The organism is Akkermansia sp. UNK.MGS-1 (genome assembly GCF_000980515.1).
Lineage (GTDB): Bacteria > Verrucomicrobiota > Verrucomicrobiia > Verrucomicrobiales > Akkermansiaceae > Akkermansia > Akkermansia muciniphila.
Window position 1 is genome coordinate 246,541 of record NZ_LBCB01000008.1, and the last position, 57,671, is coordinate 304,211.

Sequence of the window (57,671 nt, forward strand, 5' to 3'; positions counted from 1 at the left end):
TGGGCGTCCGCGCCGCCCTCTGCCGCACGGCCCCTGCTGCGGCCCTTTCCCGCCAGCACAATGATTCCAACCTGCTCTGCCTGGCTTCCGCCTATGTGGACAATGAAAGTGTGGAAGACGTCCTGGACGCCTGGCTACATGCTGACTTTGAAGGCGGACGCCATGAACGCCGCGTCGTCAAATCCTCCGGTAGCCCCCTGCAATGGACGGACCCGGAACTGGCGGGCCTCATCCAGGAGGAAGGACGCCGGGAAAGCAACAACATTGAGCTGATTGCCTCCGAAAATTTCACCTCTCCCTCCGTCCGGGAAGCCCAGGGCTCCCTGCTGACCAACAAATACGCGGAAGGCTATCCCGGCAAGCGCTGGTATGGCGGTTGCGAGGTGGTGGACAAAGTGGAACAGCTCGCCATTGACCGCGTGCTGAAAATTTTCGGCGGGGATCATGCCAACGTGCAGCCCCACTCCGGTTCCCAGGCCAACATGGCCGTTTACTTCTCTGTTCTGAAGCCGGGCGACACCATTCTCACGATGGATCTCTCCCACGGCGGCCACCTCACCCACGGACACCGGGCCAACTTCTCCGGCAAACTGTACAATGTGGTTCACTACGGCGTATCCCAGGAAACGGAAGCTATTGACTATGATGCTTTGGAAAAACTGGCTCTGGAGGTAAAGCCGCAAATGATCACGGCGGGAGCAAGCGCCTACTCACGCACAATCGACTTTGAACGCATGGGCCAGATTGCCAGGGCCTGCGGTGCCTACCTGTTCGTGGACATGGCCCACATCGCGGGCCTGGTGGCCGGGGGGCAGCACCCGAATCCGGTTCCCCATGCGGACTTCGTCTCCTCCACCACGCATAAATCCCTGCGCGGCCCCCGCGGCGGCTTCGTCATCTGCAAGGAGGAATACGCCAAAAAACTGGATGCAGCCGTCTTCCCCGGAATGCAGGGCGGTCCCCTCATGCACATCATTGCCGCCAAGGCGGCCTGTTTCGGAGAAGCTCTGAAGCCCGAATTCAAGGACTATGCGGCCCAGGTTGTCAAAAACGCCAAGGCCATGGCGGCCAAAATGGCGGAACTCGGCTTCCGCGTCGTCTCCAACGGTACGGACAACCACGTATTCATGGTAGACCTCCGCAACAAAGGCATTAACGGTGCAGACGCGCAGGAAGCCCTGGACCGCGTAGGCATCACCGTAAACAAGAACGCCATCCCGTTTGACACGGGTTCTCCCATGAAACCTTCCGGCATCCGCATCGGTACGCCTGCCGTAACCACTCGCGGCATGAAGGAAAAAGACGTGGAACAGGTGGCTGAATTCATTGCGCGTGCGCTGGCCTTGTACGTAGGTGACCAGGTATGCCCGAATCCGGAAGGCTTCTCCCAGCTTAAGGAAGAAGTTTCCGCGTTTAACCGCAACTTCCGCTTGCCTCATTAACATCTCCTGCGTATAAACGCTTTTCAGGCCGTTCCGCCTTTACCGCGGAACGGCCTTTTCATCAAAAGTCCGTATTTACGGCCCCCGATACGCGCGGCCAAGACGCCCGCAACAAAAAAACCTCTTCGTCAAGGAATGGTCGGGGTTCATCCAAACTGCACTTTTCCCCTCCTATATTGCAGACAAACCGGTTTGGAAATCAACTGCCATTGTCCATCCACACTTCCTCGTTGGAACATTTGCCCTCTTCCCGGCCCAACCGGAAAACAAAGGTAGCGGCAGGTTGGGAATAATAGAACTGATGACTTGCATGCGTTGCTCCTCCATCCGCAATTAAAACAACCTGAAATCCTTTATCGGAGAATTGGATATTTTTTTCATCCCAATATCCATAGCTAGACATGACGGAATACCTCCCCATTTCCATGAATGAACCGTCCTGCTGGCGCAGAAAAGCCTTAAATTCATAACTGTTAAAATTGGCTCCCCTCGGCGTTCTCCACACTAATGCGGCTTCATGGTCCGCCTGCCAAATTACTTTGTTATCCGGATTCTCCCGGAAACAGTTTTCCAGAAAAGTCATCTCCTGCTTGTGAAAACGCAAGGCGGCAACATCCACCGGAGGATGATCGACAAGGGGAGAAGGCACGTCAAAAGCCATAACAAGGGGAACCGTGCGGCAAGAGAAAAGAAGCGTTTTAAGAGAGGCATTCATCCTCCAGATATTACTTCGTCAAAAAGACGGCTCAAGTCTCAATCATCTGATCCGCCTGATGATGCTTCAGAATGATTTATCTATCCAAAGGTCCACCGGGCCAGACAGACAAACTATCGCATCCGTCTGGTTTGACAATACAGTTCCGATACTGCTTTTCAGTTAAAAAGTCAGTTCCGCCAATAGTGACATGAGGAGTGGGAGTAGTGACTGCCGTTCTAAATTCATCATAAGGAACAGTCACGCCACCGCTCAGAACCTCAAGGAGCGCCTTTCTGGCTTCTTCCAGTTTTTCACAGCTCAGCCTGTCAATATCCATGTACTCATCCACTTCAACCTTGGCATATTGCTGATTTATTACGGAGGCCCAATCAGGATTCTTACCGTCTTTGATTTCGCCAAATTCCGTCAATATACTCAACAAGGGATTTCGATAAGCATTCCCTTTCGTGCTGCCGGGACGATTCAACATCACCAATGCACTCGTCCTTATCTCGGCACCCTTCGTATCGGCTTCCGCATAGATGACTCGCGCCATTGGAGAGTCATAACATCGTCTCCGTCGATGAGGAAATAATGCCGTTCTGCTTTTTCTACTCTAATGTATCCTTTCCAGGTGTCAGTACGATCTTCTACATTCTGCTTGATAGGAATCAGCACGGGTCGGCCACTCAGCTAACAAACAAATTTTTACAAAAATTTGATATGTAAAATTCTTTTATGGCCTGCCCGCGGAAGTCATGCCGTCCCACACGGGAAAGTAATAATGCAGGGTAGGTTCAGGTTCATTCAACAGGCGATAGTGCCACCATTCCGGAGCATAATTGGCAAAACCCTGTTTTTCAAAAGCCGTTTTCAGAATCATCCTGTTTCTGCGTTGGGAAGGAGTCACTAATGTAGAGTCTGTGGTGGAACTGGGATCCAGCAGGTCATGATGGCCGCCCATATCCACCGGCTTTCCGGTCTTGGCGTACAGCAGGGAAACATCCACAGCCACGCCCCGGGAATGTTCCGAAAAATCGCGCACATAGTGGTCTCCGAACACCTTGGCCTTGTCAATATGGGGATAATACCGGGACTTCATCTTTTGATCCCCGTCGTCAGTTCCCCATTTGCAAATGTCCAGCACGGCGGTATGGGGACGGTAGGCGTCATAAATTTCCAGCAGGTAACCCTGACGATACAAATCTTCCGAGACTTTTTTCAACGCCTGCGCCGCCTGAGTGCGCAGGATGGCGCGCCGACCGTGGTAACCGTCCAGCGGACGTCCTACAAAATTGTCATACCCGGCATATTTCAAATTAGTCTTCACCAGCGGAGCCACCTGGTCCACATACACAAAGCCCGGCTGCATCACGGGCTGAAGGGGCTGATTGAACGCCGGTTTGAATTCCCTGCTGCCGGAACAGGAAACCAGTAACATGAACATGCCGCATACCGCAGCTACGCAAGTCTTCATGACCACGAAGCGTAGCACGGCATGCGGCGCAAATCCGGTCAGGATTCCGTCATTTCCAGGAATCCCTTGATCTTGCTGATGCGCGTGGGATGGCGCAGCTTGCGGAGGGCTTTGGCTTCAATCTGGCGAATGCGTTCGCGGGTGACGCTGAACTGGCGGCCCACCTCCTCCAGAGTGCGGGGACTGCCGTCCCGGAGGCCGAAGCGCTGTTCAATAACTTCGCGTTCACGATCCGTGAGGGTGTCCAGAACATCCTTGATTTTTTCTTTCAGGAAAGAGAAGGAGGCTTCCTCCATGGGATTTTCCGCCGCCTTGTCTTCAATAAAGTCACCAAAGGAAGTATCGTCGGAATCCCCCACGGGGGCTTGCAGGGAAATAGGCTGCTGGGCCATTTTCAAAACGGAACGCACGCGTTCCACAGGCAGATGGATTTCTTCCGCGATTTCTTCCGGAGTGGGTTCCCTACCATACTCCTGCACCAGCTGCTTTTGCACGCGCATCAATTTATTGATGGTTTCAATCATGTGCACGGGAATGCGGATGGTGCGGGCCTGGTCTGCAATGGAGCGGGTGATGGCCTGGCGAATCCACCAGGTAGCATAGGTGGAGAATTTGTAGCCGCGGCGGTATTCAAATTTTTCCACCGCTTTCATCAGGCCCATGTTGCCTTCCTGAATCAGATCCAGGAAGGAGAGGCCGCGGTTGGTATATTTTTTGGCAATGGAAATGACCAGGCGCAGATTAGCCTCCACCATTTCATCCTTGGCCCTGCGGGCTTCGCGAAGCCATTTGCGGAGTTCCTGGTAGGCATCTCCCATCTCATCCGCAGTCATCCACATGCGAAGCTCCAGCTCTGCCAGATGTTCCTTGAGTTCCTTGTTGTCCGGTTCCAGGGCAACCTTCTTCTGCATGCGGAGCACGCGGTCGCGGGCCTCGTCAATCATGGAACAGAAATCCTCAATCACCTTGTGCTTGAAATACAGGCGACCGAAGAACTTCACCAAAGCGCCGGCAACTTTGTCGAATTCGGCCTGGCGGGCCTTGACGGACTTGGCCGCCTCCTTGCTGCGGTACAGCTTGCGGAAGGAACCGGATGCGTCCTGATGGGTCTGCTGTATCTGGGCGCAGAGCTGGGCCAGCCCTTTCATATAGCGCTCACGGGAGTCTATCTTTTTGTCAAGGATAACGCGGTCAAAGCGTTCCTCATTGTCGAGCAGGCGATAGGCTACGTCCAGATAGGCATTCGCGATGAAACCGAAGCGGTGCACACAGCGCTGGACGTTCTGTTCCGCGTCCTCAATTCTCTTGGAAATGGCCACTTCCTCTTCACGGGTAAGCAGGGAAACCTGGCCCATTTGCTTCAGGTACATGCGGACGGGATCATCCAGAATGTCCATCTTGGCTTCGAGCTTTTCCTCTTCGTCCTCTTCTTCCGTGCTGATGCGGGTGCGGTCCGTGTAGCTGTCCACATCGGACGCGTCAATGATGTCAAACGCCATGCTGCGCAGGCGGTCCATGATGGCCTCGTAATCCTGCTGATCGACAATGTCGTTAGGAAGGGAGTCATTAATATCGTCAAAAGTCAGATACCCCTGTTCCTTGGCGAGCTTGATAAGTTCACGGATTTTTTCCTGAATTTCCGGAGCGTCAATCGGATTCGTGATCTTACGGCTGGCAGCCCTCTTGCGTTCCTCTTCCAGTATTTCGCTTAACTTTTTGGGCGTTTCCTCCTTCGCGGCAGGTTTGGCGGCCTTCTTCTCAGCCGGCTTCTTCTCCGCAGCCTTGGCTGGGGCTTTCTTGGCAGGGACAGCTTCAGGCGCGTTTGCCGGAGTCTTTTTGGCGGCCGGCGCCGCCTTCCTGGAGGCAGAAGCCGGAGACGCTTTTTTTGCCGGGGCCTTTTTTTCCGCAACGGGCTTGGCGGCGGCCTTTTCCGCAGCCGGAGCGGCAGCCTTGGCAGAGTTTTTTTTGACAGGAGCCGCCTTCGGAGCGGTTTTGGAATTTTTTGCGGCGGGCCGGGCCGCTATTTTTTCCTTGGATTCAGAAGCTTTTTTGTTGGCGGAAGTCTTCTTGGGAGAAGAGGGGGATGGGTCACCGGATTTGGACATATCTTGAAAAGAAGAGGGCACAATTCACCATTATATCAATACCCGGAGGTATCGAGGCACTACATTGTACCCAGCAAACGCTTCAAGTCAACACTAAGTTTGGACAATTCCAGCCTTCTGGCAGCATCCGTGGAGGGATCCGCCAGTTCCGCCATCAGGGAGGCGATGTGCCTCTCCAAAGCGGCCTTCGCAATGCCGGAGCAGGCTTCCTGTACGCTCCTGTCCACATCGGGAATAGGTATGGGCTCCAGATTCAGCATGCCCAGGGCATCCCGTTCCGGCTGAGGCAGAGACACCAGAAAAGCCTGAACGGCCGCAGGGCTGTCCGGAGAAGGCAGCCTGGCCAGAATTTTTTTTAAGATGCCTCCGCCCTGCAGCAGCCGCATCGGCTCCAGCAATTCTTCAATGCGGTCCACGATAAGCCCCTGGGCACGGGAATTCTGAAGGGCCAGTTCACAGAGCACGGCCACGGCGCGATCCATTTTCACAGGAGGATGCTGCGGAACCTCCTCAGCCGTCTTACGCTCTGCGGACTGGGCCTGTTCCTGCCCCTTCCGGCGTCCGGCCATTCTGACGGCGCCGCGCAAATTATCCGCAGCCATGCGCATGCGCGTGGCTACGTCAGCCGTAGCCAGGTCCCGGGCCACCGGGTCGCTCATGCAGGCCAGCAGGGCCGTCATCTCACGGGCAAAAGCGGCGCTGGAAGCGGCATCATCCAACAAACCGCTCTCCCTGGCCCGTTCAATGCGAACCTCAAAGAAGGAACGGGCCCGCTCCACCATCCCAGAAAAAGCCTCTTTCCCCTCCCTCTTCATGAAAGAATCCGGATCGTCCCCGGCAGGAAGGTTCACCAGGTAAATATCCTTGCCAAAAGGGGCCAGTTCACGGAAAGCCCGGTCCGCCGCAACCATGCCCGCCTTGTCCGCGTCAAAACACAATACTATCCGTGAAGCATAGCGTGAAAGAATCCGGGCATGCTCCGGAGTAAACGCCGTCCCCAAAGGGGCTACGGCAAAAGAAATACCCGCCTCGTGGCAGGCAATAACGTCTATCTGTCCCTCGCACAACAGGGCTTTGCCGCTTTTTCCCATAGGGCCGCGCGCCTTGTCCAGGGCAAACACCACGTCCCCCTTTTTGAAAATGGCCGTCTCCGGGGAATTAACGTACTTGCCTACGTTTTCCTGAGGCCGCAGAATGCGGCCGGAAAACGCCACACATTCTCCGTACACATTGTTGATGGGGAACATCAGCCTGTCCCGGAAGCGGGCGTACAAATCTCCCCGTTCTCCGCGGTTGGCGAGACCGGAATCTATCAGCACCTGGTCCGGGATACCCTCCCTGCGGGCCCAGGCCAGAAACTCCCGCGAGGAGTCAGGAGCCCACCCTACCTGCCAGCGTTTCGCCATGTCTGCCCCGTATCCGCGGGAATTCAGGTAAGCCCTGGCCTCCGCCGCCTTCGGGGAACAAAGCAGGAGCCTGTGGAAAAACCCAGCTGCCTTCTTGTGGGCCACCAGCAAAGCCGTGCGTGTCTTGCGCCGCCTTTCCTCCGCTGCGTCATAGACCTCCTCCACAATGGAGATTCCGGCTTTTTCCGCCAGCCTTCGCACGGTATCCGCAAATCCCAGGTTCTCCATCTTCATCACAAAAGTGATGGCAGACCCTCCTTCCCCGCAGCCAAAGCATTTAAAATTCTGCCGACTCTGGTCCACAATAAAGGAAGGCGTCTTTTCATTGTGGAACGGGCAGCATGCCTTCCACCGGGAACCGGCCCTTTTCAGGGGAAGATAGGCCCCCACCACATCTACAATGTCAGTGGCCTCCAGAACGCGCCGGATACTGTCTTCATCAATCCTTCCCATAAGGCGGAACCAGTCTATCACAAGGGGTACGGGTGCACAAGAAGACAGAATCGGAACGCCATGCGAGGAAACAAGGCCTCCACAGGCAGGGAAAAGACGGCGCAGCACCGGCGGCTTCCCGCCCCGGAGGAACACATTTCCCCATTGAGCGCGGGAGCGGAACATGCTAGCCTGTCCGCATGAAGCGCATTCACCTTCTGTTGCTGGCTTTGCTGGCCCTGTTTGCCGGCGCCCCCTTCCGGGCGGCCGCGGAGGAAACCTTCCGCGACAGGGTAGTCGTCATCCCCGTAGGGGAGGACTCCCTGACCAGCAAACAAAGCTTCGGCTTCATGAACCGCATCCTGAAAAGAGCGCAGGAGGAGCAGGCGCGCGCGGTAATATTCGATTTGAACACGCCCGGCGGCCTGGCCTGGGAGACCAGCGAGATGATGATGAAAAGCATCCAGCCGCTCACCATTCCCACCTACGCCTACGTAAACCCCAGGGCCATGTCCGCCGGGGCGCTCATCTCCGCGGCGTGCGACAAAATCTACATGGCTCCCGTCTCCTCCATCGGCGCAGCGGGCATCATCACCTCATCCGGAGAGGAAATGGATCCCGTCATGCGCAAGAAAGCGGAAAGCGCCTTCTGGGCCTTTACCCGCTCCGTCGTGACGGAAAAGGGTTACCGCCCGGAAGTGGTAAAAGCCATGATGATCCCGTCCGACCAGGAACAGCAGTTCGGCCCCGTCAAACTGGAAAAAGGCGCGCTCCTGACCCTGACGGGCAAGGAAGCCGCCGCGCGTCTGGAAGACGGCAGGCCCCTGCTGGCCCAGGGCACAGCCTCCTCCGTCACGGACCTGCTGGCCCAGGAGAAAGTAAATGCCCCCGTAGTCACGGCGGAACCTACGGCCTTTGAGCGCATCGGCCTCTGGATTGCATGGGCTTCCCCCATCCTGATCCTGCTGGGCATCGGCGGCATTTACATGGAATTTAAAACGCCGGGATTCGGCATCGGCGGCATTGTGGCCATTGCCGCGTTTGCCCTGTTCTTCTTCGGCAACAACATTGCCGGGAATCTGGCCGGCTATGAGACGGCGGCCCTGCTCGTTCTGGGCATAGTCCTTCTTTGCGTGGAATTCTTCGTTATCCCGGGCACATTCATTGCGGCCATTGCGGGCGGCGTCTGCATCTTTCTGGCCCTGTTCGGCGGCATGGTCAGCTCCTGGGAATGGGACCATATCATCCGGGACGGACAGTGGGATGACGTCAACACGCTGGCGGCAGTCCTGGGCATCCCCCTCCTGAAACTGGCCCTGGGCCTGACCGGAGGCTCCCTTCTGATTGCCCTGCTGATGAAATACCTCCCGGATTCCATCCTGATGCGCCGCGTTACCAACGCCACGGTCAGCGGAGGTTCCGCCGGGGAAGCGGTCAATATCGCGCGCGTTCAGGTAGGAGACCGCGGGAACGCCGTCACGGAGCTAAAACCCAATGGAAAAGCCATGATTCATGGCGAAATATGCGAGGTTTTCTCTCGACAAGGCATACTGATTAAGGGTACCCCTGTGCGCGTCGTGGACATCCGGCCATTCGACCTCGTCGTCGTCAAGGACGACTCCCCCTCCGGGGATTGACGCCATCACGCTTCTTATCTACTGCCATGCCTCTCACCGTTGGACTCATTTCCCTGGGCTGCCCCAAGAATCTGGTTGACTCTGAAATCATGATCGGCCACCTGCAAAAAGCCGGCATGACCATGACTCCGGAACCGGAACTCGCGGACGTAATGGTGGTCAATACCTGCGCTTTCATTGACCAGGCCAAGCAGGAAGCCATCGATGCCATTCTGGACATCGTGCGTGCCCGGGAAAACGGGGCTTATCCGGAAAACCAGAAACTCATCGTGGCGGGCTGCCTGTCCCAGCGCTTCCGGAAGGAACTGCCCGCCCTGCTTCCGGAGGTGGACGCCTTTATCGGTCCGGACCAAATCACCAAACTGCCGGAAATCATCACTCAAGTGATGGACCGGACCATACAGAACCGGAACTTCATTGAAGGAAAATGCAGGTACGTTCCTGACTGGAACACACCGCGCTACCGCCTTACCCCGCCGCACACGGCCTACATCAAGATAGCGGAAGGCTGCAACCACGGCTGCGCCTACTGCATCATTCCCATGATCCGCGGACGCCACCGCAGCCGTTCCCAGCAGGACGTAGTGCGTGAAGCGGAAACCCTTATCCGGTCCGGCGTGAAGGAAATCTGCCTCATCGCGCAGGACATCACCTATTACGGCATGGATAAATGGACGGATGCGCGCCCAAACCGCCGCAGCGCGGTGGATTCCTCCCGCGGAGAATCCCTGGCTTCCCTGCTCCGCGCTCTGAACGCCATTGAGGGAGAATTCTGGATCAGGCTGCTCTACACCCACCCCGCCCACTGGAGCGACGAACTGACCGCAGCCATCGCGGAATGCCCCAAAGTGGCCCGCTATGTAGACATTCCCCTCCAGCATATTTCCGATAATATGCTGGACGCCATGCAGCGCGTAACGGACGGAGACTATATCCGCACGTTGCTCCGGAATATCCGGAAGGCCGTTCCGGGCATCGCCATCCGCACCACCTTCATCACCGGATTCCCCGGAGAAACGGAAGACGACCATCAGGAACTGATGGAGTTTATCGAGGAATTCCGTTTTGAACGCGCCGGCATTTTCACCTTCTCACGGGAGGAAGGGACAAAAGCCTACAAGATGCCCAATCAGGTGCACCACCGCACCAAGGCTCGCCGCTACAATGAAGCCACCCTGTTGCTGGCGCGTCTCGCTTCGGAAACGGGCCAGGAGCAAATCGGCAGGCAAATACGCGTGCTGGTGGATGCTCCCGGAGTCGCCAGAACGGAATGGGATGCTCCGGACATTGACGGGACCGTTTCCGTTCCTCTGACGCTGCCCGTCGGGCAATTCGCTACTGTCACCGTAACGGATGCCGTTGCGTATGAATTGACGGCGGAATAAAATTGCTTCCGTTCCTGTCGGAAAGAACCCGGGAACAAAAATACAGGCGAAGCGCAGGCCGACGTATATTGCCTCCTGTTTTCCGCCCGACTTTCCGGATTTTCTGCAAAGGCCCTACTGCTTCACGCTGGATTCAGGCAGGGGAACGTTTTCCGGAGGAGCTTCCTGAGACGCAGCTCCCGACGGAGAAACGGAATTCGGAACAGGAACCAGAGAGGTATTCATCCGGGATATATCCAGCTCACGGGAAGCGGCGGCGGCTTCCGGGCTGACGGCGCCCATGTTTGAGGGCAAAGGAAGCAAAGCTCCGCCCGGACCAATTAAATCAGAAGCGGAAACAGGATAAAAACCCATCATTTCCTGCGGATTAACAATCTCCGAGAGGCTTACGTAACCCTGGCTGCCGTCTTCAAACTCGACTTTGGCGAACAAATCCCCGCAGACCAGCACTTTCCCGGTTTTCACCCCACCCCTGACGGTTCCGCTTGTGGAAAAATTACTTTCCGGATTCTGTTCAAACACCATCATTCTGTCCTTCTTGAACGTAACGGCTTCCCCAGGTTTGTAAAATGCCTGCTCCGCCTTGTTTTTAGCCGCCATTTTCTTGGAAGTGATTCCCACGGGATCCAACGCAGAACTCTGACGGTCCCAGGCATTCACATGCTTGTTCGGACCGCAGGAGGCCAGCAGCACCAGCAAAGCGGAAGGGAGAAAAAGCAATTTCATTTGCAGATTATCTTAATTGCCGGGGATTACGGATGGAAGCAGAATTTGCGCCTGTTTCCGCCAGAGACTGTTTCTAAAAGAAAAATTCCGCCTTTCCCTCCGGTTCATGCTGTTTCCCGCAGAGAAAACCATGCCGCTTCCGAACTGCATCCCGGACAAATAATCGGATTCCCGGTAAGGCGTCTATTCCTGCGGCGGGAAAAAACAGCCTGTCTTACCGTCCCCCTGCTCCACTTCCCAGGAAAAACCGCAAAGCATGGCGCGGAGACAACGTATTAAGCTTGCCGCCTTCCTGCCGGAAATGCTATTCTGGAGCTTACTGTTCCAACGGCTGACGCAGGTCCATCCGGGGGAACCGCTCAAGTAATGCGTTCTGATATGGATGAGAAAAGATTAGCCGGCGTAGTTCTGCCATTGTTCTCCCTGCGCCGTAACAATGACCACGGAATCGGGGACCTGACGGCCTTGCGCCAATGGATTGACTGGGCGGCGGATGCCCATGTGGGGTTCCTCCAGCTGCTCCCCGTCAATGCCCTGGGCAGGGACGAATGCCCCTCCCCCTATTCCGCCATCAGCTCCGTAGCTTTGGAACCCCTGTACCTTTCCCTGGAACCCTGGACCATACCCGGCCTGGAAGAACGCGTATTCAATGAAACGGGGGACACGCTGCCGTGGGAACAGCCCTCCGGCCCGGATCTGGTGGACTACCCCAAGGTCAGATTCTGGAAAATGTGGATTCTGCGGGGAGCCTGGAACAATTTCAAAACCAAGCCGGAATATGAGTGCATTATGCCCAAATTCAGGGAATGGGTGAAAGAACAGGGAAGCTGGCTGGAAGACTTTGTCTGTTTCCAGATTCTCTGCGACCTGTTCGGTACGGAAATCTGGTGGCACTGGCCGGAACAGGATCCGGCGCGGGCCAAGGCCATTGCCTCCGATTACGAAGAGGAAAAGGATTTTGCCCGCTGGCTCCAGTGGCTCTGTGAAAAACAGTGGGAATTCATCCGTATTTATGCGGACGAACGCAATGTGAAGCTGATGGGGGATATCCCCATTGGCGTTTCCCTTTCCAGCGCCGACGTCTTTTTTGAGCGCCACCTGTTTGACACGGAATGGTGCGGAGGAGCCCCGGCGGAAGGCAGCTATGCGGAAGACCCATTCACGGTCAAATGGGGGCAAAACTGGGGCATTCCGCTGTATAGATGGGATGTCATGGCGCAGGACAACTTCGCCTGGTGGCGCCGCCGGGTAAAATACTGCACCAAGATTTTCAGCATGTACAGGATCGACCACATCCTGGGCTTTTACCGCATTTACTCCTTCCCGTGGAAACCCACGGAAAACGGGGTATTCCTGCCGCTTTCCACCGATCAGGCGGCCCAGAGAACGGGCGGAAGGCTGCCCGGCTTCAAGCCGCGCGGGGATGACAATGCTGCGGACCGCAACATGAACCTGGCGGATGGGGACCTGTACCTGCGCCTTCTGCTTTCCGCCGCTCCCGGCGTCAGCGTGGTGGGGGAAGACCTGGGCTGCGTTCCGGACTACGTGCGCCCGAACATGCGCCAGCTGGATATCCCCGGTTTCAAAATTCCCCACTGGGAAATCAAGGCGGACGGAACCATTACGTCCGGAAAAGAGTATCACGAATGCTCCTTTGCGGCGTTCGGAACGCATGATTTCGAAACCATCATGCAGACATGGAACGACAGCTACGCGAAAATCGAACGCGCCCGCAAGCTGGGCCTGTGGGAGAACGGCTCCCCCAAAACGCCGTCCAGCCCGGAACAGGAAAACATCGTGCGCCAGGCGGAGGACGGAGCGAGCCTTCTGAAATGGTTTGCGGATTTCTCCGGCATGCAGCCTGAAACCTGTCTTTCCTACTGGAACCAGGAAATCAAGACGGCCATGTACAACGCCCTGTTCCGTTCCCGTTCCCGTTATGCGGCCATTCTCTGGCCTGCTCTCTTCGGCATCAACAAACGGCTCAATATTCCCGGCACTACGGGAGGGACCAACTGGAGGGAACGCATGCCCTTCAAGGCCGTGGAAGCATGCGGCATGCCGCAGACCGCATGGCTGCGTACCGTCATCGACGAATCCGGCCGCACGCCGCTGCAGGGTGAAGACGCCATCAGGGCGCTCAAGGAATCCAGCAAACGCCTCTTCCCGAAGATCACCGTCAACAACGAACGCTTCCTGAAACGGATGCTGATGTGGCCGAACGGCAAAACATTGTAGCTGTCCCCCCCTGCCGGAACATCCCCCCCGCAGTATCAAAAAAGGGCGCGTTTCCTTCGAAAACGTGCCCTTTTTTCTATCCGTGCTGATGTTTCCTAAAACGCCCTGGATACACCCGCATTTACGCGGTGGTACACGGAGCTTCCCCGGGCTTCCATGCCATAACCGGCATAAACCGTCCAGCGGTCATTCCACTGCAAGGCGGCATCATACTCCACGCGTACGGCATGGCGGGCTGGTTGGACACCACGGGCCCTCCAGAAAATGTCGCTGTATATGCTGTAAACGGAAGCCTCCGGCACATCCTGAATAGCATCTCCCACATAGGAAAGGCGGAGCACCTGCGTCCAGTGCCTGCCTTTCCAGTCACCACTTCTCTCAACACTCACACCTGCCGGGATGGACAACCGGCGCAAAACCGCTCCTTCAAATTTTCTGGCATAGCTGCCGTCTTCAAGAAAAGAAGCCTCCGTGCCATGTGTAAACTCCATCCTCAAAAACGGAGACACAGTCCATCCTCCTGCATACTGAATGCTTCTGGAAACTTCCGCCTGGACCAGCCACGTTCTATTGTTCCATTCCCCATGAGCGTCCATACCGTTGCTGAACCGGCTTTTCATGCAGTTATCAGTCATTCCCCAAGTAAGATCGGCTTTCACCGTCCACAGGGAACGCTCGCCGGAGCGGAATATCCGCCCCCAATAAATGCTCCCCATCAGGGAATCCTGGGTAATCCTCCCATTAAAATCCCGGCTCCTGCTGAAACCGTGCATTTGTCCGAACGCTATCCCCCATATCCCGCTCTTTCCTCCAAAATCGGAATCCATGCCAACGGAATATCCGCCCCCGTCATAGTCATAACCATCTACGCTGCCCCGGGAACGCTGGCGGGCGAAATCCCCCAGCCCCATTCCCCATACATTGCGTGCATACCGCTGATACAACCGCACCGGGGTTAACTGCGCCAACGCAGTATTCCCAAGAGAAGCCGCGTTTGAAGCGGAACTCCAAAGGGAATTGAGAGCAAGTTCTCCAGCCTGCTCCGGACGGACCTGATCCGGGCGGCATCCGGCTTCATGTTTCCAAATTGCCAACAGCTGGTCATCTTCTCCATCTCCATCCATGTCGCGCCATTCATATTCCCAGGTACCGCCGTAGGTATAGGGAGAATCAACCGTGGATGACTGGGTCGTATTGGAAATAACCCCTTTCAGCTCTCCTTGCGGCCGTTTGCTGGAAGAATCCATATTAAAAATGACAAACTCCCGGTCCCTTCCCCAGGCGGCGGAGGCGTAATCATCCAGCGTATCCGCAATTCCAATGGTTCCCCCCAGTAAAAATTCCCCGGAGGCGGTGATGTTGATACCGCTGTCCCCCCGTTCCGAGAAAGGCATGAGATCCCAGTCAAACCCGTGGGACATGTCAATGGTGACAGCGGAAAGGGAAGGCTGTTCATAGGTCTTCCCCTCCCAACTGTCGGAACCGATGGGAGCGGCTCCCACCCGCAGGATAGCGCCGCTGCCATGGCCGGAAACAATCACCTGCTGGGCGCTGATGGATGAACCGGACGTCATTTCCAGCACTCCGCCGGCCAGGTTAAACACCGGTTTGTCCTGCTCCACTCTTGAACTTCCCTGCCATACATCCCCACTCTCATTCGCCAGGTTCATGCCGTATTCAAGAACCAGCCGTCCCCCTTCCACAATAATATTTGATTCAAGTTTCACCCTGCGGGAGGTCTCCACCCGTTCCGCGTAATCACCATCACTTTCCCCGTCATTGCGAACTAGAAACGACTCCGTCAATGCACCGGAAAAACGCACGGTTCCTCCAAACTCCACAGGAATACCTCCATAATCTGCCCAATCGGCCGGAATTCTGTTAATATGCAGGGTAGGCATGGCTACAGTAATACTTTCAATATCAATACCATCATAAAATACAATTTCTCGTCCGGCCTGGGCGCGGAAATCCATGGTTAAATTCCCATTGGGCTGAGACATGCCCGTATAATCGTTTTCGGGAGCATAAACAAAAATCGCCAGGGCGCGGGCAAAGACCCCCGAACTTCCTTTAACCAAGTTGCCTCGGAAAACGATATTCCCGCCATCCGCAGACAAAAGCCATTGCCCTCCAAACCTTTTCCCTTCATTATTGCCGCAATAAATGGCTCCGGCCGTATTTTTATCAGTCACATTATTTTCAAACAGGACATCACCCGTTTGCACCAGCTTAAAAGATCCATAAATAGTGATAGCGCCCGCCATCCCCGGCATGCTCCCTCCGGAAGCCTTATTATTTCTAAAAATAATATCTCCCCGGATGTTGCTAAACGACAAAGACGGCTGGTTATCCGGTAAGAATATGGATCCAATGCCTATCGCCGCAGGTCCTCCGGTGGACGTGTTATTTTCAAACAGGATATTTTCCGTATCATTAAATGAAATACTCCCTTCATTGGTAAAAATCCCCGCAGAACTCATGTAATAAGAAGTTTTAACAAGATTCCTGAAGATAATACTTCCCGTATGGTCAAAAGAAATATTCCCATCTCCAGGATTGGAGTAAAGGGAAGAATTCCCCCCCTGGTTAATAAAAATGGCACCGCCATTGGAAGAATATCCCATCTTCATATCCGTAAAAGAAATATCCCCGGTATTGGTAAAAGCCAAGGAATTCAAACGGCTGAAGCCTATACCCCCATGATTCAGCCCCCGGAATTCGATATTTCCTACATTGTTGAAAGAAACAATATCAGCTTTCCCGTACCTCCCGCCACCGGTTCCGGCCGTGGCGCCATCGGTAATGCCGATCATGTCCATATTATCCGCAATGAAGCTCAAATCGCCCAAATTCTGAAAAGTAACCTGAGGAGCGACAAACTCCTCCCCGCTTTCCCATGGCCCCATGACAAAAATAAAAGATTTGGAAGCGGAACTGTTCTTTCCGGGATTAAGCCCGGTGCAGTGAAAGCCGAGAGACGTTCCTTCCGTGCTGGAAAAATGTGTACTATAGCCGGAGAAAACACCCTGCCTGTTTCCAGCGCCGCCCTTGTCCGGATTATAATTGTCAAACGTAAACGCACCTTCATAAAAGACGCCATCCCTTCCGGCCAGATGATACATCACTTCCTCCGGCTGGAATACTTCCACATCATCGTTTCCATATGTTCCTGAATAAATATCCACTTCCTTGGAAAAAACGGAACAGACAGTAACTGAAGGAACCAAGGACAACATGGCAAAAGCAAATAATTTCATGATAATCTGTACATTTGGATGTTTTTTGCATATCAAACGCGCTCCTTTTAATGTACGAATTTGGAATCCGTTGTTATTCGAAACTCAAAACAACAAAATAACAATCAATGAATTATTATTAGAAAAAAGATTGGAATAGAACAAGATTCCTTCCTCTTCTCACAGGTTGGCCATTGAATATAAAAAAATAATCTTTACTCCGGATTCCAAATTCGCAACCATACTGAAAATAAAATGGTTTGATAGTTGATGTTTTATATTCTTCTTTAAATAAATCAAATTTTCAACAATAGAGCCCCACGCCCCAAAAACAGAGGGAATGCAGTTACAATCAATCCATTCTTGCCTCCCTGCCGGAAAAATCCCATACTTTCTGCATGACATGGAGTTGGAACAAACTTTCCGCCGCCAAATGGGAAGACGCCTGGAGCGAACGCATCGCCGGAAATCCGAACGCCGTTATTACAAAAATCAAAGGGGGGAAAACGGTTCGAATCACCGTTTACTGCGATGATGAAGAAGACGCCCTGGCCTTGAAAAAATATTTTGGAGGAACTGTCAGGGAAATCAAGACGCAGGACTGGGTAGCGACCCAGAAGCGGGAAAAACGCCCTCCGCTCAAAATAAGGGACGCACTGGTCATTACGGAGCAGAGTTCTCCGGAGAATCTGGCCGCCCTGCGGAAACAGTTCCCCTCGCGCTGCATCCTGAGCGTCCCCGCCGAAATGGCTTTCGGAACAGGAGACCACGCTACCACATCCACCTGCCTGCGTTTCATCTGCGACGCTGCCAAATCCCGCAGAAAAACATCATGGAGCATGACGGACATAGGCTGCGGAACTGCCGTGCTGGCTATGGCGGCGCTTAAGCTGGGGGCGAAGCACGCCACGGCTTTCGATTTTGACCCCATGGCCATTGAAGTGGCCCGGCACAACATGGTCCGCAACGCCGTTACGGAGGAACAGCTGGACTTATTTGTGGAAGACGTCTTCAAATGGAAGCCTTCGGAATCCCAGCAGGGTGACCTTGTCGTCGCCAACCTGTTTTCAACCATACTGCAAAAAGCTTTTCCACAAATCATCGCCGCCATGAAGAAGGATGCCGCTTTGGTCATCTCCGGCATTCTGGCTTCCCAGTGGGAAGAAACGAAAACGGCAGCGGAACGTCACGGTCTGTTCTTTGAACGGGTCGTCAAACGCGGGAAATGGATTACGGCAAAGGGAGGAATGGCCCGGTAGCAAATAAACCCGCTCCGCATTTTTGTTCCGCCCTCACGGCCCTTCCTTCATCGGAACAGCAATACCCGGCTTCCAGTTCAAAAATCTCCGCATCCCGGCCTCTCTGCTGCAGAAAACGGGAATGCACTCTCATTGTCCGGCAGGAAAAACCAGCCCGCATGCCCGGCATGTGATTCTCCTTACGGGCAGGACTATCCCTCCGCACGTTGTTCACGGGCAGAAAACAGTCTCTCTACATACTTGGCCAGCATATCCACTTCCAGATTGACAGGCTGGCCGGGAACGGCATTCTGCAGATTCGTGCGGCCGAAAGTATGGGGAGTAATCCAGAACTCCAGCAGAGAGCCGCTCAAATTGGCTATGGTCAGGGAAATGCCGTCAATGGTGATGGAACCCTTGTCAATACAATAGCGGGTGAGTTCCTCCGGAATGCGCACCTCCAAACGGTGGTCCTGCCCTACAGGCTCCAGAGCGGCAATCGTACCGGTATGGTCCACATGCCCCATCACGAAGTGGCCTCCGAAACGGTCCATGGCGGACATGGCGCGTTCCAGATTAACCAGCATCCCCGGCTTGAGGGTTCCCAGACTGGTGACGCGGAGAGTCTGGGAAAGCAGATCAAAGGAGATGCGTTCACCCTCCAGGGCATCCACCGTCAGGCAGCATCCGTTGACGGCAACGGAATCCCCCAGGGAAAGTTCACGGCCGAACGGAATGGTCAGCGTCAGCCTGGCTCCGCCGTTAATAGGCGTAAACCCTTCCACAGTTCCTGTTGTTTCAACGAGTCCGGTAAACATAAGAATGATAGCACGCTCCGGCCATTAATGGCCGAAGCAGGTGAAGAAAATAAACACGATGGCAGTGGGAAAAGCCGCCCAGGCAAACAGCCACAGGGGATTGATGCCTTTGAAATATTTACCCAGAATGGCCTGCCCGGCCGGATTGGGGGCGTTGGCGATGACCGTCAGGCCGCCGCCCGTCACAGCACCCGCCACCACGGAATATTTGACGGCTTCCGGCAGGTTGGGAACCGTAGACGCCAGGAAAGTGACGGCGGCATTGTCATTAAATGCCGTCAGCAGCGTAGCCCCGACCATGGCGTAGTCCCCCAGCCGCGTCAGCACCGGCTCCAGCCACCAGGCCTGCACGCCGCCCAGAATGACCAGCCCCGCCAGGAAGAACCCCACCATGATGGGCACACGCAGAGACATTTGGTTCTGGTATTGCGGCGTAGCCAGTGTGAAACCGATAAAGAACAGGAAACTGCCGATGAACATGACCGGCTCATGGGCAAAAAGAACCGTCCAGACCAGGAAGCAGACATGCGCCAGGGTCACCCACAACGGTATCTTGTCATTGCGGTCTTCCCAGGACTGGGGAACGGCGTCGTCAAACTCGTCGAACACCCTCTGCTGGGAAGCCAGGCGGGCGAACTCCCTGCGGAAAAGGAGAAAATACGCCAAATTGGAAATGACGATAGCGGAAACGGCCTTCCATCCGAAATGCTGGATCATGTGAGCCAGCCCCCAGTCCCACTTTTCCGCCACCATCACTACGGGTGGAGCTGCAAAGTGCGTCAGGGTGCCCCCGATGGAGATATTCACGAAGAGAAGCCCCAGAGTGGCGTACATCAAGGTTTTCTTCGGCTTGAGGTCGTAAAATTTCTTGCTTAGGATCAGGGCTCCGATCGTCATGGCGGCGGGTTCCGTAATCAGAGAACCCAGCAGGGGAGCCAGACACATCACGGAAATCCACCACGCGCCCGGCGTGGCCTTCCCAAGCCTGGCGCCGCAGTTCACGACATATTCCGCCAGCTTGAAAATAGGGCGGGAAGAAGCGATAATCATGATAATCATCACGAACATCGGCTCCGTGAAGGAACAGTCATAATTCAAATAGGCGGAAAAATCCTCAAAGGAATAATACTTCCAGCACACGAACATGAAAGGGATAAGCCAGATTCCAAACACGGCTTCCACTTCTCCCAGAAAATGGAAAATGGCGGACGCGAAGGAAACCGGGAGGCGCTCTTCCGGATGCATCACGCGGAAGTTGGTTTCCTTGAGCTTTTCCTTGTAGCGCAGGGCCAGCTTATGGGAATAACGCTCAAAGCGGCCGGCCAGAAACGTATGGATAATAGCGCCGAAGAAAACGAGCGTCACTGCCAGGTTGAAACCGCCGGACTGTTTGTTGCGTTCACTAAGCACCTGGTACAGGCTGGCATCCGGCGGCACCGGATTGTACTGATTGAGAGGAATGGGAAAATGGCTGTACTGGGATTCCCCCCCCACTTCCGCGGCCGGATAAGCGGGAGCCGCCGTGCGGGCCGAAGCTTCACCGGCGGGAGCCCCCAGGAAAAAAACGGCGGCAACTACGGCAGTGAGCAGACCTGCACGGCGCGCCAGAACTTTGAAGAAATGACAAATACAGCTCATGTCTGCAGACAGACTAAACGCCTCTCCTTTCTTCCGCGAGCGGAAAATGAGTCTGCATGCTTTTTAGTGATAACGCATTCAAACGGGAAAATCCAGACATGCCCCGGAAAAAACGCGCGCGGCACGGAACAGGCTGTCATGCCTGCCTGAGTTTAAGATTGAACAGAAAACTTAAAAATAGTAGTTGCAGATATGCGCTCCGTCCCAGGCCTCCTTTCCGTTTTCTTGATCGCAGCCGGTGTCGCATGTGCGGAGCTTCCGCCCGACCTGCCGCCGGCATCTCCCCTTCCCTTGACTCCCGGCCCGGTCATCGGGGGAACCATCAAGGGAGACCCGGCCGCCGGCATCGTTCCCGTCAAAGACCTGATTGAAGCCAACCGCAAGGATGAATACATCCCCATGGCGGAACCCATTCCCGGAGAGACAGGCTCTTCCGCTCCCCTGGCGGAGTCCATCCCTAACGCGGAACCCATTCCCGGAGAAACGAACCTGCATGCCCCGGCACAACCTGCGGAGGCACCCCTTGCCATTCCCTCCACGGCTTTTTCCCCCGTTCCGGTTCCTCAGCATGAAACCCGCGTAGCCATTCTGGGCTACCATGATTTCAGCCGCACCCTTCCCGCTACGGAAATGCGCATGAATACGGATGTATTCCGCTCCCAGATGCAGGCGCTGAAGGCGTCCGGAGTGCCCGTCATCTCCATGAAGGAATTCCTGGAATGGAAACTGGGGGACAGGCAGCTTCCGGCCAAATGCGTCATGATCACCATCGACGACGGCTGGAAGAGCGTCTACACGGACGCCTATCCCATCCTGAAAGAAACAGGGTTCCCCTTTACCATTTTCCCATACACCAAATTCATCACGGGCCGCGGTTCAGCCATGAGCCCCGCCCAGATTCAGGAAATGCTGAATAACGGTGCCACCCTGGGCAGCCACTCCGTCAGCCACCTGTACCCAAGATCCTGGAGGGCTGCCCAGCGGAAAGGTACACAAGCGGTTCTGGAGCTGGCAACGGCGGAAATAGGCAATTCCCGGAAAATCCTTCAGGAAAAATTCCCCGGTTCTTCCGTGGAGGCCTATTGCTATCCTGGCGGCTTCATCCTGCCGGAAATGATCTCCAAGGCGGAAGAAGCCGGATTCCAGGCGGCCTTTACAGTAATCCCCAAAAAAGTGACCAAGGACACGGACCGCTGGCGGATTCACCGCTACATGGTCTTCGGCAAAGACCCTAAGACATTTACCAGAGCCCTGAATTTCAACGTTCCCTCCACTCCGGAAACTCCGGCGGCCCCCCCTGGCAACAGCAGCGGGAAAAAGCTGAATTCCTACCCGGCCCCGGCCCAGCCCGTTTATCCGGCTGCCAATACCGTGGTAAAAAAACAGACTCCCGATATATCCATTTCCCTGACAGGGGAACCCTCCCTGGATCCCAGGCAAATGGAAATGCGCGTCTCCGGCTTCGGCCTGGTAAACGCCCGGTACGACGCCAAGGAAAAAATTTTGAAATGGACTCCCTCCCGTCCCCTGCGGCTCAGCCCCGTAACCGTCCAGGTCCGTTGGAAAAATCCTGCTGTCAACATGTGGCAAACGGCCACCTGGCAATTCGGCATCGAGGAACAGGAAATGCACTTCACTCCCCGGAACATAGTCAAATAGCCATTTTCCCTCAGGACTTTTTCACCACCAGCTTGCGGATGCCAAACCGGCGGTTGGTATCCGGCCCTCCCCAATTTCCATCCGTTCCGGACACTTTTCCTTCAAAGAAAAGAGGAGAGATGGAAGGAACTTCCGGTTCCAGATTCCCCTCCTGGAAGGCCTTATGAATCAGCTCCTCTCTCTGGAAAGCCTGAGAGCCTACATGATAATACTCCAGGGTGAACACCACCCCGAAAAACAAAGTAGCTCCGGCAAGGCAAACAGTCACCGCGCGCAATCCGCGCACCATGATCTCATTCCGGTACAATACGGAAAACAACACGGTTGACGCCGCCAAAACAGGCAGGGACGACACGAACTGGACATGATGGGCGGGAATGCACACCGGAAAATAACAAACGGACATGATGAACCCCAGCAACAATAAAAAAAGAATATAAAAGAAGGATTCCTTTTCCTTCCTGATTACTTCCCGGCACCGCTCCGTGCCGCTGGACAACAAAAATCCCGTTAATACTGCGGAAACGGCATATATTTTACACAGCATCCTCGCGTGGTAATAAAGCAATATCCCGAAAGACTCCGCATAGGCGCAAAAACCGCCCTTCCTCAAAACTTCACTCGCTCCCAAATCATGGCCAAGCCGCGAGTACAACCCGGGGGCGGCAAATAGAAACAGGCCTCCCAACGCAACTCCGGCAAACCCGCACCATACATAAGCGCCCACCCTGCGGTCCCGGAACATGCCAACCGCGGCCATGATGCAAAACGCCGCCACCATTCCTATCGTCGCTCCCTCATTACAGGCGCCGCAGAAAATCCCATAAATCAGACATCCTGAGGACAGGCCCCAGCGAGAGGAGGTTATCCGCTTCCCCCACCTGGTTCTGTAAATATTCATGAACCATACGATCAGGCATCCGGTCCACACATAATTCATGGAGCCTGCGCGTGTCAGGCAGACATAATAAACGGTTACCCCGGCTGAGACGAACATGCTTAAAGTAAACAACCATGTCCATGCGCCGCACTCCCGCCGGAGATTGGGCATTCTCCCCAGAGCGAGCACATAAAGACCAAGAACAAGGGCAAGCACAAACACGGGATTCAAGACCGTCCAGACCAGCCGGGGAGCAGAAGTAATAAAAAACGCAGCCATTTCCCCCAGCCTGGGATTCCAATACAGGTAACTGTCCACGCAGGCCTTCCAGACATGGCGGATATGAAACTGCCCAAGGTACCCCGTCCTGTCGTGAATAAAGGAATCCCCGGCAATAGGGGAAAACCATGAAATAATATATAAAATAAATAATACTGAAAATGTTACAGCAATGGGAAAGACAAAAATTCTCCTCGGCTTCAACATATTTTTTTCCTAACGGATTAGGAATCCGCATATAACGTGAATCCCGAAAAGGACTACGCAGGGAGGCCGGATACAAAGGAAGAAGGTTCTCCTCCGCTGCGTTCGGACACATCCAGCCATAAGGCCCGGCAGTCCTGTTTTCCCGGCACCCTCCATTCGGAAATAACTGAGCAAATTTGCATTAAATTATTTTTTCTCAAATTTGTAGGTTGACTCCGGATTCCTAATCCGCTTTTTCCCATATTCGGCAGGTTCCATATAAAAGCTTATTGTTAGAAAAGACTAACATTCATCAATTGAGGAGACTCCCGCACCACCTCCCCGGAATGCCAAAAAAACTGACATTTGGCTTGCCCGCATGGTGTGAAGTGGCATAATCATCCGGCACCATTATCAGGTTCAGCCAGGCACGGACATCCACATGAAGACGAGCACCAAAACTTTCGCCATTGCAGATACAGCCGCTAACGCAGACTATCTCACCAATACATCCGAACCGCTCGGAGAAACGATGACCCTGAATGTGGGCCCCTCCCACCCCGCCACTCACGGCGTGCTGCGCCTGGTGCTGGAACTTGATGGTGAAGAAATCATCAGCTGTGATCCGGTGGTTGGCCATCTGCACCGCGGGATGGAAAAAATAGGCGAAACCATCCAGTACAACCAGTTTGTTCCCTACACCGACCGCTTTGACTACCTGGCCCCCCTGTCCAACAACATCGCCTATGCCTGCGCGGTGGAAAAACTGCTGGGATGGGAACTGCCGCCCCGCGGACAGGCCCTGCGCGTACTGGCCCTGGAGCTTTCCCGCTTTTCCTCCCACATCCTGGGCGTAGGCGTGTACGGCATGGACGTAGGCGCCATGACCGTTTTCCTGTACTGTTATGAGGAACGTGAAAAAATCCATAATTTTTACGAACAGCTCACTGGGGCGCGCTTCACTTCCTCCTATACCCGCATCGGCGGACAGACACGTGATGTTCCCAATGAAATGCTCAAGGAAGTGCTCGTCTTCTGCGATGAAGCGGCCAAAACCCTTGATGAAACGGAAGCCCTCCTGCTCAAAAACAAAATCTTCATTGACCGTCTTCAGGGCGTAGGCGTCATCAGCCGTGAAAAAGCGCTTTCCTGGGGTATTACGGGGGCCAACCTGCGAGCCAGCGGCATTAAGCGGGACCTGCGCAAACTCACCCCCTATCTGGGATATGAAAATTACGAATTCGACGTCCCCGTAGGCGAACACGGAGACTGCTACGACCGTTTTACCGTGCGCATTGAAGAAATGCGCCAGTCCCTGCGCATCATCCGCCAAGTCATTGAAACCATGCCGGACGGCCCCATCAACATGGTGGACACCAAAGGCACGCTGCCTGAAAAGAAAAAAGTCCTGACGGACATGGAATCCCTGATTCGCCAGTTCATGACGACGACCATGGGGGTGAACGCCCCTGCCGGGCAGGTTTACTTTGCCGCGGAAAACCCGAAGGGAGAGCTGGGTTTCTTCCTGGACTCCAAGGGGGGCGGGCTTCCCAACCGCCTGCGCATGCGCTCCCCCTCCTTCTGCAACCTGTCCATCCTGCCGGAACTGATGAAAGGCCACCTGGTTTCCGACGTTCCGGCCATTCTCGGCTCCTTCGACTTCGTGATGGGCGAATGCGACCGTTAAACACCCGCCACTTTCATCCACTTCAACGCAAACACCAAACTTTCTCCCCATGTCCGATTACGCTGAAAACGCCATCGACGCGACTATCGCCCACCAGCCCAGCCCGGGCGAACGGTTTTACCCGGCCTTTGAAGTAACGCCGGAACTTGACGCCGCCGCCAGCGAATACGTTACGCATTACCCGGAAGGCAAGCAAAAATCCGCCGTGTTGCCCATCCTGCATGAAATACAGAAAAAATTCGGCTTCATCAGCGGCGACGCCATTGCCTGGGTGGGAGAAAAACTGAATATCTCCGCCGCCCATGTTCTGGGCGTGGTGACTTTCTATCCCGGTCTGCGCCAGATGTGCCCTGGAAAAAACCACATCCGCGTATGCCGCACTCTTTCCTGCGCCATGGCGGGGGCGGACAGCCTGTTCGACGCCATCTGCACGCGTCTGGGCATTGACAAAAACGGCATCGACCACCACCACCCCATTGGAGTCAGCCCGGACGGCCTGTGGAGCGTGGAAGGAGTGGAATGCCTGGCCAACTGCGGCTTTGGCCCCAACATGATGGTCAACGATCTCCTGTACGAAAAAGTCACTCCGGAAGTGCTGGAAGAAGTGATTGCCAAATATCAGACAGCCTAACCCTTTCCATTTCCCACGCACCAGATTTTCGCCATGAGCATCACCTATCTTCCCGGTAAAGAACCCCACCCCAGGGAAACGCGCCGCATTCTGAAAAACGTCAACCGCGAGGGCTGGAATACCTCCATTGACTGCTATCTGGCCGACGGCGGTTATGAAGAACTGAAAAAGGCGCTCGGCATGGAGCCCAGGGCCGTCATTGACGAGGTGAAAAAATCCGGTCTTCGCGGCCGTGGCGGCGCGGGGTTCCCCACCGGCGTGAAATGGACCTTCATTCCGCCGAACAACACGAAGCCTGTTTACCTGGTTTGCAACTGTGACGAATCCGAACCAGGCACGTTCAAGGACCGCTACATTGTCCATCAGGATCCCCACCAGCTCATTGAAGGAATGGTCATCTCCAGCTACGCAGTGGGGGCACATCAGGCTTATATCTACATGCGCGAAGAATTTCCCATCGCCGCGGAAATCATGCTCAAAGCCCTTCAGGAAGCTCGCGAACGCGGCTTCCTGGGCAGCAATATCCAGGGGTCCGGCTATAATCTGGAAATCCACCTGCACCGCGGAGCGGGAGCGTACATTTGCGGTGAGGAAACGGCCCTGCTCAACTCCCTTGAAGGGGATCGCCCCTATCCCCGCATCAAGCCCCCCTACTTCCCGGCCGCCATCGGCCTGTACGGATGCCCCACCATTGTCAACAACGTGGAATCCCTCTGCCAGGTGAAACACATCATGGCCATGGGAGGAGAAGCCTACAGCCAGGAAGGAGCCAAACGTTCCCCCGGCACCCGCATCATCGGGGTTTCCGGCGACGTCAAACGTCCTGGGTTCTATGAAATCGTCTCCGGCTCCATGACCTTCGGTGAACTGCTGTATGACGTCTGCGGCGGCCCGCGGGACGGGCGCCAGTTCAAGGCCGTGATACCCGGAGGCTCCTCCTCCAAGGTCATGCGCACGGATGCGGAATACAAAGTGCAGAATCCGGACGGCACCATGGGAAAAATCACCTTCTTCGACATTCCGCTGGATCTGGACAGCATCGCCCAGCACGGCTCCATGTCCGGTTCCGGCGCGGTCATCGTCATGGACGACTCCCGCTCCATGCCCTGGGCCATGAACAACATCAACCGTTTCTACGCCCATGAATCCTGCGGGCAGTGCACTCCCTGCCGGGAAGGCTGTCCGTGGATGATGAAACTCAGCACCCGCATCCTGGAAGGAAAAGCCGCCCCGTCGGATGTGGATCTGCTCATTGAAGTGGCCAACCAGATTGAAGGAAAAACGGTCTGCGCCTTTGGTGAAGCCGCCTCCTGGCCCACCCAGGCCATGGTCTCCAAATTCAAGGAGGAATTCGTAGCCCTGACGGATCCATTCAACGCCTGTCTGCCCCACACGGAGGAAGGCAGGGAGCAAAACCGTTTCCTCACCCGCTAAACAGCAGCACGCAACACCAGTTCTCAAAACCATCCCTCTCCCATCCGTCATCATGAGTGAAGAAGCTTCCAAACTCCCCAAAGACATTGCCGCCGCGGAAGGCAAGGTGAACGTCCAAATCAACGGAACGTGGCACCGGTTCCCGCGCGGCACGCGGATTGCAGACGCCTGCCGTTCCGTGGGCGTGCCCATTCCGTGCTTCTGCTACCACCCCAAGCTGGCTGTCGCCGGCTCCTGCCGCATGTGCATGGTGGAACAGGGGATGCCGCCCAGGCTCGCTCCGGGACAGACACCCTCCTATGATGAAAACGGCTATCAGCGCATCCAGTGGATGCCCCGCCCCATCATCTCCTGCGCAAACACGGTGGCGGAAAACATGGGCATCCGCACGGACAGCCCCCTGGCCAGTGAAGCGCGCCGCGGCGTAATGGAATTCCTGCTCACCAGCCACCCTCTGGACTGCCCCATCTGCGATCAGGCCGGGGAATGCAAGCTTCAGGAATACTCCAACGACTACGGCCAGGTGGAAGGCCGTTTTGAAGAGAAAAAGACCAAAAAAGGAAAAAACCTGAGCATTGGTCCGCGCGTGAACCTGGACCAGGAACGCTGCGTGCTCTGCGGCCGCTGCGTGCGCTTCATGCGCGACATCATGCACGATGAGGTGCTCACCATGTCCCAACGCGGCACCTTCAACGCCATCACGGTTTACCCCGGCCGCGAGCTGGACAGCAACTACTCCATGAACACCGTGGACCTCTGCCCGGTAGGAGCCCTTACTTCCAAGGATTTCCGCTTTAAAATGCGCGTCTGGTTCCTGAAGGAAACAAAGACCATTGACGTGGACTGCGGAACGGGCACCAATATCACCCTCTGGACAAGAGAAGACAAGGTATACCGCATTACCCCGCGCCAGAATGATGCCGTAAACTCCTGCTGGATGCCGGACTCTCACCGCCTTAACTACAAATACATCAATGCGGAAACCCGCATTCCCCAGCCCGTCATCCGTACGGATGCGGAAGCGCCCCACCGCCCCTCCACCTGGGAACCGGCTCTGGCTTCCGCCGCGGAAGCCGTCAAGCGCATTGCTCCGAACCAGCTCGCCATCATTGCCTCCGGGCGCATGACCAATGAAGAGCTTTACATGGTCCGCCATCTGGCCGCCCAAATCGGCACGGATATGGTGGACATCGTTCCCCGCATGGGAGAAAGCGACGGCATGCTTATTTCTGCGGATCGCAACCCGAACACGAACGGGGCCAGGCTGGTGCTGGATATCGAACCCGGTTCCAGGCTGGACGCCATTCGCGAAGGAGTTCGCAGCGGTTCCATCAAGGGCATCCTCTCCCTGGGGGAAGACCTCATCTCCCCGGAAGCAGGCTTCACGGCGGAAGATCTGGACAAGCTGGACTACCTGTTCATGACCGCCCACAGCGCCAATGAAACGGCGCGCCATGCGGACCTGGTTCTGCCGGGCGTCACCTACGCTGAAAAATTCGGCACCATGATTAATGTCACGGGCCGTATTCAACGCCTGAACCGCGCTATCCAGCCCATAGGATACGCCCGGGACGACTGGCAGATTTTCAGAGACATCACCCTTCTGCTGGGAGGCAATCCTGCTCTGAAAGACTTCAACTCCGCCCTGGACATCCTCACCGCCATGAGCACGGAATACGGCGCACTCAATGGAGTCTCCTGGGGTTCCATCGGAGACGGGGGCCAGCCCATTCTGGAAACCGGCGTCACCATTCCCGTGGTGGAACGCGAAAAAAACCAGGGCCGCTAATCACACTTCACACGCATACAACCTGTTAATCCGCCATGATTGATTCGATTCTAACCTTTTGCGACGAGGTGCTCAGCAACCCTGTGTGGTTTTATATCATCACTCTGCTGATCAAAATCGTCATCTGCTTTGCCATCACCATTCTGTTCATTCCGGTCTGCGTGTACATTGAACGCCGGGTGGCCGCCTGGATCCAGGACCGCGTAGGCCCCAACCGCGCCGGCATTCCGTTAAGCATCTTCCGCCGCTTCGGCATGAAATCCGACCTGCCGTTCAAAAAGACGCTGGACTACTTCGGGTTGCCCCATGACGGCAAAATCGCCAACCTGTGCCGTTTTTTCCGCCTGGACCGCGACATCCCCATCTTCGGTCTCGTGCAGCCCATGGTGGACGGCGGCAAACTGTTCCTGAAACAGGATTTCACGCCCCCCTTCGTACGCCGCGTATACTTCTGGATCGCTCCCATCCTAGTGCTTGCGCCACCGCTGATGACGGCGGCCGTGGTTCCCTTCGCCGGAGACCTTCAAACCTCTTACGGAAACGTCAACATGGCGGTGGCCAACCTCAGCGTAGGCCCCCTCTGGATGTTCGCCATCTCCTCCCTCTCCGTGTACGGACTGGTGCTGGCCGGATGGTCATCCAACTCCAAATTCCCCTTCCTGGGCGGCGTGCGCTCCTCAGCCCAGATGATTTCCTATGAAATCAGCATGGGTCTGTCCATCATCCCTGTGCTGATGATTTACAGCACGCTGGACCTGTCCAACATCGTGGAATACCAGGCCGCCAACGGCTGGCTCCTGCTTCCCGTGTGGGGCGAGGGCCTGAGCTGGCAGCGCTGGATACTGCTGGTGCCCGTAGCTATCAGTTTCATCATATTCCTCACCTCCATTTTTGCGGAAGCCAACCGTACGCCGTTTGACATGTCCGAATGTGAAACGGACCTCGTGGGCGGCTACCATACGGAATACTCCTCCATGAAATTCGCCCAATTCTTCATGGGGGAATATGCCGCCATGGTGGTGGGATCCTCCCTTGTCATCACGCTGTTCCTGGGGGGCTGGTCCATCGGCTTCGGCCTGGACGGCTGGCTCAATGAAAACGTAGCCAACTGGGTGGCGGTCATCTGCCAGCTCATCGCATATGTGCTCAAGCTTCTCTTCTTCGCCTTCTTCTTCGTCTGGGTGCGGTGGACGCTCCCCCGCTTCCGCTATGACCAGGTGATGAAGCTCGGCTGGATGGTCTTCTTTGAACTGGCCGTCATCAACATCTTCCTTACAGCCGCCATCCTGTACTTCGTCAAGTAATCCCCCCCTTCTTCATTCCGACAACATTACTATTATGGCCTTCAAAACGATCAAGCGTCCGAAGATTTCCCTTGGAGAGCGGTTCTATCTGCAATCCATTCTTGGCGGTCTTTGGCTCACTATCAGGCACCTCGTTCTGGCTCTGCTGGGCAAATCCCGCAACAAAAAAGAACTGGCCGGTTCCGGCATCGGCGTTACGATGCAATATCCGGAAGCCAGATGGGACAAACATCTGCCGAAATATTACCGCGGAGCTCCCGTGCTGGTGAAAGGCGAAGACGGCCGTGAACGCTGCGTTTCCTGCCAGCTCTGCGAATTCATCTGCCCGGCCCGCGCCATCACCATCACCCCCGGCCCCATACAGGAAGGACCGTGGGGCAAAGTGGAAAAAGCCCCCAGGGAATTTCAGATTGACATGCTGCGCTGCATCTACTGCGGCATGTGCGAGGAAGCCTGCCCGGAACAGGCCATCTTCATGAGCCATAACTACCTGTTCACCCCCACGGATAAAACCCAGGCCATCCACAACAAGGCCAAGCTCTACGAACTGGGCGGCACCCGCAAGGGGCTGGTCAACAAGTGGAACCAATACAAATAACCCCCGAACACTCCATTTCCCGTACGTTATGAACATCTTTGCCAGCGACATACTTTTTTACGTTTTCGGGGCCCTGGCCGTGGTCCTGTCCCTGATGGTCGTCTTCATGCGCAACCCCGTCTCCTCCGCCATGATGATGGCTCTTTCCTTTGGAGCCACCGCCGCCGTCATGATCGGGCTGGGAGCCCACTTCCTGGGCATTCTCCAAATCCTTGTATACGCCGGGGCCATTATGGTGCTCTTCGCGTTCATCATCATGCTGCTGAATGTGAAGCAGGAAACATCCCCCTTCAGCAGGCCTTTCTCCGTCGCTATCGGTGTCATCATCGCCTGCCTCTTCCTCGGCCAGCTTATTGGCATCATCTATTCTTTGCCCGGCGCCAAAGAAACGCACCGCTGCCCGATGGCCAGCGCGGAACAGGCCTGGAACGATTTGAAAATCGGGCAGGAGGACGCAGCCCCCTCCAAAACCGGAATGGAAACTCCCGCCTGTAGCCTTCGCAACAACGGCGCCCCTTCCGTCATTCTCCCCCCCCTCTCCCCCCAATGTTCCGCCCACCTCTATCCGGAAGGCACCACCATCCGTGAGGAGATAGACAACGGAGAATTCCCGGACACCGCCCTGCTGGGCCGTACCCTGTTTGACAAATACAACCGGAGCCTGGTCATCGCCGGTCTGGCCCTGCTGGTGGCTTCCATCGGCGTCGTCGTGCTGAGCCGCCGCCCTTCCGGAAAATAAAGAACCCCTTACCACAGCCATCACCATGATACCTCTTACGCATTATCTGATCCTCTCCGGCGTCCTGTTCGCCATCGGCCTGATGGGGGTGATTGTCCGGCGCGACATCATCGTCATCTTCATGTGCCTGGAAATGATGCTCAGTGCTGCCAACCTGTCCCTGGTAGCGTTTTCCCGCGCCCAGGGCACTATGGGCCTGCCCAACTATGACGGCCAGGCCCTCTCCATCTTTATCCTGACCATCGCCGCAGCGGAAGTGGCTATCGGCCTGGCCCTCATCGTCTCCCTGTACAGGGCCAGGCGCACGGCCAGCACGCAAGATCTCAACACGCTGAAAGACTAAGAGCAACACACTACTCCACGAACATGTTCAATATTGATATTCAATACACCTGGCTTCTGCTCTTCCTGCCGCTGGTCGTAGCCGCCTTTGACTGGTTCCTGCTGACCAAACGTCCTGACGTCGCGGCGCTTACCTCCACCTTCTCCTGCCTGGCGACCTTCGTCCTTTCCCTGGGTCTGCTGGACCGGACCGGATCCGATTCCTTCTCCTGGCTCCCGATTTCCGACATCTTTTCCGTGGACCTGGGTTTCGTGCTGGATCCCCTTTCCTCCCGTATGATGCTGGTGGTCACGGGCATCGGCCTGCTGGTCCATGTTTTCTCTCTGGCTTACATGGCGGACGACAAGGCCAAAACACGCTACTTCGCATGCCTGAGCCTTTTCATGTTCTCCATGACGGGCATCGTCCTGGCGAACAACATCGCCATGACCTTTATCTTCTGGGAATTGGTGGGCCTCTCCTCCTATCTGCTTATCGGCCACTGGTACACACGGGACACTGCCGCCAACGCCGCCAAAAAAGCCTTCATCTGCAACCGCGTCGGGGACTTCGGCTTCCTGATCGGCATTCTGACTCTCTGGGCGCTGACCAACACGCTGGATTTCAGCCTGATGGAAATACCCGCAGGAATCAGTGAAAACCTGCTGAACATTACGGTACTGTGCCTCTTCTGCGGAGCGGTGGGCAAATCCGCCCAATTCCCGCTGCACGTCTGGCTTCCGGACGCCATGGAAGGCCCCACCCCCGTCTCCGCCCTGATCCATGCGGCCACCATGGTAGCCGCCGGCGTTTACATGATGGTGCGCGTCCAATACTCCATCGGCATTGAGGCCTTCCCCGCCCTGGCCTGCAATGTCATTGCCGGCATCGGAGCCATTACGGCCGTCATCGCCGCCTTCATGGCCACCCAGCAGAATGACATCAAACGCGTCCTGGCCTACTCCACCCTCTCCCAGCTCGGCTATATGGTCATGGCCCTGGGACTTCTGGCCGGGGAGGCAGCCATGTTCCACCTCTTCACCCACGCATGGTTCAAGGCTCTGCTCTTCCTGGGCGCCGGTGCCATCATCTTCGCCTGCCACCATGAACAGGACATCTGGAAAATGGGCGGCATCATGAAGCGCATGAAGCTGACTTCCCTCACCTTCATCATTGCCACCATGGCGCTGATTGCCATTCCGTTCACGTCCGGCTTCTTCTCCAAGGAAGCCATTCTGGAAGCAGCCCTTCGCAAAAACCCGGTCTTCTTCTGGATCGGCGCGGGCGTAGCCCTGCTGACAACCTTCTATATGATGCGTGTCATCTTTGTGGTCTTCTTCGGCAAGAGCCGCAGCCACAGTTCGGAACACGCCTCGGAAGTTGGCGGCCTCATGCTGGTGCCCCTGCTGATTCTGGCTGTCCTGGCTCTCATCTCCGGCTACGGGTTCATCGCAGACAGGCTGGTTCCTTTCAACGGATTCGTTTCCGAAAGCTTCCACATGGGCATGCCCTTCTACGTCTCCATGGGGGCGCTGGTGCTCGGAATCCTGCTGGCGGCTGCCTTCTACGCAGGATCCCCGGCTTCTGACAAACTCTCCGGCAATGCCGTTTCCCGGGCTCTCGCCAACCGCCTTTATATTGATCTGTTCTATGATAAAGTGCTGGTCAGGGGAGTCCAGGGCGTTCTGGCCGCCATCATCGACTTTATGGACCAGTTCATCATCTCCGGCCTCATCGTTGGCGGACTGGCGCGGTTGACCGCCGCCATAGGCTCCCTGCTGCGCCGCCTGCAGTCCGGCAACATGGCCGCCTATACGGCCCTCTTCGGCATTGGCCTGCTCCTGGTCATCTACTTTACCGTCTTCTATTCCTGCTAACCTAACCAACCAATCACATACCATGCTTATCTGGCTTGTTCTCATTCCTCTGATTGCCGCGGCCCTCATCGGTCTGTGCAAGGCGCCCGCACGCCCGACAGCCCTGCTCAGCGCCTCCCTGACGCTGGCCCTCGGCATCTGGGCCCTGGTTAGCTTTGACGGCTGTTCTTCCTGCTGGTCCCGCTTTGAAGGGATGGACCTCCAGCTCACGTTGGCCCCGGCCCTGTCCAAAGTAATGCTGTTGCTGACCATCCTGGTTACCTTCGCCACCGTGTTGGGCACCAACCCGCCCCAGGGGGGGGAAGCTTCCTGGTACAACTCCGCCCTTCTGATTTCCGCAGGCGCCACCGGGGCGTTCCTGTCCGACAACATAATCTCCTTCTTCGCCTTCCATGAACTGGCTCTTATCCCCACCTTCGTGATGATCGGCCTGTATGGACGCGGCGACCGCCGCACCACGGCCTGGCGCGCCACGCTTTACCTGGGGCTTGCCTCCATGGTGCTGCTGGCAGCCCTGCTGATGATCGGTACGCAGGCTGGCTTCACCTTCTCCGGCCTGAAAGACTTCATGGCCAGCGGGCGCGAACTTGCCCACGCGGAACTCATCGGGGCCCTGCTCATCGCCGGATTCGGCACGCTGATTTCCCTCTTCCCCTTCCATTCCTGGGCAGCCCCCGCATACGCATCCGCTCCCGCTCCGGTAGCGATGATGCATGCCGGAGTGCTTAAGAAATTTGGCCTGTACGGGCTCTTCATGTTCCAGCCGCTGATGGAAACAGGATTCCTTCCCTGGACGAATATCCTGCTGGTCCTGCTCGTCTGCAATGTCATTTGGGTGGGGTACGTGACCGTCAACCAGAAAAGGCTGGACCTGCTGCTGGGCAACTCTTCCGTGATGCACATGGGCTATATCTTCCTGGCTTTCGCCGCCCTGGTAGTTTCCGGTTCCGCGGAAGCCAATCCCTGGGCGCTGAAAGGGGCTGCTCTGCTGATGCTGGCCCATGGCCTGACAATCGCCCTTCTCTTTCTGCTCTGCGGGCAGATTGAAAAGCAAACAGGCACATTGGAAATCAACTCTCTGGGCGGACTGAGCACCAGGCTGCCGTGCATGGCTTTCGTTTTCGGCCTAGCGGGCATGGCTTCCATCGGCCTCCCCGGCCTCGCCAATTTCCCGGGGGAATTCATGGTCTTCTTCTCCGGTTTCGCCGGTTTCAGCAACGGCTTCGGCCCCGTTCAAATCGCCACCATCCTGTGCCTCTGGGGACTGGTCATCGGCGCGGTATACATGCTGAGGGCCTACCGCAATATTTTCCAGGGAGATTTGTCCAAAGCCTCCGCCTACGCCACGGGACTGCAGCCCTCCGAACGGGCGGCCAACTGCTTCCTGGTCATCGCCCTGGCGGTCTTCGGCTTCTTCCCCACGCTGGTGCTCCAGTTTTTCTCCTGATTTCCTCCCTTCCGAATACAATCCTAGTCTAACCTGATTCTCTTTTACCCATGCAAGCGTATATTCCGGAATTCATCCTGGCCGGCCTGGCAATGCTTTTGCTTCTGGCGGAGACCTTCTGCAAAAAAACGCCCAAATTTATTTTCGGGCTGATTGGCGCGGCGGGAACCCTGGCGATGCTTCCCTTCTACATGGAAGGGCTCTATGACAACATCTACATCATCCTGGCGCTCGTCGCCACAGCAGTCACTCTGTTGCTTTCCGTAGATTTCCGGGCCGTCATCAACCTTTCCTCCAATGATTCCAAATCCCAGGACGGAACGGGGGAATTCTACATCCTGCCCCTGCTGGCCTGCGTAGGCATCACCTCCCTGTGCAAGGCATCCAACCTAGTGGAACTGTTCGTCTCCCTGGAAGTGCTCACCCTGAGTTCCTTCATCATGGTAGGCTACTTCCGGCGGAACCTGGGTTCCACGGAAGCGGGCATCAAGTACCTGATTCTGGGCGCCGTCAGCACGGGGTTTCTCGTTTTCGGCCTGGCCTGGTATTTCGGCATTACGGGAACATTCATTTATAATGAAACGATCGTCAGCCACGCCCTGGCTGGCCAGACAGCCCCCGCCATGTACCTGGCCCTCGCCATGCTGCTGCTCGGTACAGCATTCAAAATCGGCGCAGTTCCCATGCAGCTGTGGATTCCGGATGTGTACCAGGGAGCTCCCACTCCGGTGACAGCTTTCCTTTCCGTAGCCTCCAAGGTAGCCGGATTCGCCCTGCTCGGCATCATCCTGGCCCCATTCGCCGTGCTGCCTCCCGTCGAATTCGTCGTAGCCCTGATGGCCGCCGCCACCCTGCTGGTGGGCAACCTGGGCGCCATTCCCCAGACAAACCTGAAACGCATGATGGGGTATTCTTCCATTGCACAGGCAGGCTTCATTCTGCCCCTGTTTATCGGTACTGTGGACGGCCAGTTGGCTCCGAACGCCCCGTTCTACCTGGCTGTGTACCTGGTCATGACCTTCGGCGCCTTTTTCGCCCTTGCCATGATCCGCATCCAGCGCGGGAGCGAGGAAATTTCCGCGTTCCGCGGTCTGGGCAAAACCAATCCCCGGCTGGCGCTGGCGGTCACCATCATGTTCGCCTCCCTGGCGGGCGTGCCGCTGACGGCCGGATTTTTCGCCAAAATGATTTCTTTCGTGCACGTCATCAATACGGGTCTGTATCTGGATTGGATGCTCCCAGTCATGATCGTCTGCGCAGCATCCGGGTTTTACTATTACTTCAAGGTCATCCGCTCCATGTACTGGGACAAGCCCGCAGAAAACGCAGAACCCGTGCAGGTACCGGCCATTTCCGGAGTCATGCTGGCCGCGTTTTCCATCTTCATCGTGCTGGGGGGCCTGATGCCCCTGTTCCTGAACCCCATCCGGTAACAAACGCGTCCTTTTCCCCCATTCTTCCGAAGGCCGTTTCCCGAATTTTTCGCAGAACGGCCTTCCCCATTCAAGCAAAGCTGTATGTTCCGCGTCGTCTGGCTGAAAGCGGGAAGGGGAAGGAGAGAGTGCGGCTGCCCGGCCTTCCGGACTTACGGTTTCAGCCGTTTCAGAATCTTGAGCAACCAGCCTGAGCCAAGTATTTCTTTTATCACATTCATGCCGGAAAAATTTTGAAAAAAGTGCGGCCTGCCTGCGAGATTTCCCCCAGGCCAAACGTAATTAGCCTGTCCTAATTATTTGCCTGTCCCCCACCCTCCGGGCATCAAATCAGACAACCATCAATCATTCAAAACCATGCGTCTTTTATCCTCCGCCGCCGTCATTTGCGCCGCCCTGTTCTCCGGAACCATCCTTCATGCGCAGGACCCGGAACTGCTGGCCAAGCGCCAGTGCCGTTCCGTCCATATCAACCAGCAGGGGCATCCCTCCCAGGCAAGCGCCCTGTACAATGTAGTGAAAGCCAAAACATCCGTTCCCGGCACCTACTTTTGCGCCATGAATTTTGACGACGGCTATATCGGTTTTCAGGAACAATCCAACGGTAAAAAAGTAATCATCTTCTCCATCTGGGATCCGGTGGCACACGGAGACAACCCCAATGATGTGCCGGAAGAAGAACGCACCAAGCTGGTAAAACTGGGCAAAGATGCGCGCTCCGGACGTTTTGGCGGTGAAGGAACAGGCGGACAAAGCTTCGTGGACTATCCCTGGGCAATCGGGGAGAACATGCGCTTCCTCGTCTGCGTCAAAAAAATGGGGAAATTCAAGGAAATCAGCGGTTATTACTTTAATAATAAAAGCAGGTCCTGGGATCTTATTTCCAAATGGAAAACGCATTCCTCGGAAAAGGAACTTTCCTTCTCCGTCGGATTCGTGGAAGATTTCATGCGTAATTTTGAATCAGCCAAGAAGGCCCGCGGAGCCTTCTTTGGCCCCAGCTTCGCGTACAAGGACGGCAAATGGCATCCCAATACCAGCGTAACGTTCACCGGCGACCCAACCCCCTCCACCAACGTCATGGCGAATATCCAGCCTGATGGTTCCGTGCTGCTTCAGACGGGGGGAACTACGAAAATGACGGATTTCAAGCTGTTCCAAAATCGTCCCCTGCCCCAGAATATCAAGCTGGTCCTGCCTGACAAGGCCGTTACCAGTCTTGTTCAGGAGAACATTAACTGATTATGTCCCCCACCGGCTGGCTAACCATGATTGTTTCCATCGGCGGCGTACTGGCCGCCGCCGCTTGGGCGTATTACAAAGTACTCTCCACCCCCAAGGAAACGGAATATCTGGGCAGCCCCACCCCGCCACTGCCGGAAAATGCGGAGGAATAAGGCCCCGACCCGGTGAACCGCTGCACTCCGGACTGAACAACTCCCCCAAAATCATCTTGCCGCATCCAGAGAGAGCGCATGTCGTCCCGATACCTGAAACAGGGCGGATATAAGGGAGTATTTCCCGGCAGACAGGCAACATAGACCGGTATTCTCCGGGGATATGCACGCGAATCGCGCCCGAATCATTCGGGCCGCACCGGTCCACAGGATTTTTAAACGGTTCTTCTCCTTATCCGTCTGACGGAGGCAAGATGAAGCCCAGCCGGTCAATGCCGTATCTGGCGCATTCCTGCCACAGGGATTTTTCCAGGGCTTCCGCAGTACGGCGGCGTTCATCCTCCGGCATGTTTTCAAAATATTCCGGCCCCAGGTGTTCGCTGATGGCCTTGTCCGCCATACGCGTCACGAGATCTGCCCAAAAAGAGTTGTCCCGGTATTCATCCAGGCAATCCTGGAAAAAGGCGCTTTCTTCATATTCCCGGGTGAAGGCATATCCGCCCAGCTCATCCGCATAGGCAATGCGCCCTTTCAATTTGGAGGTGACGGAAAGCTCTTTCATCAGCCGGGAAACCAAATTCCCCCACGCCGCCAGACGCGCCTCCGCCCCGTCCTGCTGGTTGGAGGCAGCCACCGTGGCGGCAGTGGAAAGCATTTCCGCCAAATCACGCGCTTCCTCGTCGGACAATTTCAACGTCACCGGCATGGGAAATCAAATCAATCCGAGTTTCATTCTGCCCTCCTCGCTGACCATGTCCTGGTTCCAGGGGGGATCCCACACCATTTCCACATCCGCAGCCTCCACCCCTTCCAACGCTTCAATGCGGTCCTTGGCTTCCATGACCAGATGGGGCCCCATTCCGCAGCCGGGCGCCGTGAGAGTCATTTTTACCGCCACATGATGAAGGCCGTTCTCCAGCTCAATGACGGCCACATCGTAAATCAGACCCAAGTTGACGATGTCCACGGGAATTTCCGGGTCATACACACATTTCAGCGTATCCCAGACCCTTTCTTCCAGTGTGGCGTTCTCATCCAGCGCAGCCGCTTCCGGAGAAGGTTCCTCCGCTCCAGCGCCAAGGGCGTCCGCGTTCTCCCTGGAGATACGGGCCAGGCCGTGGTCCGTAGCCACGGTATAGGAGCCGCCCAGTATCTGGGTGATATACACGCGTTCCCCTTCCGGCAGGGTGAGCACATCCCCGCTGGGGATCTGGACCGCCGTCACTTCTCTTTTGAGTTCTACTACCTGGTTCAGCATAAATCCTTGCAATTAAAGGAATATCCGGCTAAGGACATGCACCGGAGGCTTCCGAATGCCATGGGGCAGAACCGGCCCATGGTTCCCGGAACCTTCCGCGCAGGAGCAACATAAGGCGTATTTGCATCACCGTCGAGGTCAAAAATTGTTCAGCCCCGGCCGGAAAAGCCCTTCATGACAGGAAAGAGCATTCCGCCATGTTCTGGAAAAGTCGCCGGAAGCGGAGAGCTTCGTTCTTGCCTAGCGGAGGGAAAAAGTGTAAAAGGTTCGGGCTGCCCGGGCTGCCGTCAGCTCATGGCCGGCTACACGTACATTTTCAACCTGACATTCCATGCTAGATTACTTACGTAAACATACAATCGTCATCATGGCAGCCATGGCCCTGGTGTTTGTGGGCCTCATGTTCGTCGGCGGGGACGTAAGCGGCGGCTCCCTGACCGGCATGTTCAAGCAGACTTTCGTTTCCGTGGACGGGAAATCTTATGGGGAAAAGGATTATAACAATATGGGCAGGACCGGCCTGTCCGTGGCTTTCTCCTTCCCTTCCACCTTCGGTCCGCTGCTTCAGGACAATTTCAGCTCGGAAGAAAACCTGCGCGAACTCTGCCATCTGCTGAAAACAAATAATCCCAATGCGGCTTTCCTGGCCTACCGCGGCATTATCCGCCGGGAGGCGGGACGCCTGGGCTTGACTCCCAGCACCGCGGAAATTGACGATGCCATTTGCAATATTCCAGAGTTCCAGGACGATAAAGGCGTTTTCGACCCCCAAAAATACGATAATTTCATTTCCATGCGTGGCAACATGGGTAAAAAGCTTCAGGAGGAACTGCTGCGCGGTCTGATGGAAGACACCATCAGCCTGGAGCGCATCAAGGACGTGCTGGCCGGGGGTATCTCCGTGGAGCCCGGTTTTGCCGAGGCTGTAGCGGAATCCAACAGCCAGCAAATTACAATCAACACCGCCTTCCTGGAAAAAAGCGCCTTCCGCCCCAAGACGGATCCCGGAGAAGAGGAAATAAAAACCTTCTGGGACAAGCACAAGGAAAATTACAAAAATGAGGAAGCACGCTTCTTCACTGTTTACACTTTCATCCCCGCAGGCGATGCTCAGGCACCCAAGCCCGGAGACATTTCCAACGCCACCATGGAGACTATGAATCTGGTGGAAAATGACATATGGGAACCGCTGAACGCCACCAACGGCAGGAATATGGACCAGGCCATCAGCGAAGCCCTGGCCAAGACTCCCGGCGTCTGCAAAATGGAAAAAAAGTCCTACATGGCCGTAACGCGTAAAAACGCGCCTCAGGAAATCAACCAGGCAATCAACCAATCCGCTTCCGACGGACGCAGCGCCAATCTGCTGGATGTGGCTTTCTCCCTGGCGGGAGCCCCGGCCCTGAATGCGGATGCGGATGCCAAGGCCGTTGAAGAAGCGCGCGCCAAGACCGGAGCCGAACAGATCAGCACCATGCAGGTGCTGGAAAACGGACAAGTCGTCCTGATCCGTCTGGAAGGCATTACCCCGGTCAAAGCCCTGCCTTACGAGACCGCCCGCAACAGCGCCCGCGCCGACCTGCTGGAAAGCATGACCGTTGAATCCATGAATAAGGCCGCCACGGAACTCAATACGGAATTGCAGAAGGCGGAAAAACCCGTAGAACAGTTCAATGCCATTGCCGGAAAAGCCGGTGCCAAAACTGCCTCTTACGGTCCCTTTGTCAATCCAAACGTACTCTTGAGCAGCGTCAACCTGCAAAACGCCAAAACACAGGAAGAGCTCCAGTCTATTCTGGAACGGGCCATGAATTCCCGCCTGGCCCCTCCCAAAGAGCTCCCGTCCCCTGAAGAAGTATTCCAGGCGGCTTCCGTCATCAACCCCGGCCAGATGGCTCAGCCCATCAACACGGGGGACGGCATCCTGCTGACCCAGCTCGTCAAGCGCGAACTGGAGGATACACCGGAATTCCAAATCAAAGCTACCCAGCAAATTGCTCCGGCTCTGACTGCCCAGGCAAAATCCATGATCATGCTGGACTGGCTGAAAGCGTGCATCACCCAATATAAGGTGGAAATCGCTCCCATCCTGAACCAGGAACGCTAACGTTTTCCTTTTCATGACAACCGTCAGCGAGCCCGTCTCCTTCCCACAGGCCCTGAACGCCGTCTGAACGCATTCGCCATGATGGCCTCCGCCCGGAGGCCATCATTTTTATTACTCCTTCTCCATCTCCCTCCTTTTCATCATCCAATGAGCGCCCTGCCCTCCCAGTCCAGATACATCATCGGAACGGAAGCCTGTGAACGTTTCAGCTTCTACGGCATGAAGTCCATCCTCATGCTGTACATGACGGGTCATCTGCTGATGAGCGACAACTGGTCCACCTCCACCCTTCATATTTTTGTGGCAATGGTATATCTGCTTCCCCTGGCGGGGGCCTGGCTGGCGGACAAGGTCTGGGGCCGATATAAAACCATTCTTTATATTTCCCTGCTTTACTGCGTAGGACACGGAGTTCTGGCGACGGCGGATCTTTCCCACACCATTGAAGCGCGCCGTTACATTCTCATGGCGGGCCTGTTCATCATCGCGCTGGGAGCCGGAGGCATCAAGCCATGTGTCTCCGCCTTTATGGGAGACCAGATTCCCAATAAGTCCCCGCAGTTAATGACCAAGGCTTTCAATGCCTTCTACTGGGCTATCAACCTTGGCTCCTTCTTCTCCTTTCTGGTCATTCCGGCCATGGAACAGCGTTACGGGTACAGTTGGGCGTTTGCCGTCCCGGGCCTCTTCATGGGAGTTGCCACCTTCGTCTTCTGGCTGGGCCGCAAAAACTACCACAAAACGCCTCCGGCCCGGAACAGCGGGCAGCCCGGCTTCTGGAAAGTCCTTTTCATCATCCTGTTCCACGGAGGCTGGAAAAACGCGGAACAGCGCTGCGGAACTTCCGCCGTGGAAGACACCCGGCACATCCTGAAAATCCTTTCCATCTTCGCCTTTATCATTCCATTCTGGTCCATTTTCGAACAGACGGCTTCTTCCTGGGTATCCCAGGGCAGCAGGATGATTCCTCTTTCCATCCCGCTCCCGGGCGGTTCCTGGTCCATCGGGCCGGCCCAAATCCAGGCGGCCAATCCCATTTTCGTCATGGTGTTCATCCCCCTCATCACCGTATTTGTTTATCCCAGGGTGGCAACGCTGGCAAGGCCCCTGGTGCGCCTCGGAACGGGATTGGCCCTCAGCTCCGCTACATTCCTGATTGTCGCTTTCCTGCAATACCGGCTGGAGGAAGGAACCTCCATGTCCATCGCATGGCAGCTGATTCCTTACTGCGTACTCACCATCTCTGAGATCCTGGTCAGCACCACCGGCCTGGAATTCGCCTATACGCAAGCCCCGGCGCATTTAAAAAGCCTCATCACCAGTTTCTGGAACCTCACTATCTTTGCAGGCAACATGCTGGTGGCCGCAATTACTTTTTTCCTGTCCAACGGAGAATCAGCCAACGCCATTTCCACGGACCGCTTCATCCTGTACGCCGTGCTCGCCGCCGTAGTGGCGGTCGCCTACTCCTTCCGGGCGCGCAGGTACGGAAAAACGGAATAAAGAAAGCACTGCCGTTCCCCGGGCGCGTGGCCGGGTTAACCATGTTTTGAAAAAACAATCAGACCGTAACCAGCATGCGCTCCTCCCATTCCCTCCGGCAGGTTTCTTTTTGGGAAAATGCCGGAAGACACAAATTACATAAGGAGGACATGACCGGACAAAAACTCCTTGAAGCAGGTCAGGAGATACGGCAGTCGTTAAGCAGCTCGTCCATGTAAAAGGTCATTTCCGCCAAAGCTTCACGATATTCCGTTTGGGGAAGGAGCCACAGAATTTCGCGGGCCGCCTCGTTTTTCTCCAGAGCTACCTGAATCGCCTTGTCCAGAGCCTCTGCAAAAACGGGATTGTCCTGAAAGGCGGAGTAATCCACTACTTCACGGTTTTCAATGGCGTCCCGCAGGGTAGCTTCCACATTCCTGTCACCGCATTCCAGCAAATTGAAGATGGGAAGAGTCAGCTTGCCCTTGGTGGCGTCCGTATGAAGCGTCTTTCCGGCATCGTCTTCATCTCCCACCATGTCCAGGCAGTCGTCGTAAATCTGGTAAGCCACACCCAGCAGATCCCCCAGCTGGTAAAGGGATTCCTCCACTTCCGGGGTTACTCCGGAAATCCAGCCAGCCCCCCCCGTAGCTGCGGAGAAAAGGGAAGCGGTTTTTTTCCGGATGATTTCAAAATATTCCTCGCGGGTCATGCTCAGATCATACAGGCGGCTGGACTGGGCTACCTCCCCCTGGCATACGTTCCTGACGGTATTCGCCAGCCTGCGGCAGAATTCCGTGCTGCCGAATTCCGTACCCAGCACCATGGCATGAGAAAAGAGGACATCCCCCAACAGTACGGCGAGGCTGTTGCCCCAGAGGGCATTCGCCGTAGCCTCGTCCCGGCGTTTGTCGGCCTCGTCAATCACGTCATCATGCACAAGGGAAGCCAGATGCACCATTTCCAGCAAAGCACCCAGGCGGATATGGGCAGGCTTGATGCCGCCCGTAGCACCGGCAACCAGCAGAACCAGGGCCGGACGAAGCATTTTACCCTTGGACTGGCATACCGTTTCCATGTAATCGGCCACTTCCGGGTCAAAACATGATGATTGCGCTTCAACAAACTCGGAAACCTGCTTCAATTCCGGCTTAACCAGTTGAAGATAATGCTTCTGGGATCGTAATTTCGAAAAGAACGGAATGGACATGATATAGAACGGGGGCGGCGCTGGTCAGCGCCGCAGGGATTGTGGCATATTTAAAGTTCCCTAGCAATGTATTTCACAGGGCATCTTTTTCATAACCGGACGGCAATCCGCCAAACCCGGTCCGCCAGGCACCGGGCCCCCTCCCGGGATAAGGCTCATTTTGACCTTGAGCCAGGAGTTTTTCCTTCTACACTGAGCCATCATGAGAGCCTTGGTCTATGATTGCAGCGCGGGCATCAGCGGAGATATGAATCTGGCCGCCCTGATTGATTTGGGAGCGGACCGGGAAAACCTGGAACGGGAACTGTCCAAATTGCATGTGCACGGGGAGTGGAAGCTGGAATGCCGCCGGGCGCAGCAGCACGGCATCCGGGGAACACGGATTGACGTACTGACGGAGGAAGAAGGGCACTCCGGCAGCAGCCATGCGCACCATCACCGGACTATGGCGGATATACGAACACTTATTGAGACAAGCGCCCTTTCCAATACCGTAAAGCGGACGGCCCTTTCTATTTTCACCCTGCTGGCGGAGGCGGAGGCCCGCGTACACGGCACTACTCCTGAAGAAGTACATTTCCATGAGGTGGGCGCGGTGGATTCCATCATCGATATCGCGGGAGCTGCCATCTGCCTGGAAATGCTCCGGGTGGACGCCGTCTTCACCGGACCGGTGGAGCTGGGGTCTGGCACCGTAACCTGCCAGCACGGAACAATGCCCGTTCCTGCGCCGGCAACGGCTTTGCTGGCGAAACATTTCCGGGCCACCTTGAATGGAACCACCCATGAGGCCACTACACCCACCGGAGCCGCCTATATTGCCGCCCTGGCGCAGCCCGTCCCCGCTCCGCTGGCAGGCCGTATTACCGCAACCGGCTATGGAATCGGCCACCGCCAGGGACTTCCCGTACCGAATATTCTGCGGGTGATGCTGGTAGAAACGGAAGAAGAGGAAACTTCCCCGGAACTGCTGACGGAGCTGTGCGCCAATATAGACGATATGACGCCGGAACAGACAGCCTACCTGGCGGAAAAGCTGATGGAGGCAGGCGCTCTGGATACCTGGCAGGAGTCCGTCTGCATGAAGAAAGGCCGTCTGGCAGTCAAGGTTTGCGCCCTGTGCCAGCCGGAACAGACGGACCGCGTGCGGGAAGCCTTCTTCCGGCACAGCAGCACACCGGGCATCAGGCAGCATGGCATGCTCCGCCATCTTTTGCGCCGGGAAAGCGCTCCTGTCCCTACGCCCCATGGAACGGTTCATGTAAAAACTTCTTTTATGCACGGCCGCCCCCATTACCGGAAAGCGGAATTTGATGATTGCAGAATCCTGGCGGAAAAAACCGGATTGCCGCTGGGACAATGCCAGCTGATGGGGCTTTTTCCCACATCTTCCCATGACAACGACGCCACAGACTCCGTTTGAACGGCTTCGCGCCGTCCTTCTCCCCAGGAAACGCATTGCTGTCGCCTTGTCCGGGGGGCTGGACAGCAGCGTGTTGCTTGCCGCCGCCGTCCGTATCCTGGGAGCGGATCACTGCCTGGCACTGACTGCGCGAACGCCCTACGTGATGGAGGAGGAAGTGCGGGACAGCACGGCGTTGTGCCGCCGCCTGGGCGTCCGGCAGGAAAAACTGGCGTTTCCCATCCTTCCCGCCCTTGCGAATAATCCTCCCCTGCGCTGCTACCTGTGCAAGCATGCCCTGTTTTCCTCCCTGGCAGCCAGAGCGGCTGAGATGGGGTTCCCCCTGCTGGCGGACGGATCCAATCTTGACGACCTGGACGATTACCGGCCAGGCCGCAAAGCTTTGCAGGAACTCGGCATCCCGAGTCCCTTTCTGGAAGCTTCCATGGATAAGGCGGATATCCGCCGGCTGGCCTGCCGGCTGGGTCTTCCGGAATCAGTCAGCGGCAAACCGGCCTACGCATGCCTGCTGACCCGCCTGGAACACAACCGCCCCGTAACGGAAGTTCTGCTGAGACGCGTGGACGCAGCGGAATCTTTCCTGAGAACCCTGGGGCTGAAAGGCTGCCGTGTCCGTGTTCACGGAGACAGCCTAGCCCGCATTGAATTGCCGGAAAAGGAACGTAAACTGTTCTGGGACGGACAGCTTGCCTCCACTGCAGCACGCCGGCTGCGGGAACTGGGCTTCCGGCACATCACCCTGGATCTGGAAGGATATTCCAGAGGGAGCATGAACGAACCCTCATGAACGACATCACCTCCATTCTGCATCAGTTTAAAAAAGGCCTCCTTTCTGCGGAAGAAGCGGAGGAAAAAATCAGAGCCGGCACCGTATCCGCTCCTTCCCATACGGACATTGATTACAGCCGCCTGGAACGCACCGGGTGCCCGGAAGTCATTTACGGCGCAGGAAAAACGCCGGACCAGATTGAAGAGATAGCCCGCAGCCTGCTTGCCGCCGGACAAAATGTTCTGGCCACGCGTCTGAGCGGGGAAGCTCTGGACTACCTGAACCGCGCCTTTCCGGCGGCGGACATGCACCCGGAAGCCCGTCTCATGCGCATTGTTCCGAATCCCGTTCCGCGGACGGCGGGCTTCGTCGGCATCGTCAGCGCGGGGACCTCGGACCAATACGTAGCGGAGGAGGCCGCCCTGACGGCGGAATTTCTGGGCAGCCGGGTAGTCCGGTACCGGGACTGCGGCGTGGCCGGCCTGCACCGCCTGGTTTCCCATCTGGACTCCATCCGCCAAGCTACTGCGCTGGTGGCCGTGGCGGGCATGGAAGGAGCTCTCCCCAGCGTGCTGGCAGGCCTGGTAAAGGTTCCTGTGATAGCCGTGCCTACCAGCGTGGGCTATGGAGCCAATTTCCGCGGGGTAACCACCCTGCTCGCCATGATGAATTCCTGCGCCAACGGTGTTTCCGTCGTCAACATAGACAACGGCTTCGGGGCCGGTTTCAACGCCCACCTGATCAACAGCCTGGCATCCCGGCCCAGCTGAGGGCCGCCTGTCCATGACGGAACCTCCGGCATCCGTCATGGACAGATCCTCCGAATAGGCGTTAAATGTTCCGGAAACATCCCTCTCCATTCCCGTCATGACCAGATTTCCCCTGTTCCATGCCTTCTCCTGCTCCCTGCTGGCCCTGGCTTCCCAGTCTCTTGGGTGGCAGATCTCCGGAGAATCCGTTCCCGCTGTCCCCCAGGAATTCCGCGCGGCATGGATATCCACCGTTCATAATATTGACTGGCCCTCCCGTTCCGGCCTCTCCGGAGCAGCCCAGCGCGCGGAGCTGCTGAACATCCTGAATACCTGCGCCCAGTTGAAGCTGAACGCCGTGTTTCTCCAAGTGCGCCCGAATGCCGACGCCCTGTACCGCTCTTCTCTGGAGCCGTGGAGCCAATGGCTTTCCGGCCCGGGCGTCAATCCTGGGTATGATCCTCTGGCTTTCGCCATTCAGGAGGCTCACCGCCGCGGCATTGAACTGCACGCCTGGTTCAACCCATTCCGGGCAAAGGCCAACGTCAAGCATGCCGTAGGCCGCAACCATATTTCCCTCACACGCCCTGATTTGATGAAGCGAAACGGCTCCGTGCTGCTGATGAACCCCAGCGCCTCCGCCTCCCGTGACCACGCGCTGAAGGTTATCATGGACGTCGTGCGCCGCTACGACATTGACGGGGTGCACCTGGACGACTATTTCTACCCCTATCCCACTCCCGGCCGCACCTGGTCTCCCGCCAGCTTTGGAGACGGGAAATCCCCCTCCCAGCGCCGGGGCTACATTGACGACTTCGTGCAGGACATGTACAAATCCGTCAAATCTTCCAAACCCTGGGTGCGGGTGGGCGTCAGCCCGTTCGGCATCTGGAGGCCGGGCGTTCCCGGCGGCATTGAAGCGGGTGTGGACGCCTACGAGCATCTGGCGTGCGACGCCCGCAAGTGGCTTTCCCGCGGATGGGTGGATTACCTGGCCCCCCAGCTTTACTGGCGCTGCAGCCCGGCCAAGCAGAGCTTTCCCGCATTGATGCAATGGTGGGCCGCCCAGAACTCCAGACGCCCGGTGTGGCCCGGCATCGCCACGGCACGTATCATGAGCAGCGAAGACCCGGGCCGCCCCGCCTCTGAAATAGCGGCGCAGGTCAACTACTCCCGCAGCCTTGCCAGAACCGCCCCCGGGCAATGCTTCTGGAGCATCAAATCCATCATGCGGAATGCCGGAGGCATCCAGAAATACCTGAACAGATTGTACCCATCCATGGCCGTTCCGCCCGCCATGCCCTGGTGCGGAACCGGCACCCCCGGACAACCGCAGAATTTTTACGTGGCGGACAATGGTTCCACCGTAACCCTCTCATGGCAACCGTCCGGCAATCCTTCGCGGAAATGGGCCGTCCAGGCGCGCTACGGCAGCCAGTGGGCCACGCGCATCCTCCTTCCGGGCAACCAGACCCGCGTAACCCTGCCCAAATCCTTCCTGGGGGATGCGGGATCTGTCGCCGTCAGGGGCGTCAGCGTCTATGGGGCCCAGGGCCCGGCAGCAGCAGCCAGAAGGTAGAAAAGCTTTTTCCCAGCTGCCTCTACAAGAAGAAAAATAGAACCCCGAGGTTCCTGTTTTTTGAACAACTCAAAAACAACCCATGTCCAAACACCCATGCATTCCCATGGCGCGGACATGAACAGAAGGCGTTTTATTGCTCTTTCCTCATTGGCGGCGCTGGGAACAATCAGCCAGGCCCGGGCAACAGGGCCATCCATACAACCACAGCACAAGATGACTAAACAGCAAGATCCCTCCACGATCGGCTATGCCGACGGCAAATATGTACTGCCACCCCTTCCGTACGCCTACGACGCGCTTGAACCCATGCTGGATGAAAAGACCGTGCGCATCCACCACGACAAGCATCATGCGGCCTATGTCGCCGGCGCCAATGCCGCGGCTGAAAAGCTCCGTGAAATTGCGGACGGGAAACTGGACGCTTCCGCCACCACCAACTGGGTGCGTAATTTGTCCTTCAATGCTTCCGGCCATGTTCTCCATACCATTTACTGGACCAACATGACGCCTGATCCCAAAAAAGAGCCGCAAGGTCCTCTGGTAGATGCCATCAAGGAAAAATTCGGTTCTCTGGAAGCTATGATGAAGGAATTCAAGGCGGCTTCCCAGGGCGTGGAAGGTTCCGGCTGGGGTATTCTGGGCGTGGACCCCATCAGCAAGACGCTGGTAATCTGCGGGGCGGAAAAACATCAGAATCTGGAAATTCCCGGCCTTGTCCCCATTCTCGTCTGTGACGTTTGGGAACACGCCTATTATCTGAAGCACCAGAACCTCCGGGCGGACTATATTGAAGACTTCTGCCGCCTGATCAACTGGGACGATGTGGAACGCCGCTACCAGGAGGCTATGGCTTCCTGACCGTTTTTGCAGAAGTTGATTTTTCCTATCCCCAAACGGCACGGGCTTTCTGTAGTCCGCGCCGTTTTTTAACGTATTTTCATCTCGCTCTTGCATCCGGCACGGCAATAGGGCATACTGTTGCAGACTAATTATCTATCATTACACGCATGAAAAAAGTTTTCGTCTCCGGCTGCTATGATATCGTCCACGCCGGCCATATCCAGTTCTTTGAAGAAGCCCGCGCTCTGGGCGACTATCTAATCGTCTCTTTCGCTTCGGAACCCGTGCTGTGGCACCACAAGCAGCGCAAGCCGTCCATTCCGGACGAACACAAAAAAGTTCTGCTGGAAAGCCTGCGCATGGTTGACAAGGTTATCCTGGGTACCGGCATGAAAAAGGGCCTGGATTTTGAAGAAGAGTTTCTTCAGGAAAAACCGGATATCCTGGCTGTGACGGAAGATGACCTTTACAGCGATATCAAGAAGGAGCTGTGCGCCCGCGTCGGAGCCAATTACTTGGTGCTCCCCAAGACGCCCCCCAAATTCACTCCCGTCTCCACCACCATGCTGGTGAACCGCATCAAGGCTCCGTCCGCCGTACCGCTTCGCGTGGACTTTGCCGGGGGATGGCTGGACGTGCCCCGCTACGCCAGAAAAGGCTCCTATGTGGTCAACTGCGCCATCACCCCCATGGTTTCCCTCTGCGAATGGCCGTATGAAAAACGCTCCGGGCTGGGAGGCAGCGGCGCGTGGGCCATGCTGGAAGGGCGCGATCCGGTCGCGTCCGAACTCGCTCTGGGCGTCGGTTGGCAGGATCCTGCCGTCATTGCGGAAACGGGGTTGTGCGTATGGCGCTCCGGCAGTTCTCCGGTGCTGGATGTCAAAGGCACGGGTGACTTCCTGGAAGGAAGAATGGCCATTCTATATACGGGTGAAGAACACGATACCCCAAAGATGGCGGATGAACAACGGGACTACGTACGCATCTCCCAATCCTCCCTCATTGCCCGCACCGGAGTTCTGGAACGCAACATCAATACACTGGCGGCAGGCGTAGCCCTGTATTACAGTGTGCAGCTTGACGAAGGAATGCGCCCCCTGCCGGATATTCCCAATGCCCTTGCAAAAAAATATCTGGGAGGCGGCTACGGGGGATACGCCCTGTACCTTTTCCCCTGCCGGGATGATCGCGACCAGGCTGTCAAGGACAATCCGGCAATGAAACGGGTGGAGCCGTATTGCCGCCAGCTGTTCAAGTAAATTCCCCCCTTTCATGTCCCTGATGCGGAACAGCCTGGTTGCCTCCGGCGCCATCTTCGCCTGCCGCCTGACAGGCATGGCCAGGGAAATTGTGTACACCTCCCTGTTCGGGGCTACGGGAGCCCTGGACGCCTTTTACACGGCTTTCCGTATCCCCAACCTGTTAAGAGATCTGTTTGCGGAAGGGGCTCTTTCCCAATCCTATACCAGCGTAGCCTCCAAAACGCGGGAAGCGCAGGGAGAAGCGGCCGCGTGGGAACTGACCAACAAGGCAGCTACCCAGCTTTCCTCCCTGATGATCGCCATTGTAACGCTGGGGATTCTATTTGCAGGGCCCGTCATGGAAGCCCTCTACAGCGGAGATCACTCTCTGACGGAGCAATTGTTCGCCACGGACCTGAGCCGCATCATGTGGCCTTTCATCGGATTCGCCTCCCTGTCCGCCCTCATCATGGGGGCGCTGAACATGGTGGGGGTTTTCGGATTGCCCATGCTGGCCTCCGCCGCTTTCAATGTTACTTCCATCCTGCTTGGCCTGCTGATTGGATATTTCATTGATCCATCCTTCGGCCCCAAAGCTTTGTACGGTTTTGCCTGCGGCGTCACCATCGGGGGCATGGCCCAGATTGCCGTGCAGCTCCCCAAACTCAGCAAAACCGGCTTCCGCTGGAAACCCAATTTCCAATGGGACGATCCCCGCGTGCGCAAAATCTGGGGGCTGATGCTTCCCTCCGTGCTGGCTTCAGGCGTGACGCAGTTCACCATCTTCATCAATACGGGGTTCGCTCTGGATCTCCAAAAAGGCTCCGTCACCGCCCTGACCACGGCGTTCCGCCTCTGGCAGCTTCCCGTGGGGCTCTTCGGAGTCGCGACGGGCATGGTGGTGCTGCCCGCTGTTTCCCGCATGATGGTGGGAGACGGCAGAAAAGAGGTGGCGGTCCACATCGCCAAGGGGTTGCGGCTGGTGGCATTCTTTGCGGTACCCGCTTTTCTCATCCTCTCCATCCTGGGAACGGAATTCGTCTCCGCCGTATACCAGTGGGGCCGCTTCAACCAGGAGGCCGTGCGTTACACGGGGGAAGTGCTGGGAGCCTATTCCCTGGGCCTGCTGGGCTATGCCGGGACCAAGGTGGTGCAGCCCGTCTTCCTGGCTCTTGAAAAACGCTGGGTTCCCCTGATTGCCGCCGCCGTGGCTCTGGCTATCAGCATCGGCCTCAACTACTGTTTCGTCTACATCCTGCATAAAAACGCGGCGTGGCTGGCACTGACCACCTCCGTGGTCACTACCTTCAATTTTCTCTTTTACTTCTTTTACCTGCGACGCCAGCTGGGCGGCGTAGACGGACGGACGCTGCTTTCCGGACTGGCCAGGATCATGGCGGCGGGAATATTGCTGGGGGCCGTGTGCTGGGCAGGCAAGGCATGGTTCCTCCAGGGCTTCCTGAACTGGACCTTCCCGGCCAGGGTGCTGGGGATATCCCTGGTCTGCGGTTGCGCCGGCATCGTCTACCTGGCGGCGGCTTTCCTGCTGAAGACGCCGGAGCTGGAAGCGGTGCGCGCCAAATTCCTGAAATGCTGACGGGAAAAATCCCTTCCATAGAGGGAGGAACGCCCTCCGCAAGAAAAAGAATGGCCGCCGCAAGCATTCTCCTTGCCAGGGGTGCGCTCAATGAGTAAAGTTTTTCCGCCTATGCGGAGAACAGCCTGTTTTCCGCCAAGGCATCAAAATCTACGACTGCACCACAACAATGGACATGATTTCCCCCAGCATTGCGGCATTGACCCCTTCCCTGACTCTCAAGGTGACCAACCGGGCCAAGGCTATGAAAGCTTCCGGTGAAGAAGTTTACGGTTTGGCAGGCGGTGAACCTGAAATGGACACCCCGGAAAACATCAAGCAGGCAGCCATCGCGGCCCTGAACAACGGAGCCACCAAATATACGCCTTCCGCCGGTCTTCCCGCACTCCGCCAGGCCATCGCAGAAAAGCTCAAGAGGGAAAACAACCTGGAATACGATTTCACCCAGATCACCGTGGGAGCCGGCGCCAAGCACGCCTGTTTCAACGCCATCATGGCGACCGTATCCGAGGGGGATGAAGTCATCATCCCCGCACCTTACTGGGTCAGCTATCCGGAAATGGTCCGCATGTGCGGAGGCATCCCCGTCATCGTGGAAACCACGGCGGAAAACGGATGGAAGCTTACCGCCGAACAATTTGAGGAAGCCATGACCCCCCGCACCAAGATGGTCATCCTCACTACCCCGAACAATCCGACCGGGTCCGTTTATTCCGAAGAAGAACTGCGCGCCCTGGGAGAAGTGGCCCTGAGCGAAGATATCCTCATCCTAGCTGATGAAATTTACGAACACCTCGTATACGGGGACACCAAGCACGTCAGCATCGCCTCCCTCAGTCCGGAACTGTACGACCTGACCATCACCATCAACGGCTTTTCCAAGGGTTACGCCATGACCGGATGGCGCCTGGGCTATTCCGCAGCCCCGGCTGCCATTGCCAAGGCCATCCAGATGATTCAGGACCACACCACTTCCAACGTCTGCACGTTCGCCCAGTATGGAGGCATTGAGGCCCTTACGGGAGACCAGAGCTTCATCAGCGACATGCGCGACGAATATGACATGCGCCGCCAGTACGTTTACTCCCGCCTCAGCGCCATCCCGAATATCAGTGTTGTGGAGCCGCAGGGCGCTTTCTACTTCTTTGTGGACACAAGCAGGCTGGGACTCACCTCCCTGAATCTGTGCGACAAGCTTCTGGAACGCTACAAGGTCGCGGCCGTCCCCGGCATCGCCTTCGGCAATGACAAGGCCATCCGCATCAGCTACTGCACCACGCTGGACATTCTGAAGGAAGCTCTGGACCGCTTTGAAGAATTCTGCAAGGCGCATTAAAAAACGTTGATCACCATAAAAAGGCGTTCCACGTCAAGCGGAACGCCTTTTTACTTCCGGATTTCCCGCCTACAGCAACCCTGCGGCAAGGAAATGCGCGCCATGCCTCGCAACCGGATTGCCCCGCACGAAAAGGCATGATTAAATAAATCTCATATGAATACCCCCGTTCTCAACGACAACCTGCGCGCCGCCACGGAAGCCCTTTGCAATCTGCTCGCCAAGGAAGACAAGGTTGTGGCCTCCAAGGCAAAAATAGGTCTCTTTTTCCAAAATCCGGAAGCAACCAAGCTTTTTGAAGAAGTAAACGCTTACGGAGAAGAACTGCGCAACAAGCACCTGGCCGGAATGCCTCCTACCGAAGAGGAAATTTCCAAATTCGACGCCCTGCGTGAAAACGTCATCAAGAATGATGCGGCCCGCGGCTTTTTGGAAGCCCGCCAGACCATTGACGAACTCCTGAACACCATCAATCATTATCTGGGCATGTCCATTGACCTTGGCCGCGCTCCCACTCCTGAAGAAATAGAGGAAGCCCGCCAGCGCGCCATGAGCGCCCAGTCCTCCTGCTCCTGCGGCGGCCAGTGCGACAAGGAAAATTGCGATTGCGACGGCAAGTGCGACCACGACCATAAGGACGGCGGTTGCGGCTGCGGCAACCATTAAGACAATCTTTCAACTTTTGCCAAACGGCTTCACTCAAAAAGTGAAGCCGTTTTTTCTTCCCGAAAACAAACGATACTGTCCAGCGCGCCTGCAATTTCCTCCGGAAAACCGGGCGGACTACTGCACCTCTTTATTGAGCGCCATATTTTCGACGCCCCGATGTTTGCACAGCACCGGCATCTTGCACCTTCCCTTCTTCGCCAGAACAGGCAAGATGCTTGAATGGGACGGGAACCCGTGCTAGCCTCATCCTAAGGAATCATGACTTTTTCCAACCGTCCCGCTCCCCTCCCGTTCTTCAAAACGGATTTCCCGCTGTTCCTGGCTCCAATGGCTGGAGTGACGGACCCCATTTTCCGCACTATCTGCAAGGAGCTTGGAGTGGATGTGATGGTGACGGAATTCGTCTCTGCGGAAGGAATTCTCCAGGCATGGGAGAGAAACCGCAGGTACACAAAGATAGAAAATGCCCACCGTCCCATAGGTATCCAGCTCTTCGGAGCGGACGGGAACCACATGGGAGAGGCGGCCAGAATTATCCTGGACCATGAGAAGCCGGATTTTATCGATATCAACTTCGGCTGCCCGGTTCCCAAGGTGGTTGGCAAAAATGGAGGTTCCTCCCTCCTGAAAGATCTTCCCCTGCTGGCTTCCGTTGCCGGAGGCGTCGTGAAAGCCGTAGGAGAGAGAATCCCCGTCACGGCCAAAATACGCATTGGCTGGGATTTTCAGAGCCTGTGCGCCATGGACGCGTGCCGCCTGCTGGAGAATGAGGGAATTTCCATGATCACCATTCACGGGCGCACCCGCTCCCAGCAGTATTCCGGAACGGCCAACTGGGACATTATTGACGAATGCGCGCGGGCCATGTCCGTGCCGGTCATTGGGAACGGGGATATTTCCACCCCGCAGGCTGTAGCTTATGTAAAAGAAAATACGGCCGTCAGCGGCGTCATGATTGGCCGTGCGGCCATGGAAAACCCATGGATTTTCGGAGACGCCAAGTATTATCTGCTGCACGGAGCCATGCCGCCGGCCAGAGACCCGCAGGAAAAGGCAGCCCTGATTTTGCGGCATGCCCGGATGGCCCTGGAGTCCCGCCATTATGGGGATGAACTTCACACGATGCGCCATATGAGGTCACGAATCCTGGCTTATACGAAGGGATTTCCCGGCGCCAAGGAAATGCGTTCCCGCCTGGTGCGCGTATCCAGCATGCCGGAGCTGGAAGACCTGCTTTCCAAGCTCCCCCGCCAAAAGCCCTGAGAACAGGAAAAATCCCGCTTTCCGGGAGATTTCGCAGGTTTGGAAAGCGGCGGAAAGAGGAGGAGGTTCTTCCCGCCTCCGGACACGCCTGAAAAAAAATGCCATTTTGAGGGAAGCTAAGTTGACTTTACGTTCCGAACCTGTCAGAAATAGGGGAGTATCCTGCCGCTCCATTTCGGCAGACTTCCAACAATAGCATCCAGAGATCGACGTGTACTCCAACGAATCATATCTCATCGAACTTCTTACGCAGGCCGGATATCTGAATGAAGAAATTCTTCAGTACGCGCGCAGTCAAAAATCTCCCACCCAGGACCTGGTCGATTTTCTGATTCAGGCCAACTATCTTACGGAAGACGTCATCGCTCAGGTGGCGGCGTCAAACTCCCTGCTCCCCGTCGTGGACCTGGGCTCCATGCACATCCCCCAGGAGGTGCGCGAACTCATTACGCCGGAACTTGCCAGGCGCTTCCGGGCCATCCCCATTTCCGACGACGGTTTTTCCATCAACATTGCCATTGACGACCCCCTGAATCTGGAAACCATGGACAGCCTGCCCCAGTTGATGGGGCGGGACGTGATTTTCAGCGTCGCCACCCGCAGCGCGGTGGAAAGCCGGTTGAATGAATTTTACCGGGATCTGAGCGTTCCGGAAGAAACCGACGGGCTGGAAGGGGAGGATGCTCCCATTATCCGTCTGGTGCAGCAGATGCTGACGGACGCTTTCAAAATGAGGGCTTCCGACATCCACATTGAGCCCATGGAAAACAGGCTCCGCATCCGCTACCGCGTGGACGGCAAGCTGGTGGAGGTGGCCACCCATCCAAAAAAACTGCTCAGCCCCATCATCGCTCGCCTCAAGGTAATGAGTACCACCATGAGCATTGCGGAAAAACGCATGCCCCAGGACGGGCGAATCCAGATGAGCATCGGCGGCAAGCAAATCGACCTCCGTGTTTCATCCGTCCCCAGCAACCACGGGGAAAGCATCGTCATGCGTATCCTGGACAAATCCGCCCTGGTGCTGGGCCTTCCCCAGCTCGGATTTTTCTCAGATGATGAAGCTGTGTTCGACCGCCTCATCACGCTGCCGGACGGCATTATCCTGGTGACGGGTCCTACCGGTTCCGGTAAAACCACGACCCTTTACGCGTGCCTGAACCACATCAACCGCCCGGATAAAAAAATCATCACGGTGGAAGACCCTGTGGAATACGAACTCTCCGGCATCAATCAGGTCATGGTAAAGGCGGATATCGGCATGACCTTCGCCGCCGCCCTGCGCGCCATGCTCCGCCAGGCTCCCAACATCATCATGATCGGGGAAATTCGAGACATGGAAACAGCCAGCATCGCCATCAACGCCTCCCTGACGGGGCACCTCGTATTCTCCACCCTCCACACCAATGACGCTCCCAGCGCCGTGGCTCGTCTGGCGGACATCGGCATCAAACGCTTCCTGATCGCCTCCTCCGTCCGCGCCATCATGGCTCAGCGTCTTGTCCGCAAGCTGTGTGACCGCTGCAAGGTGGACGGCACTCTGACGGAAAAGCAGGCACATACGCTGAACATTGACATGTCCCGCCTTGCCCAGGGCCAAATCAAGGCACCCCACGGCTGCGACTTTTGCCGCGGCGGCGGATTCAAGGGCCGGATGGGGCTGTTTGAGATTTTCGAAATCGACGACGAGGTGCGCCGCATGATTAACGAAAACCTGACTTCCCCCCAGCTGCGCCAGCGCGCCCGGGAACTGGGCATGAGAACCTTGAGGGAAGACGGCGTACGCAAAGTGCTGGCCGGCCTTACTTCTCCGGAAGAAGTGCTAAACGTCACCATGGGAGACGCCAACTGATTTTTCCCCGCTATTCATTCTGCTTATTATGGACACCAACCTCACACTGGAACTTTTCATCGGCCGGGGAATGATTGACAAATCCCTGGCAAAGGACATCAAGGAGGAAATGATCGCCTCCGGCAAGGAACTGCCGGAAGTGCTTGCAGACTT

46 protein-coding genes (1 of these 46 running past the window's edge) are annotated in these 57,671 nt (G+C 56.3%); 33 read left to right on the forward strand and 13 right to left on the reverse strand.

All coding sequences use genetic code 11. The features are described from left to right. On the forward strand, positions 1-1,442 hold a 1,442-nt coding region (locus WW58_RS04690), incomplete at its 5' end, for a serine hydroxymethyltransferase (RefSeq protein ID WP_288143408.1). Between the two features lie 199 nt (positions 1,443-1,641). Here WW58_RS04690 and WW58_RS04695 read toward each other — a convergent pair. From WW58_RS04695 to dnaG, 5 genes are all read right to left on the reverse strand, one after another. Continuing rightward, positions 1,642-2,103 (reverse strand): hypothetical protein, encoded by a 462-nt coding sequence (locus tag WW58_RS04695; protein ID WP_128804831.1) that lies wholly within the window; start codon positions 2,101-2,103, stop codon positions 1,642-1,644. 130 nt (positions 2,104-2,233) lie between these two features. Continuing rightward, positions 2,234-2,695 carry a hypothetical protein gene (locus tag WW58_RS04700; RefSeq protein ID WP_046435748.1) on the reverse strand — a complete coding sequence of 154 codons (462 nt, stop codon included), beginning with the start codon at positions 2,693-2,695 and terminating at the stop codon, positions 2,234-2,236. A 180-nt stretch (positions 2,696-2,875) separates the two neighbouring features. Beyond that, the gene (locus WW58_RS04705; RefSeq protein ID WP_102732133.1) at positions 2,876-3,616 is read right to left on the reverse strand and encodes a M15 family metallopeptidase; all 741 of its coding nucleotides are present in this window, start codon (positions 3,614-3,616) and stop codon (positions 2,876-2,878) included. Between the two features lie 38 nt (positions 3,617-3,654). Next, positions 3,655-5,721, reverse strand: a complete 2,067-nt coding sequence (gene rpoD, locus WW58_RS04710) for an RNA polymerase sigma factor RpoD (protein WP_046435749.1) — start codon at positions 5,719-5,721, stop codon at positions 3,655-3,657. A 59-nt stretch (positions 5,722-5,780) separates the two neighbouring features. Next, positions 5,781-7,601, reverse strand: a complete 1,821-nt coding sequence (gene dnaG / locus WW58_RS12995; protein WP_180974008.1) for a DNA primase — start codon at positions 7,599-7,601, stop codon at positions 5,781-5,783. A 158-nt stretch (positions 7,602-7,759) separates the two neighbouring features. Here dnaG and WW58_RS04720 point away from each other — a divergent pair, with 158 nt between their 5' ends. Both WW58_RS04720 and rimO read left to right on the forward strand, forming a co-directional pair. Beyond that, positions 7,760-9,196, forward strand: a complete 1,437-nt coding sequence (locus tag WW58_RS04720; protein WP_022198777.1) for an NfeD family protein — start codon at positions 7,760-7,762, stop codon at positions 9,194-9,196. A gap of 26 nt (positions 9,197-9,222) precedes the next feature. Next, positions 9,223-10,581, forward strand: coding sequence for a 30S ribosomal protein S12 methylthiotransferase RimO (gene rimO, locus WW58_RS04725; protein ID WP_022198776.1), 1,359 nt, complete (start codon positions 9,223-9,225; stop codon positions 10,579-10,581). Between the two features lie 114 nt (positions 10,582-10,695). On the opposite strand, the gene WW58_RS04730 is transcribed toward rimO, so the two are convergent. Next, positions 10,696-11,307 carry a hypothetical protein gene (locus tag WW58_RS04730; RefSeq protein WP_046435750.1) on the reverse strand — a complete coding sequence of 204 codons (612 nt, stop codon included), beginning with the start codon at positions 11,305-11,307 and terminating at the stop codon, positions 10,696-10,698. A 378-nt stretch (positions 11,308-11,685) separates the two neighbouring features. On the opposite strand from WW58_RS04730, the gene WW58_RS04735 reads away from it, so the two are divergent. Continuing rightward, positions 11,686-13,545: a 4-alpha-glucanotransferase gene (locus tag WW58_RS04735; protein WP_215833425.1), complete on the forward strand. Its 1,860-nt coding sequence runs from the start codon at positions 11,686-11,688 to the stop codon at positions 13,543-13,545. A gap of 95 nt (positions 13,546-13,640) precedes the next feature. On the opposite strand, the gene WW58_RS04740 is transcribed toward WW58_RS04735, so the two are convergent. After that, on the reverse strand, positions 13,641-16,805 hold the full coding sequence (locus WW58_RS04740; RefSeq protein ID WP_046435752.1) for an autotransporter outer membrane beta-barrel domain-containing protein: 3,165 nt from the start codon (positions 16,803-16,805) through the stop codon (positions 13,641-13,643). 377 nt (positions 16,806-17,182) lie between these two features. On the opposite strand from WW58_RS04740, the gene WW58_RS04750 reads away from it, so the two are divergent. After that, a complete protein-coding gene (locus WW58_RS04750; RefSeq protein WP_046435754.1) occupies positions 17,183-18,043 on the forward strand; it encodes a 50S ribosomal protein L11 methyltransferase in 861 nt (286 codons plus the stop codon). Between the two features lie 191 nt (positions 18,044-18,234). On the opposite strand, the gene WW58_RS04760 is transcribed toward WW58_RS04750, so the two are convergent. After that, positions 18,235-18,840, reverse strand: coding sequence for a riboflavin synthase (locus WW58_RS04760; protein WP_022198766.1), 606 nt, complete (start codon positions 18,838-18,840; stop codon positions 18,235-18,237). Positions 18,841-18,864: 24 nt separating this feature from the next. Next, positions 18,865-20,478 carry a putative Na+/H+ antiporter gene (locus WW58_RS04765; protein ID WP_215833424.1) on the reverse strand — a complete coding sequence of 538 codons (1,614 nt, stop codon included), beginning with the start codon at positions 20,476-20,478 and terminating at the stop codon, positions 18,865-18,867. 225 nt (positions 20,479-20,703) lie between these two features. Between WW58_RS04765 and WW58_RS04770 the strand changes: the two genes are divergently transcribed. Further along, positions 20,704-22,137, forward strand: coding sequence for a polysaccharide deacetylase family protein (locus WW58_RS04770; RefSeq protein ID WP_180975802.1), 1,434 nt, complete (start codon positions 20,704-20,706; stop codon positions 22,135-22,137). Between the two features lie 10 nt (positions 22,138-22,147). Here the strand turns inward: WW58_RS04770 and WW58_RS04775 are convergent, their stop codons facing one another. Beyond that, positions 22,148-23,503: a DUF6056 family protein gene (locus WW58_RS04775; RefSeq protein WP_046435757.1), complete on the reverse strand. Its 1,356-nt coding sequence runs from the start codon at positions 23,501-23,503 to the stop codon at positions 22,148-22,150. A 421-nt stretch (positions 23,504-23,924) separates the two neighbouring features. Between WW58_RS04775 and nuoD the strand changes: the two genes are divergently transcribed. The 13 genes from nuoD (at position 23,925) to WW58_RS13005 (ending at position 38,140) form a co-directional block, all read left to right on the forward strand. Then, positions 23,925-25,169 carry an NADH dehydrogenase (quinone) subunit D gene (gene nuoD, locus WW58_RS04780; protein WP_012420649.1) on the forward strand — a complete coding sequence of 415 codons (1,245 nt, stop codon included), beginning with the start codon at positions 23,925-23,927 and terminating at the stop codon, positions 25,167-25,169. Positions 25,170-25,218: 49 nt separating this feature from the next. Continuing rightward, positions 25,219-25,800 carry an NADH-quinone oxidoreductase subunit NuoE family protein gene (locus tag WW58_RS04785; RefSeq protein WP_012420648.1) on the forward strand — a complete coding sequence of 194 codons (582 nt, stop codon included), beginning with the start codon at positions 25,219-25,221 and terminating at the stop codon, positions 25,798-25,800. Positions 25,801-25,833: 33 nt separating this feature from the next. Further along, positions 25,834-27,234: an NADH-quinone oxidoreductase subunit NuoF gene (gene nuoF / locus WW58_RS04790; RefSeq protein WP_022198759.1), complete on the forward strand. Its 1,401-nt coding sequence runs from the start codon at positions 25,834-25,836 to the stop codon at positions 27,232-27,234. Between the two features lie 52 nt (positions 27,235-27,286). Continuing rightward, on the forward strand, positions 27,287-29,023 hold the full coding sequence (locus tag WW58_RS04795; RefSeq protein WP_022198758.1) for a molybdopterin-dependent oxidoreductase: 1,737 nt from the start codon (positions 27,287-27,289) through the stop codon (positions 29,021-29,023). A 35-nt stretch (positions 29,024-29,058) separates the two neighbouring features. Beyond that, positions 29,059-30,327, forward strand: a complete 1,269-nt coding sequence (locus tag WW58_RS04800) for a complex I subunit 1/NuoH family protein (RefSeq protein WP_012420645.1) — start codon at positions 29,059-29,061, stop codon at positions 30,325-30,327. Positions 30,328-30,361: 34 nt separating this feature from the next. Next, positions 30,362-30,925, forward strand: coding sequence for a NuoI/complex I 23 kDa subunit family protein (locus tag WW58_RS04805; protein WP_012420644.1), 564 nt, complete (start codon positions 30,362-30,364; stop codon positions 30,923-30,925). 28 nt (positions 30,926-30,953) lie between these two features. After that, positions 30,954-31,664, forward strand: coding sequence for an NADH-quinone oxidoreductase subunit J (locus tag WW58_RS13000; protein WP_022198757.1), 711 nt, complete (start codon positions 30,954-30,956; stop codon positions 31,662-31,664). A gap of 25 nt (positions 31,665-31,689) precedes the next feature. Then, entirely contained in the window at positions 31,690-32,007 is a 318-nt protein-coding gene (gene nuoK / locus WW58_RS04815; protein ID WP_012420642.1) for an NADH-quinone oxidoreductase subunit NuoK, read from the forward strand. A gap of 23 nt (positions 32,008-32,030) precedes the next feature. Continuing rightward, positions 32,031-33,863, forward strand: a complete 1,833-nt coding sequence (nuoL, locus tag WW58_RS04820; protein WP_031931130.1) for an NADH-quinone oxidoreductase subunit L — start codon at positions 32,031-32,033, stop codon at positions 33,861-33,863. A 22-nt stretch (positions 33,864-33,885) separates the two neighbouring features. After that, positions 33,886-35,310 carry a complex I subunit 4 family protein gene (locus WW58_RS04825; RefSeq protein ID WP_046435758.1) on the forward strand — a complete coding sequence of 475 codons (1,425 nt, stop codon included), beginning with the start codon at positions 33,886-33,888 and terminating at the stop codon, positions 35,308-35,310. Between the two features lie 50 nt (positions 35,311-35,360). Further along, the gene (locus WW58_RS04830; RefSeq protein ID WP_046435759.1) at positions 35,361-36,743 is read left to right on the forward strand and encodes an NADH-quinone oxidoreductase subunit N; all 1,383 of its coding nucleotides are present in this window, start codon (positions 35,361-35,363) and stop codon (positions 36,741-36,743) included. 357 nt (positions 36,744-37,100) lie between these two features. Next, complete coding sequence (locus tag WW58_RS04835) at positions 37,101-37,985, forward strand: DUF3472 domain-containing protein (protein WP_012420638.1); 885 nt, start codon at positions 37,101-37,103, stop codon at positions 37,983-37,985. A gap of 26 nt (positions 37,986-38,011) precedes the next feature. Further along, positions 38,012-38,140: a hypothetical protein gene (locus WW58_RS13005; RefSeq protein WP_256943674.1), complete on the forward strand. Its 129-nt coding sequence runs from the start codon at positions 38,012-38,014 to the stop codon at positions 38,138-38,140. A gap of 232 nt (positions 38,141-38,372) precedes the next feature. Here WW58_RS13005 and WW58_RS04840 read toward each other — a convergent pair whose 3' ends face one another. Together WW58_RS04840 and sufT are read right to left on the reverse strand one after the other, a co-directional pair. Continuing rightward, on the reverse strand, positions 38,373-38,846 hold the full coding sequence (locus WW58_RS04840; RefSeq protein ID WP_046435760.1) for a hypothetical protein: 474 nt from the start codon (positions 38,844-38,846) through the stop codon (positions 38,373-38,375). A gap of 6 nt (positions 38,847-38,852) precedes the next feature. Beyond that, positions 38,853-39,398, reverse strand: coding sequence for a putative Fe-S cluster assembly protein SufT (gene sufT, locus WW58_RS04845; RefSeq protein WP_012420635.1), 546 nt, complete (start codon positions 39,396-39,398; stop codon positions 38,853-38,855). Positions 39,399-39,729: 331 nt separating this feature from the next. Here sufT and WW58_RS04850 point away from each other — a divergent pair, with 331 nt between their 5' ends. Beyond that, a complete protein-coding gene (locus tag WW58_RS04850; protein WP_182916062.1) occupies positions 39,730-41,505 on the forward strand; it encodes a SurA N-terminal domain-containing protein in 1,776 nt (591 codons plus the stop codon). A 147-nt stretch (positions 41,506-41,652) separates the two neighbouring features. Then, positions 41,653-43,008 (forward strand): POT-type proton-dependent oligopeptide transporter, encoded by a 1,356-nt coding sequence (locus WW58_RS04855; RefSeq protein ID WP_046435762.1) that lies wholly within the window; start codon positions 41,653-41,655, stop codon positions 43,006-43,008. A 178-nt stretch (positions 43,009-43,186) separates the two neighbouring features. On the opposite strand, the gene WW58_RS04860 is transcribed toward WW58_RS04855, so the two are convergent. Beyond that, positions 43,187-44,197, reverse strand: a complete 1,011-nt coding sequence (locus tag WW58_RS04860; RefSeq protein WP_012420632.1) for a polyprenyl synthetase family protein — start codon at positions 44,195-44,197, stop codon at positions 43,187-43,189. Between the two features lie 202 nt (positions 44,198-44,399). Here WW58_RS04860 and larC point away from each other — a divergent pair, with 202 nt between their 5' ends. From larC to WW58_RS04920, 12 genes are all read left to right on the forward strand, one after another. Beyond that, positions 44,400-45,620: a nickel pincer cofactor biosynthesis protein LarC gene (gene larC, locus WW58_RS04865; RefSeq protein ID WP_046435763.1), complete on the forward strand. Its 1,221-nt coding sequence runs from the start codon at positions 44,400-44,402 to the stop codon at positions 45,618-45,620. Next, entirely contained in the window at positions 45,592-46,407 is an 816-nt protein-coding gene (gene larE / locus WW58_RS04870; RefSeq protein WP_031931122.1) for an ATP-dependent sacrificial sulfur transferase LarE, read from the forward strand. The genes larC and larE overlap by 29 nt, the downstream gene beginning before the upstream one ends. Next, a complete protein-coding gene (gene larB, locus WW58_RS04875) occupies positions 46,404-47,159 on the forward strand; it encodes a nickel pincer cofactor biosynthesis protein LarB (protein WP_046435764.1) in 756 nt (251 codons plus the stop codon). Before larE ends, larB begins: the two co-directional genes overlap by 4 nt. A gap of 97 nt (positions 47,160-47,256) precedes the next feature. Continuing rightward, a complete protein-coding gene (locus WW58_RS04880) occupies positions 47,257-48,717 on the forward strand; it encodes a glycoside hydrolase family 10 protein (RefSeq protein WP_046435765.1) in 1,461 nt (486 codons plus the stop codon). Positions 48,718-48,933: 216 nt separating this feature from the next. Continuing rightward, complete coding sequence (locus WW58_RS04885) at positions 48,934-49,578, forward strand: superoxide dismutase (RefSeq protein ID WP_046435883.1); 645 nt, start codon at positions 48,934-48,936, stop codon at positions 49,576-49,578. Between the two features lie 149 nt (positions 49,579-49,727). Next, a complete protein-coding gene (locus WW58_RS04890; RefSeq protein ID WP_046435766.1) occupies positions 49,728-50,819 on the forward strand; it encodes an adenylyltransferase/cytidyltransferase family protein in 1,092 nt (363 codons plus the stop codon). A 13-nt stretch (positions 50,820-50,832) separates the two neighbouring features. Beyond that, positions 50,833-52,398: a murein biosynthesis integral membrane protein MurJ gene (gene murJ, locus WW58_RS04895; RefSeq protein WP_102758545.1), complete on the forward strand. Its 1,566-nt coding sequence runs from the start codon at positions 50,833-50,835 to the stop codon at positions 52,396-52,398. A gap of 169 nt (positions 52,399-52,567) precedes the next feature. Then, complete coding sequence (locus tag WW58_RS04900) at positions 52,568-53,734, forward strand: pyridoxal phosphate-dependent aminotransferase (RefSeq protein ID WP_022198745.1); 1,167 nt, start codon at positions 52,568-52,570, stop codon at positions 53,732-53,734. Positions 53,735-53,890: 156 nt separating this feature from the next. Next, positions 53,891-54,400: a YlbF family regulator gene (locus WW58_RS04905; protein ID WP_012420623.1), complete on the forward strand. Its 510-nt coding sequence runs from the start codon at positions 53,891-53,893 to the stop codon at positions 54,398-54,400. Between the two features lie 261 nt (positions 54,401-54,661). Next, positions 54,662-55,666 (forward strand): tRNA dihydrouridine synthase DusB, encoded by a 1,005-nt coding sequence (gene dusB, locus WW58_RS04910; protein WP_022198744.1) that lies wholly within the window; start codon positions 54,662-54,664, stop codon positions 55,664-55,666. Positions 55,667-55,877: 211 nt separating this feature from the next. Then, the gene (locus WW58_RS04915; protein WP_022198743.1) at positions 55,878-57,518 is read left to right on the forward strand and encodes a GspE/PulE family protein; all 1,641 of its coding nucleotides are present in this window, start codon (positions 55,878-55,880) and stop codon (positions 57,516-57,518) included. Positions 57,519-57,546: 28 nt separating this feature from the next. Beyond that, positions 57,547-57,671, forward strand: partial view of a GspE/PulE family protein gene (locus WW58_RS04920; protein WP_012420620.1) — the start only. The gene runs 1,534 nt beyond the window's last position; only the first 125 of its 1,659 coding nucleotides appear in the window; its start codon is at positions 57,547-57,549; the stop codon falls past the right edge of the window.

Bases quoted from the DNA above. Each gene is read 5' to 3' on its own strand.
- WW58_RS04735 (WP_215833425.1), top strand. From the start codon at position 11,686: ATGGATGAGAAAAGATTAGCCGGCGTAGTTCTGCCATTGTTCTCCCTG.
- WW58_RS13005 (WP_256943674.1), top strand. From the start codon at position 38,012: ATGATTGTTTCCATCGGCGGCGTACTGGCCGCCGCCGCTTGGGCGTAT.
- larE (WP_031931122.1), top strand. From the start codon at position 45,592: ATGACAACGACGCCACAGACTCCGTTTGAACGGCTTCGCGCCGTCCTT.
- dusB (WP_022198744.1), top strand. From the start codon at position 54,662: ATGACTTTTTCCAACCGTCCCGCTCCCCTCCCGTTCTTCAAAACGGAT.
- WW58_RS04705 (WP_102732133.1), bottom strand. From the start codon at position 3,616: ATGAAGACTTGCGTAGCTGCGGTATGCGGCATGTTCATGTTACTGGTT.
- larC (WP_046435763.1), top strand. From the start codon at position 44,400: ATGAGAGCCTTGGTCTATGATTGCAGCGCGGGCATCAGCGGAGATATG.
- WW58_RS04830 (WP_046435759.1), top strand. From the start codon at position 35,361: ATGCAAGCGTATATTCCGGAATTCATCCTGGCCGGCCTGGCAATGCTT.
- WW58_RS04730 (WP_046435750.1), bottom strand. From the start codon at position 11,307: ATGAAATTGCTTTTTCTCCCTTCCGCTTTGCTGGTGCTGCTGGCCTCC.
- rpoD (WP_046435749.1), bottom strand. From the start codon at position 5,721: ATGTCCAAATCCGGTGACCCATCCCCCTCTTCTCCCAAGAAGACTTCC.
- WW58_RS04795 (WP_022198758.1), top strand. From the start codon at position 27,287: ATGAGTGAAGAAGCTTCCAAACTCCCCAAAGACATTGCCGCCGCGGAA.
- WW58_RS04800 (WP_012420645.1), top strand. From the start codon at position 29,059: ATGATTGATTCGATTCTAACCTTTTGCGACGAGGTGCTCAGCAACCCT.
- WW58_RS04805 (WP_012420644.1), top strand. From the start codon at position 30,362: ATGGCCTTCAAAACGATCAAGCGTCCGAAGATTTCCCTTGGAGAGCGG.
- nuoK (WP_012420642.1), top strand. From the start codon at position 31,690: ATGATACCTCTTACGCATTATCTGATCCTCTCCGGCGTCCTGTTCGCC.
- WW58_RS04885 (WP_046435883.1), top strand. From the start codon at position 48,934: ATGACTAAACAGCAAGATCCCTCCACGATCGGCTATGCCGACGGCAAA.
- rimO (WP_022198776.1), top strand. From the start codon at position 9,223: ATGCCTCTCACCGTTGGACTCATTTCCCTGGGCTGCCCCAAGAATCTG.
- WW58_RS04840 (WP_046435760.1), bottom strand. From the start codon at position 38,846: ATGCCGGTGACGTTGAAATTGTCCGACGAGGAAGCGCGTGATTTGGCG.
- WW58_RS13000 (WP_022198757.1), top strand. From the start codon at position 30,954: ATGAACATCTTTGCCAGCGACATACTTTTTTACGTTTTCGGGGCCCTG.
- nuoL (WP_031931130.1), top strand. From the start codon at position 32,031: ATGTTCAATATTGATATTCAATACACCTGGCTTCTGCTCTTCCTGCCG.
- WW58_RS04850 (WP_182916062.1), top strand. From the start codon at position 39,730: ATGCTAGATTACTTACGTAAACATACAATCGTCATCATGGCAGCCATG.
- murJ (WP_102758545.1), top strand. From the start codon at position 50,833: ATGTCCCTGATGCGGAACAGCCTGGTTGCCTCCGGCGCCATCTTCGCC.
- WW58_RS04720 (WP_022198777.1), top strand. From the start codon at position 7,760: ATGAAGCGCATTCACCTTCTGTTGCTGGCTTTGCTGGCCCTGTTTGCC.
- WW58_RS04785 (WP_012420648.1), top strand. From the start codon at position 25,219: ATGTCCGATTACGCTGAAAACGCCATCGACGCGACTATCGCCCACCAG.
- WW58_RS04740 (WP_046435752.1), bottom strand. From the start codon at position 16,805: ATGAAATTATTTGCTTTTGCCATGTTGTCCTTGGTTCCTTCAGTTACT.
- WW58_RS04835 (WP_012420638.1), top strand. From the start codon at position 37,101: ATGCGTCTTTTATCCTCCGCCGCCGTCATTTGCGCCGCCCTGTTCTCC.
- WW58_RS04890 (WP_046435766.1), top strand. From the start codon at position 49,728: ATGAAAAAAGTTTTCGTCTCCGGCTGCTATGATATCGTCCACGCCGGC.
- nuoD (WP_012420649.1), top strand. From the start codon at position 23,925: ATGAAGACGAGCACCAAAACTTTCGCCATTGCAGATACAGCCGCTAAC.
- WW58_RS04760 (WP_022198766.1), bottom strand. From the start codon at position 18,840: ATGTTTACCGGACTCGTTGAAACAACAGGAACTGTGGAAGGGTTTACG.
- nuoF (WP_022198759.1), top strand. From the start codon at position 25,834: ATGAGCATCACCTATCTTCCCGGTAAAGAACCCCACCCCAGGGAAACG.
- WW58_RS04860 (WP_012420632.1), bottom strand. From the start codon at position 44,197: ATGTCCATTCCGTTCTTTTCGAAATTACGATCCCAGAAGCATTATCTT.
- sufT (WP_012420635.1), bottom strand. From the start codon at position 39,398: ATGCTGAACCAGGTAGTAGAACTCAAAAGAGAAGTGACGGCGGTCCAG.
- WW58_RS04695 (WP_128804831.1), bottom strand. From the start codon at position 2,103: ATGGCTTTTGACGTGCCTTCTCCCCTTGTCGATCATCCTCCGGTGGAT.
- WW58_RS04905 (WP_012420623.1), top strand. From the start codon at position 53,891: ATGAATACCCCCGTTCTCAACGACAACCTGCGCGCCGCCACGGAAGCC.
- WW58_RS04900 (WP_022198745.1), top strand. From the start codon at position 52,568: ATGGACATGATTTCCCCCAGCATTGCGGCATTGACCCCTTCCCTGACT.
- WW58_RS04825 (WP_046435758.1), top strand. From the start codon at position 33,886: ATGCTTATCTGGCTTGTTCTCATTCCTCTGATTGCCGCGGCCCTCATC.
- WW58_RS04880 (WP_046435765.1), top strand. From the start codon at position 47,257: ATGACCAGATTTCCCCTGTTCCATGCCTTCTCCTGCTCCCTGCTGGCC.
- WW58_RS04700 (WP_046435748.1), bottom strand. From the start codon at position 2,695: ATGGCGCGAGTCATCTATGCGGAAGCCGATACGAAGGGTGCCGAGATA.
- WW58_RS04855 (WP_046435762.1), top strand. From the start codon at position 41,653: ATGAGCGCCCTGCCCTCCCAGTCCAGATACATCATCGGAACGGAAGCC.
- WW58_RS04765 (WP_215833424.1), bottom strand. From the start codon at position 20,478: ATGAGCTGTATTTGTCATTTCTTCAAAGTTCTGGCGCGCCGTGCAGGT.
- larB (WP_046435764.1), top strand. From the start codon at position 46,404: ATGAACGACATCACCTCCATTCTGCATCAGTTTAAAAAAGGCCTCCTT.
- WW58_RS04750 (WP_046435754.1), top strand. From the start codon at position 17,183: ATGACATGGAGTTGGAACAAACTTTCCGCCGCCAAATGGGAAGACGCC.
- WW58_RS04775 (WP_046435757.1), bottom strand. From the start codon at position 23,503: ATGTTGAAGCCGAGGAGAATTTTTGTCTTTCCCATTGCTGTAACATTT.